Source organism: Polynucleobacter sp. es-GGE-1 (assembly GCF_018882005.1).
Lineage (GTDB): Bacteria > Pseudomonadota > Gammaproteobacteria > Burkholderiales > Burkholderiaceae > Polynucleobacter.
Genome location: NZ_JACVPE010000004.1, coordinates 57672 through 115342 on the forward strand (window position 1 = coordinate 57672; position 57671 = coordinate 115342).

The window sequence follows — 57671 nt, forward strand, 5'->3', positions numbered from 1 at the left end:
ATAAACATGATGCGATCCTCTTATTCCCCGCAGACGCCAACCGTCACGCACTAACTTTTCAATAACTTTTTTACTATGCATTCATACCCTTTAATTATACACATCATACACACTAAAGAAAAGCTCATCTAATGCCTATGCCACAACCTTTTGACCTCCTGCCTCCAAAAAATCACCTTAGAGCTCGACTTACCTTGATCTCTAAAAAGCCAAATCTGGGCTCCAGTTCTTGGCGTTTGATAAAAGGGAATATCTAAACCTGCATAGCGAGCGGTCACCGTGGGGTGAGGGTGACCATAACGATTGCGATAACCATTTTGCGCAAAAGCAAAATCAGGATTTAATTTCGTTAATAAATCAATGGATGAAGATGTTTTGCTTCCATGGTGTGGGGCCATAAAAATAAATTCTCGATCTCCCATTGCATTGAGCGCAAATTGATCCAAGCGAGCAACAATTTCTGCCTCACCCTGTTTCTCAACATCTCCCGTTAACCATAAAGAGCCATTTTTATTTCGCACCTCTAATACACAACTCATCTCATTGGGTTTCATTGAGTATTGATTTTGAAAAAGAGTGTCTTCATGAGGATGCCAAATTAAAAACTCCACTTCGTCCCAAGTCCAATATTGGCCATAACGACATGGAATGCTGAGAATTTTTCGAGACTGAAGATTCAATAGCAGTGGGTTATTGTTCGGCAGTGAACCCATCATTGATTGAAAAGAAATCTGTTTCAATAAAGAGGCAGCGCCACCCACATGGTCACTATCGCTATGACTAATAACCATACGATCGATTTGATCGATACCTCTACCGCGTAAATACGGCAAAATGACGCGCTGACCAGCATCATCCCTCTTACCTTGAATCGGCCCGGTGTCATACAGCAATCTTTTATGCGCCGTTTCTATCAATACAGCAGTACCTTGTCCAATATCCAATACGGTAGCCCTAAACTCCCCGGCTTTAAGAGATACATTGCCAAGATTTACCGTTGGCATGAACAGTAGCAATAAAGGTAATAATGCTAATGACCGGTATAGCCAAGTACTACTGAGTTCTCCAGGATGAATTGCATAAACAATCCCGACCCCTGAAATCAGCAAGAGCCACCACTCCGGCTGGCCAGACCAAACCACAGACCAACTCCAATTGGCCATCCACTCAAGCACTAGAGCCAGATATTCCATTGATGCATGTGCAGGGAGCAAGAGCCAGCGACCAATAAAGTCAGGCAACAATGCGCCTGCGATTGCTAATGGAGTAACAACGTAACTCACCAAAGGAATTGCTAAAGCATTAGCGAATGGTGACACTACAGAGACTTGATAAAACCAATACAAAGTAAGCGGAAGTAAAGCGATAGTTACCACTGCTTGAACACGGCATGCTTCGCGCATTGCTTGTAAAGCTCGATTTGACCAATGTATCTCTAGCTCTTTCCCAGTGGGTATACCCAATAACCCCGAAGAATCTTTCATGGCATAAAGAATGGCAGCGACTGCTCCAAACGAAAGCCAAAAGCCTGGTGTATAGGGCGCCATCGGATCAACGAGAAGCACCAATACGAGCGCCCACCACCAAATATCAAAAGATCTTGGATTTCTGCCAGTCCACAAAGCAAACGCAACAACACCAACCATATACATCGTTCTTTGCGCCGGTATCTGAAAGCCAGCTAACCAAGCATAGATAAACGCCGTGATAAACCCAGAGGCGGCTGCGACCTTACTCACTGGAATGATGAGTGGTAGAGTGCGGCGCCTCCATATCCACCCTGCAGCAGAAGCGCCTACACCTGCCAACATCGTGACATGTAATCCCGAGATAGAAATCAGATGACCTATACCGGTTGCATTAAATACCCGCCAGTCATCCTGCTCAATCGCATTTTGATCACCCATCACCAATGCAATCATCACGCCACCATAACGAGCATCCTTTGGTAACAGTGATTTGATCTTTTCACGTAATTTCCAACGTGCCAACTCCATGCGAAGTTCAAACTCAGTCAGTCTAATATCACTTGCTTTTAACAATTCACCCGATCTAATAGATCCACTAGCACCAAAATCCTGATGGAAGGACCAGCGCTCAAAATCAAAGGTGTAAGGGTTTAAAGAGCCATAAGGTCTCTTTAGTTTGACTTTCAATTTCCAGCGCTGTCCTGGAATAATTTCAGGGATTTCTTGGGCACTTCTCCATGCTGGTTGCCAACTCAAATACACTCGCTTGGGAAAGTTACTGACTTCGCTATTGCCAGAAAATAGATGGTCTATCTCAAAAGCGAATTTAGCGCTTGCAGAACTGCTCTGCGGCAGAGCGGCAACTCTCCCCTCAATGCTGAATTCTTTACCCTCCAACTCCTCAGCAAGAATATTTACCAAGCGGCTCTCCGCATAGTGGGCATTCCACGCAAAGCCCATACTAAACAACAAGATGCAAATCAAAATCTGTTGATGCCACCTGACTTGAGGTCGCAGATATAAGAACAATAGACACAGCACGCCCACAGCAGAGCAAAAAAATGGCCATCCTGATGGCACTTGCGGCAAAAAGAAAAGGAGCGATCCCCCGGCGATAAACGCCGTAATAGCTAAGCGCAAGGTTTTAAGAGGCTAGAGTGAAGTTTGGATTGCCAGCACAGAGGGCTGACCAACGCGGCAATGCTTGCATAGCATTACACCAGACAGCAGAAGCAAATTCAGAATCACTAATGCCACGTATTACAGCTATCTCTTTCACTATCCGAACCACAAAGGCGGGCTCATTAAATGCAATCCCCTCTTGCTTTAACCAGGCTGGCGGAATATCAGGAGAATCTGTTTCGGTAACGATACTATCGATAGGCAACTTAACTAAGAGTCTGCGAATCTGCAGTGCGCGCTCGTAAGTAGCTGCGCCACCAAACCCTAATTTGAAACCAAGCTCTATAAATTGCTCGGCTTGCTGGAAGCTACCGTTGAATGCATGCGCAATTCCTCCGGAGATTTTACGACGCCTAAGGGCTTTCAAAATAGCATCTTGTGAGCGCCGTACATGCAAAATCACTGGCAATTTAAATTGCTGAGCTAAGTCTAATTGCGCATGAAAGAAATATTCTTGCTTATGTGGATCCAGACCCTCTACAAAGTAATCCAAACCAATCTCACCAATACCTACAAACCTTGGATCAGAAAGTGACTGGGTAATCTGCTCTTCAAGTAACGCAATATCTTCTTCGTGAGCTTGATTGGTATAGAGGGGATGAATACCTAATGTATAGACCAAGCCAGGGATCGCATTTCCATATTGAGAGGCAAGTTCTCTAACATGCTGACAATCAGCAGCTTTGACTGCGGGCAGCAAAATAGCCTGAACGTTCTTTTCTTTTGCGGCAGAAATGATGTTTGGCAAGGAGTTTGAGAACTCTGGCGCGTCTAGGTGACAATGAGTATCAATCCACATGGGATGCATTGCTTCCATTATTACTGCAAGAATGTCTTAAGGACTCCGCGCTCCAAGTGCAAAATACGATCACAGCGTTTAGCGCGCACCGGATCATGCGTCACAATCACAAAGGCAGTGCCTTGTTCGCGCGCAATCTCTAACATCAAATCAAATACTCCATCAGCTGTTTCTGTATCTAAGTTACCAGTAGGCTCATCTGCTAGAACGCAAGCAGGATTGCCGACTAAGGCTCTAGCCACTGCTACGCGCTGACGCTCTCCCCCAGATAACTCACCCGGGGTATGCAATTCACGCTTAGCTAAGCCTACAGCTTTGAGCATCTTGCTAGCATGCTCCATCGACTCTTCATTGCTCAAGCCACGAATACGCAATAACAATGCAACATTCTCTAATGTGCTGAACTCATCCAAGAGATGGTGAAATTGGTATATAAAGCCCAAGCTTTGATTACGCAATTGGTCTAATTTGGCTACCGATAATTGATTGATGTTGGCATCATTCAAGAAGACTGAACCAGCGCTTGGGGTATCAAGGCCGCCTAATAAATGCAGTAATGTGCTTTTGCCAGAACCTGATGAGCCCACAATAGCGACTTTCTCAGAAGGTGCCACATCCAAATCAACAGATTTAAGGACCTCTACTGCTGTAGCGCCCTGACCATAGGTCTTAGCCAAGCCTTTAGCAATCAACACATGCTTGATAGCCTTATTCATATCTCAAGGCCTCAGCAGGTTGGACCTTAGCAGCACGACGACTAGGGTACAAGGTAGCCAATACCGATAAACCAAAAGCCATCAACCCAACGGTCACTACATCACCTAAACGAACATCCGAGGGAAGTTCGCTAATAAAGTAAACCTCACGCGGCAAGAAGCGTACGCGGAAAATGGCTTCAATCGCAGGAACAATCACATCAATATTGAGCGCGATGAGTAAACCAAGACCAACGCCAGCCAAAGACCCCATCAAACCAATTGCCAAACCCTGTACCAAGAAGATTCGTTGGATTAAACCTGGGCTCGCACCCATCGTTCTGAGAATGGCAATATCGGCCTGCTTCTCATTAACGGTCATCACCAAAGTAGAAACTAAATTAAATGCAGCCACTGCAATAATTAAAGTCAAGATGATGAACATCATCTTCTTTTCTGTTTGAACTGCTGCAAACCAATTTCGATTGGAGCGGGACCAATCAGTAACCCATAAAGCTTTAGGAACTACAGCAGCTAACTCAGTGGCAACTTGAGGAGCACGCTGCATATCATCGACCTTAACGCGAAGACCTGATGGATCACGTAAGCGTAACAAGGCTGCAGCATCTTTCCAGTGCATGATGGCTAAAGAGCTATCGTATTCATAATGACCACTATCTACGATACCAACTACTTGCAACGTCCTCATCCGCGGCATTGCTCCAGCAGGCGTCAAATCACTCTCAGGCACAATCAAATTAATTCGGTCACCTAAGCGAGCACCAACCAAAGAGGCGAGCTGTGCACCTAATGCAACCCCAAAGCCACCCGGCTTGAGGTCATCAATACTGCCAGCAATAAATTGTTTTGGCAGATCAGAAACCTTACCTTCTTCACTCGGCAAGATTCCCCGAATAGCAACACCCCGCATCGAATTATCTCGTGCAAGCAATCCTTGTGAACTGACCATGGGTGCTACGCCAACCACATGAGGCTGTGTCGCGACTTTCAAAGCCAACGGCTCCCAATTTACCAATCCTTCAGGCGAAGTGATTTCTACATGAGAGAGAACAGAGAGCATGCGATCACGTACCTCTTTCTGAAAACCATTCATCACTGACAGCACCACAATTAGAGACGCAACGCCTAAAGCGATACCAGCAGTAGAAATACCAGAAATAAAGGATAGGAAGCCATCGCGCTTACCAACGGTCTTACGACGCTTGGAGCGGGTATAGCGTAAGCCAATTTCTAGCTCAATGGGGAGTCTCAACATAGCTACAGTTTAGACAATTACACAGGCAAACTGATGGAATACTTAAATGCCACCTAAAATCAGGGGAATGAGCTCAGACACCACCTTCCCTCAAAATGCCCAAAGCAATCTTCGGCGCTTTACCCTGTTGTTATCGGGGGAGGATACCTTAGATGAGCAAGGCAAGGAGGATCGGCCAATCAAAGGCTTGCCTCACGAACGCTTCTTACTTGGAGACTTGGTCCCTATTGCACCCGTTTTATTGATGAGCCAGTCATCTCAGGAAGTCAATCCCAATCAAGAAATTGCCTGCCTACAGCCCATTCATTTGCACGCTACACGGGACCATCTCATTTTGATGAGCCAGAATCAGATTGATCTGACTGAAACTGAATCGTCTCAACTTCTCAAAACTGCACTGCCCTTTATTGAGGAAGATTTTCAGAGCCCCATTTTGTTTCAAGACAAGCATTACTGGTTTATTCCTGCAGGTCCATTTGCCAGTTTGGCAAGCTATAGCGTTGATCAAGCGCATGGTCGCAATATTGACTGGTGGATGCCACGCGATACGCATGAAGCAGGTATCGCAAAACGTTGGCGCAAGTTACAAAATGAGATACAAATGCTCTGGCATATCGACACTGTCAGTGAAGAGCGCGAACAACGTGGCCTACTCAGTATTAACTCGTTATGGATCAGCGGTATTGGCAAACTCAACGATGTTCAAGCACCTGTGTCAATCACGCAGTCAAAGCAGTTATATGGTGAACACCCCTTGCTTACTGGTCTAGCGAAGTATTTAAGCATTCCCCACCATACCTCAGTTAGAAACGAAGTCTTGGCTGGAGCGTTTGCATGGTTAAAACAGCCAGAGACTATATGGCCCCAGTTAAACAAGGCATTGACTGATAAAGATCTGGATGAATTGCTTATCATTGATTTTCCAAATGGCAAAACGCGGGAACGCATCTTTACCGCAAGAGATCTTTACAAAAAATCTTGGGCCTTTTGGAAAAAAGCAGAACCTCTCTCCTGGAAAGAAATCATTTCTTCATGAGTCTTTTCTCCCAACGTCCTTTTTCTGAGCGCACCGCTACTTGGTTACAACAAAGTGGTTTGCATCCCCTGTTAGCGCGTTTATATGCTGCACGCGGTCTGGAGTCTCCAGATGAACTATCGCTGGAATTGAAAAATCTACTTTCTCCAACTGAGCTTAAGAATTGCATCAGCACCGCATCTTTGCTCGCAGATATTCTGGAGAAAAAAGAGTCCATGCTCATCGTTGCAGATTATGACTGCGATGGTGCCACGGCTTGTGCAGTGGGACTGCGCGGCTTGCGCATGCTAGGTGGCGTAGATACACCAATTCAGTTTCTAGTACCCAATCGCTTTACGATGGGTTACGGCTTAACGCCTGAAGTGGTTGAGCTTGCAGCACAACAAACTCCAAAGCCTAAATATCTCATTACGGTTGATAACGGTATTGCGAGCGAAGCGGGTGTAGATCGCGCCCGTGAACTCGGTATGGAAGTCATTGTGACTGATCACCATTTGCCCGGCGATCGATTACCAAAAGCCTTGGCGATTGTGAACCCCAATCAACCAGGCTGCACCTTTCCGAGCAAAGCACTTGCTGGCGTAGGCGTTATGTTTTATGTATTGGTAGCACTGCGTGCAGAGCTGCGTAAGCGTGGTAAGTTTACGAATGAGACTCAACCCAAAGTTGAAAATCTCTTAGATCTCGTTGCACTCGGAACTGTTGCAGACGTTGCTCAACTTGATCGCAATAATCGCGTCTTAGTTTCAAATGGTTTAAAGCGTATTCGTGCAGGCATCTCCCAGCCAGGTATACAAGCATTGTTTCAAGCAGCAGGACGTGATCCTCGCAAGGCCAATACTTTTGATCTAGGTTTTGCGATTGGGCCCAGGCTCAATGCGGCTGGACGTCTAGCGGACATGACTCTGGGTATTCGCCTACTGCTGACTGATAATACGGATGAGGCGATGACGCTTGCGCAAGAACTCGATCGCATCAATCGCGAACGCCGTGTGATTGAAACCGGCATGCAAGAAACAGCCCTTGCCCACCTCTCAGAGGAGCAACTCGCAGGAACCATCGCACAACGCACGAGTATTTGTTTATGGAATCCAGAATGGCACCAAGGTGTCGTCGGCATTGTAGCTTCCCGTTTAAAGGAACGTTTTAATCGCCCCGCGATTGTGTTTGCCCCAGATGGCAATACTGGTGAGGAGTTACGTGGCTCTGGAAGGTCATTGAGTGGCTTTCATTTAAGAGATGCGCTAGATATTGTTTCAAAACGTGAGCCTAGACTAATTCTCAAATTTGGTGGACATGCCATGGCGGCAGGTCTGACGATTCATAAAAATGATTTTGAGAAGTTTGATGCCTGCTTTCAGGAAGTTGCAAACAGCTTATTGAATGATGAAATCCTAGAGCGTCGCCACCCCCATGATGGCGCCCTACAGCCCTCAGAATTCACCCCCGAGATTAGTGATCTCTTAGCAGAAGAAATCTGGGGCCAAGGATTTCCACAGCCTGTTTTTTACGGAGACTTTGAAATTACACAGCAAAGTCTGATGAAAGAGAAGCATCTGCGTCTGATGGTGCGGCCATTAGGATCTGACCCAACTGAAGGCAAGTTGACGGCAAAACCATTGACAGCGGTTTGGTTTAACCGTACTCAAAGCTTGCCCGCCACAGCCAAGCTCGCTTACCGCCTAGTGACCGATCGCTATCAGGGTCAAGCCCGTATCCAACTGATGATTGAGGCCCACGACGAAAGTCCTGGTAGTTAAGCCAGCACCCAAGGGACAGATGTAATAACCCCCTTATAATTAGGGGATGGAAGCTGAACAACTTAACACTATTTCAAATACCTTATCCGATCTGCTCACCCGTGAGCAAGCTCTTCGGGGGTATCTTTGACTTCGAAGTAAAGTCACGTCGCCTTACTGAAGTCAACTCAATTCTGGAAGATCCCACCATTTGGGATGATCAAAAGAAAGCGCAAGCGCTGGGTAAAGAGAAAAAATTACTCGACGGCGTAGTTGCTACCCTCACTGATTTAAATACCAATATCACTGGTGCCATTGAATTATTTGATATGGCTAAGGAAGAAAGTGATTTTGAGACGATTGCAGCAATCGAGCAAGACGTTGAGAGTTACAGCAAGATCATTCATGATCTTGAATTCCGCCGCATGTTCCACAACGAGATGGACTCGTGCAATTGCTTTATTGATATCCAAGCAGGCGCTGGTGGTACCGAAGCTTGTGATTGGGCCAGCATGCTCTATCGCCAATATCTCAAGTACTGCGAACGCAAAGGTTATAAAACCGAAATTCTCGAAGAATCTGATGGTGACGTTGCCGGTATCAAGAGTGCGACGATCAAGGTGGATGGGGAATATGCCTACGGACACCTTCGCTCCGAGACTGGCGTGCATCGTTTAGTACGTAAGTCTCCGTTTGACTCTTCAAATGGACGTCACACTTCATTTGCTTCGATTTACGTCTACCCTGAAATTGATGATTCGATTGAGATTGATGTCAATTCTGCGGATATTCGGACTGATACCTACCGTGCCTCTGGTGCAGGTGGTCAGCACATTAATAAAACCGACTCGGCTGTACGCTTAACCCACATCCCAACAGGAATTGTGGTGCAGTGTCAGAACGATCGTAGTCAGCATCGTAACCGCGCCGAGGCCATGAGCATGCTCAAGTCTCGCCTTTACGAACACGAGATGCAAAAGCGCCGCGCTGAGCAAGATAAGCTAGAAGCGAGCAAAACGGATGTAGGCTGGGGTCATCAAATCCGCTCTTATGTTTTGGATCAAAGCCGCATTAAAGATTTACGAACTAACGTTGAGATCTCTAATACTCAAAAAGTATTGGACGGCGATCTTGATGCCTTTATTGAAGCTAGCCTGAAACAAGGTGTTTAATTACCCACGAATATGAACGATAAAACCAATCTACCAGTCACCGAAGCTGTTGATGAAAATCACATCATTGCAGAGCGCCGTGAAAAGCTCGCAAAGTTGCGTGAGAACGGTGTTGCCTTTCCGAATGACTTTGTTCCAACGCATTTAGCAGTTGATCTTCATGCTCACTATGACAGCCTGACTAAGGAAGAGCTAGCTGTCAAGAAGATTCATGTCAAAGTGGCTGGGCGCATGATTCTCAAGCGCGTGATGGGTAAAGCCAGCTTTGCTACTATTCAAGACCGTAGTGGACAGATTCAGTTCTACATCAATGATGAGCTCACTGGTGCAGATACTCATGGCGCCTTTAAACACTGGGATATGGGTGACTTTATCTCTGCAGAAGGCAATCTCTTTAAGACCAATAAGGGTGAACTCTCTGTCGAGTGCAGCAACCTGCGCTTACTCAGTAAATCCCTGCGCCCCCTACCAGATAAGTTTCACGGCCTCTCAGATCTAGAGACGAAATATCGTCAGCGCTATGTGGATTTAATTGTTAACCCTGAAAGCCGCAATACTTTCAAGGTGCGCAGCAATGCGATTGCATCACTCCGTCGCCATATGTTGGATGCTGACTTCATGGAGGTCGAAACACCCATGCTCCACCCAATTCCTGGTGGTGCAGCGGCAAAGCCTTTTATTACCCACCACAATGCACTCGACATGCAGATGTTCTTGCGCATTGCGCCTGAGCTTTACCTCAAGCGTCTAGTCGTTGGTGGTTTTGAGCGCGTCTTTGAAATCAACCGTAACTTCCGTAATGAAGGCGTCAGCCCACGTCACAATCCAGAATTTACGATGATGGAGTTCTACGCAGCCTATACCGATTACCGCTGGTTGATGGATTTTACAGAAGGCTTGATCCGTGCTGCAGCCATGGATGCACAAGGTACTGCCGTCTTGACCCACCAAGGTCGTGAGCTTGATTTAAGTAAGCCATTCCAACGCTTAACAATTAGTGAGGCAATCCTCAAGTATTGCGGTCAGTCTGGCAAGAACTACGAGGCTGCTCAACTAGATGATGCAGCATTCATTCGTGCTGAGTTGAAAAAAGGTGGTGAAAATCCTGATTCTCCAACATTGAAAAATGCTGGTATCGGCGCTTTGCAATTGGCCTTGTTTGAATTGGTTGCTGAGGAGCATCTTTGGGAGCCTACCTACATCATTGATTACCCAATTGAAGTCAGCCCACTAGCCAGAGAATCCGATACTCGCCCAGGTATTACTGAGCGCTTTGAGTTATTTATTACTGGTCGTGAAATTGCCAATGGCTTCTCTGAACTCAATGATGCAGAAGATCAAGCGAATCGCTTTCGCAAACAAGTAGAGCAAAAAGAAGCAGGTGACGAAGAAGCGATGTACTTTGATCATGACTTTATCCGAGCCCTTGAATACGGCATGCCTCCAACAGGTGGTTGCGGTATTGGTATTGACCGTCTAGTCATGCTCCTCACAGACGCACCAAACATTCGTGATGTCATTCTCTTTCCACACCTGCGTCGCGAAGAAGAGTAAGTCACAAAATCATCTTCAGTAATTTGAAGACATTAAAAAAGGCACCCTAAGGTGCCTTTTTATTGAAGCAGTATTTTTAATAAGATGACATCTCATTAAATTCATGCGCATCATGCTTTAGTACTTGTTGAGCAATTAATAAAATTCCTGCAAAGAAACTAAAACATACCAAGAGGGCAAAGGCATGATATTGGTTGAGACCGCTTTGATTTAAGAGCTCAAGATAAGCCTCACTTTGCAAAGCAAGATGAGTCGCCAGAACAAGCAAGGCAACCCCAGTGACCACTTGGGCGACAGCAAATAATGATTGCGTTATTTGTTTGCGAATATCTGCTGCACGATTTAAGTGAGCCAATGGAGTCTTGCCAATGATCTGTAAGTTATTCTGAGTGTGTGCCATGAAAGCCCCTTAATCTCTAATAATCTAGATCTTATGATCAGGGCTTATATTTGTAAAAGATGGACTTTTCATACCTTAACTACTTTTAGGTATATAGAGAACACAGTACATAGAAATTAAGTCCTTTTTTTGAACAAAGTGACTAATAAGACTAAGAAAAGCACTGAAAACCAAAATAAAGACCATTCCGGCACCTGAAGACCAAGAATGGCTGGAAGTTTTGCACTGCATAGTCCGTCGGCCTTAAATAACCAAGGAATGTCTTTTGAAAGCTGAAACTGATTAATCCAAATTTCCAATGGGTCAATCCCACAGGATGTTTCTGGATGAGATAAAAGCCATACTTGTCGCCCAGCCACTGAAACACCATATGCTGCCGATAGAAGAGCTAGGGCATGGAAGAGCTTTCGGAATGGGGCAATACCCACAGCCAAAAAACAAAAGATGGCGATAGCCAAATAACCGACTCTTTGCAAAATACATAAGGGGCAAGGTAAAAAGCTGACGCCTTGATAGCCGGACTGCTGCAAAATGACTGCAAAAATAACCAACCCAAGACTGAACAGGGAAATGTATAAATAGCGTACTGAACTCATAAAAGGATCATAGCTTGTTAGCGGACGGGTCGCGAAAGGCCAGCCTTATTACTAAAAATTGGACCGATATCACGACTTAGTCCTATTTATGCGCCAATTACCGTAAATCACACCATCAGGAATGTGATAATTACCCATTCTTTGAAACTCAGTCTTTTATTCACAAGCATTTATGGCCGCATACAACACAGAAACCGTTCTCACCGTTCACCACTGGAACGACACCCTATTTAGCTTTACTACTACTCGCAATAAAGGCTTGCGCTTTCGTAGCGGTCACTTCTTAATGATTGGTCTTGAGCTTGAAGGCAAGCCACTTGTTCGCGCATACAGCGTTGCAAGCCCTAATTACGAAGAGCATTTGGAGTTCTTAAGCATTAAGGTTCAAGATGGTCCATTGACATCACGTTTACAAAAGATAAAAGTTGGTGACCCTATCTTGGTAAGTGAAAAGTCTGTTGGCACCCTGGTATTGGATGACTTAAACCCAGGAAAACATCTCTACTTATTTAGCACTGGTACTGGTCTCGCTCCATTTATGAGCATCATTCGTGATCCAGAGACTTATGAGAAATTTGAAAAAGTTGTTTTGATTCATGGTGTGCGTCTAGTGAGCGAGCTTGCTTACGGCGACTATATTAAAAATGAACTCACTCAAGACGAATACCTTGGCGAACTCATTCGTGAGAAACTCATCTACTACCCAACTGTAACGCGTGAAGCATTCAAACATACCGGTCGCCTTACGACTGCAATTGAATCTGGCCAACTATTCAAAGATATTGGTCTGCCACCACTTGATCCTGCAGTAGATCGCGCAATGATTTGTGGCAGTCCATCCATGCTCAAAGAAACCTCAGAGATGCTTGATGCCAAAGGCTTCAAAGTCTCACCAAGTCTTGGCCAAATGGGTGACTACGTCTTCGAACGTGCATTCGTAGAGAAGTAATCAACGTTCTACTGAAATAAATCCATCTCTATTAGGCATTTTTACCAAAGGCAACGTCTTGGCATCCATCACTTGATCTTTTGTAATGATCTTGTTGAGAAACAAAATATAAGCTGTGGCTGCATACACTTGATCATCAGTTAAAGACTGGGGTGCTTGATGTGGCATGGCTCTTTTGACATAATCAAAAATAGTCGTTGAGTAAGGCCAAAAACTTCCTACAGTCTTTATGGGATTATTGGTATTTAAAGAACCTCCGCCCACAAGGCGATTGGCTGGTCCGCCTTGCCCTTGATCACCGTGACAAGATGCGCACTGTTGCTGATATAACTTTTCTCCAGCAATGGCAGTGCCTGAGCCAGGCGGCAAGCCTAGCCCACTTGGGCCAACATCTATATTCCACGCCCGAATTTGATTTTCAGAAATTGGCTTACCAAGACCTATCGGTCCGCTCGCTTGGTAACTGCTAGTACAGCCCAATAAAATACCAATCCAGGCTACGAGAAGACTTAAGTAGATGCATCTATTAGCGACCATTCGTAATCTCCCCGTTAGCAGCAACACGCCATGGTTGTATAGCGTTATTGTGATAGAAAGTGTTCACACTCTTGGCTTTAATCACACCATCCATTGTGGGTTGCATTTCACCACTTGAATCGACCGCCCGACTCATCAATGTTGCTGGTGCACCATCCCACACCCAAGGAAAACGAAAGCGCACCAAAGATTTGTCCATCACCGGCTCCTGCAGCACTGCCTCACCCCATGATTTGCCGCCATCCGTTGATACCTCAACCCGTCGAATCTTGCCATTACCAGACCAAGCAAAACCAGAGATTTCATAAAAGCCTTTAGATTTAAGCTTCATCATCCCTGAAGGCTGCGTAATAACAGATTTGACCTCCATGGCGAAAGTAAATTGCAGCGCCTTACCATCAGATCGCAGGTCGGTATAAGCAGAGGTTTCTTCGCGTGTTTGCCAAGGCTCAGTACCCAACTTAATTCTTCGTAGCCACTTAATACTCATATTGCCCTCATACCCAGGCAAAAATAATCGCAAAGGATAACCTTGCTCAGCCCGTAACATCTCACCATTTTGGGCATAGACTAATAAAGCATCATCCATCATCTTATTCATTGGAATACTACGAGTCATCGCAGCACCATCAGCACCCTCCGCTAAAGCCCACTTAGCTCCAGGCTGAATGCCGCATTCTTGCAAAATGGTTGATAAGCGAACGCCAGTCCACTCGCAACAAGAAACTAAGCCATGAATTTGCTGTACCGTTTGATTACTGGCTTTTTTGAGCTCAGCAGCACTATTGCCAGAACATTCTAAAAAATAAATCCTCGATTCAGAAGGAAAGCGAACGATATCGTCCATCGTAAAGACCATCGGACGATCTACCATTCCATGAATCACCAATTTATGTAGATCCGGATTGATATCAGGAACTCCTGCATGATGGCGCTCAAAGACAAGGCCATTTGGAGTAATGATCCCGTGTAAGCTCTGTAAAGGAGTTCTTGAGCCCGTGAGAAATGTTGGCGCTGGCGAAGGAAGAAGTCGCACAACATTCTTCTCATATTTTGAAGGCAAACCATAAGGCGGATTTACAAAAGTTGACCCCTGAGTTTTGGTCCAAGGATCAATCTCCAAGAAACTGCCTTCTGTGGTTTGAGCAAGAGCAGAATGGGTGCTCATTGCACTACCCACACTAGCTCCCGCAATGACTGATGATTTTAAAAAGTGTCGACGCTTAGAAAATTCATCCTTCTTAGACATGAATACTTTGCCTCCCTGATAGGTGCTGATGAGCTTATATTTTTTAAAGCATACCGCCAAAATACTCAGAGTTGCTATAACTTTTAACCCTAGGTTGCATACAAAATAAAGATGAGCCCAAAGGCAGCAATAAAGAGAGTTTCAACCACCAACATCAGTACAGGCTGCCAACCTAGCTGAGCCAGTTCTTGGAAATTGGTTTTTAATCCCGCTGCAGCAATAGCAATCACCAACATCCAACGTGATAAAGCACCAATTTGATGAGTAATCGAAGTTGGCAAAATTTGCATTGAGGCCACAATAGATAGTGCAACAAAACCCAATAAAAATGTGGGAATTAATCGTAAGCTACCCCACCCTAAATTATTGGTGGCTTTCTGCGCACCAAAGAAAATTGAGATCACCAAAACCACAGGGAGCAGTAGAGCCACTCTAAATAACTTAACCACAGTAGCCACGTCCCCCGCCTCAGGACCAAACAGCATCCCTGCAGCAACTACTTGAGCCACATCATGAATGGTGGCGCCAATAAAAATTCCTGCTGAAAGGGCGCCAATATCGAGCATCTGTAATGCAAAAGGATATGTCACCATCGCAATCGTTGATAACACCGTCACACCAACAACAACCAGTAAAGTAAATTGCTCGTTTTCTTTTGATTTGGGCAGCACTGAAGCAACTGCAAGGGCAGCAGAGGCACCACAAATTCCAACTGATCCACCGGCTATCAATCCAAAATCTGGAGATAGCTTTAAAAACTTGGCAAGCAAAAAGCCGAGATAAACCGTTGATGCAACAGCCAGAATTACCATGAAGCCAGTATTCATGCCAATCGCACTAATATCTGCAAAGGTAATTCGGATTCCCAAAAATGCTACACCTAAGCGTAGTACAGTCTTTGCGCAAAAGTCTATGCCTGGTTTTACCGCCTCATTTAGATACAGAAAATGGAGCGAAAGACCCAACAACAAAGCATACAAAAGTTGAGGCCCACCATAATTTTCAGAAAGAAAGCTAGTGGACATAGCTATTACCAAACAGATTAATATCCCCGGTAAATTACGCTTACTAGTGCTGTACATGCAGGGCTATACCACTAACTCACTAAAGTATTCATGTTGACTGGTGTTCAGTGTTGAGACTCGCCATTCCAAGGGCTCGTCCTGAATCCCAAGTGCAACCCTTCTAATCATCAGGACTGGTGCATCCGGCTTTAAGCCGAGCCATTCTGCATGCTGCTTACTGGCAAGGCCTGCCCTTAAACGCTCACTACTGCGGACTACGGTTTGCCCGTATTTCATTTGATATAACTGATAGATGCTACCTTCGCGATTTATGTAATCGGTTCGTGTGAGCTTTTGAAAGCGCTTTTTATCTAGTGTAATCTGATCAATCATCACACATTTATCGTCTAGATAAAGGCAATTCACGAGACGCCATACATCTGCACCTTCTTTAATCTGGAGCTTACTAGCCTCTTCCTTGTTTGCAACAGCGCTGATCAAAGAAATCAAATCAACCCTTGGGTTAACCTTTTTGTCGGCATCATGTTTTACAACATGGAAAAAGTAATAGAGCAAACGCTTGAGATCATGCTCAGCAACATAGGTGCCCCTGCCTTGGCGACGAACCACAATACCTTCAGCAACTAACTCGTCTACCGCTTTGCGCAGGGTTCCTATAGATACGTCTAATTCTTTTGATAAATCCTTTTCGGCAGGCAGAGCTTGCCCCATCGGATAACGACCCCTGACCAGATCATCGGTGATCTTTTGCTTTACCTCTTGATAAGCGGTCAGGGATTTCATACTTTAAAACTTACGCGGATTCGTATAAACGAGTTAATACGAACTCACGGTGACCAAGAATTTCAGAAGCAGTCAATTCGCCATCAGCAGTGCGCAGGAGGCACTCTAATAATTTATCACCAGCTTGATCCATATTCTCTTCGCGACGTAAAAGTCCAGACACATCAACGTCAATGTGCTCACCCATGGTACGAACTGTTTTTGGATTAGCGCAAATCTTAATGACTGGAAGAATCGCATTACCGATCACATTACCCTGTCCTGTTGGGAAGAAGTGAGCAGCAAATCCAGCAGCAGCACATAAGGTCACCATCTCAGCAGCAGCTGAAGAGGAATCCATGAAGTGCAAGCCTGGGATCTTAGGCTCTTCACCCTTATCCAAAACACTATCGACGATACATTTCTTACCGATTTTCTGAATATTGCCTAAGGCTTTTTCTTCAATCGTAGTCAAACCACCAGCAATATTGCCTTTCGTTGGCTGTGAGTCAGACAAGTCGCTTGTCTTATGGCGCTCAATCACATCCTGATAGCGATCAAACATTTCACGGAACTTTTTCTTCACTTCTGGTGTGCGGCAACGCGCTTCTACTAAATGCTCGCCACCTGTTAACTCAGTCGTTTCACCAAATACGAGAGTAGAGCCAATACCATAGAGTTTGTCAAAAGCATCGCCTACTGTTGGATTTGCGCCGCAACCAGAGGTGGTATCAGACTCACCACATTTAGTAGATACCCACAGTTCAGATAAAGGTGCCTTAACCCGTTGCTGCTTTGAGGCATGTTTCATCATCTTGTAAGCGGCTTTGCTAGCTGAAGCGATCGTGGCGATATCGCCATTACCTTCAATCCAGAAACCCTCTACTGGCTTACCAGAAGCCTTGATGCCATCAACCACAACTTTAGTCCACTGCGGCTCAATACCAATAACTACTACAGCAGCTACGTTTGGATTACAGCCAGTTCCAATCAAGGTACGGAAGTGTAGATCTAAGTCGGCGCCAAATTGCAAACGACCGTATGAGTGAGGAATTGCCTGAGTTCCTTTAATGTTATTTGCCACAGCTTCGCAAGCTGCATTGGACAAATCATCTAAAGGCAGAATTAATACGTGATTACGAACTCCCATGCGGCCATTTTCACGGCGGTAACCCATGAAGCTCGCGTCTTTCAAATTAATCATCTTGTTTTCTTTCTCAATGAATGGGTGAATAAGAGCCTGGATTACCAGCGCTTCGTTTTTACGTTTTGGACATGGAGGTGTTCACCTTTTTTAATGGGAGCAACAACCTTGCCGATGTCTACGCCATACTTCATCACCGTATCGCCGGGTTTAAATTCATTTAATGAAATTTTGTGGCCAATGGGAATGTCGCTCTCAGACTTCATATTGAGCGTTAAATCTCCATCCATCACCCAGCCAATCAAATCATCTCCAGCTTTTACGCCTTCAACTACCACCACACCTACGCCATCTCCTGGCTCATGCACGACAAAATGGATCATGATCTCTCCTCTTTAATCCTGTTAATTGACTACTAACTCCATGACTGACTGATACCAGTCTGAATTTCTTCTATAACTACATCAGAAACGTTGACGCCTTCTTGAAAGCCTGAGGCACGCTGTTTAAAACGTCTTTGACCAGGAACGCGGGTTCCGGAATCAGATGCCAAGATTTTTAAGAACTCTTGCATCTTGCTTGCAAACATTTGGCTACCTGCCAATCCAGGGTCAATCGTTAATAACAGTTGTCCAATACGCGGACGATTTCCCTTGGCATCAAAAAAAGAATCTGCTTCATAGGAAAAACGACTTCCCGATAAGCCAACAACCAACAATTCCACGATCAAGGCAAGCAAAGCGCCTTTATCTCCACCTAACGGCACCATCAATCCTTTGAGGCCCTCGTTAGGATCAGTAGTTGGTTTGCCTTCAGCAGTTAATGCCCATCCCTCTGGAATAGACTCGCCCTTTTTTGCTGCAACCAGCAACTTACCTCTAGCGACAGCAGAGAGTGACATATCAATCACCATCGGATCACGATTAGCAACCGGAAATGCTGCGGCTAGAGGGTTGGTGCCAAATAAGGCCTTGCTACCACCAACCATCGGCATGGCTGCTGGCGTATTGCCAAACAATAAAGAGATGTAACCGGCACGCGCTGCCGCTTCAGCAAAGTGTCCAGCAACTCCAAAGTGATGGCTATTGGTAACTGCGACCAGGCCAACCCCTGTCTTAGATGCGAGATTCACAGATAAATCCGTAGCAAATCGCAATGCTGGAAATGCCAACCCATCACAAGCATCAACTAATGCAGCAGATGTTTTAAATGGACGCACTTTAATTTTTGGCGACAATTCAATCCGACTATTTTTAGCATGGCCTGCATATTGAGATACCCGCGCCAATCCATGAGAAGCCAATCCATCGAGCTCAGCAAGTGCTAAAAATTGAGCGGTTTCATGAGCCGCTTTCTGACCAATGCCTGCTGCTTGCAAACCAGATGATGCTAAATCAACCATCTTTTGATAGGATAAATTCATCTTAAGCTCCTAGAAACCGATTCACTTCATCGGCGATCATTTGACTAACGCGCTCATTGCTTTCATGCGTCACTCCTGCAACGTGCGGAGTCAGAATGAGATTCTCAATGCCCGCAAAGTGACTCAAATCTTTGGCTGGCTCACTCTCAAACACATCAATAGCTGCACCGCCTAAACGTCCAGAGCGCAAGCGCTCTGCCAGCGCCCTCTCATCGACGATGCCACCACGAGCTGTATTAATCAGGCAAGCACCAGGCTTCATTTGATCAAGTCTGGCAGCATTAAATAGATTCTTTGTTTCTGGAAGAAATGGGAGGTGCAAAGTCAGCGCGTCGCTTTTTCCAAGTAAATTACTTAACGAAAGTAATGGCACCGAAAATCCATCAAGCTCCACAGAGCTGCCAGACAGCATTGGGTCATAAGCCAGGCACTGCAAACCAAAAGCACGCGCTTTTTTTGCTACTACTCTACCGATACTGCCAAAACCAACAATGCCAATAGTCTTGCCCAAAAATTCATGGTAAGCAGAGAAACGTGGGCGAGGCCATTCACCCTTTAAGCTGGAAATCGTTGCGGGAATAAATCCCCTAGTCAAAGCAACTGCAGCACCAACGACATACTCAGCAACAGACTCAGCATTTGCACCTGTAGCAGGAATGACTTTGATATTGCGTTTAGCGCAAGCAGGCAATTCAATATTTTCAAGCCCAACCCCAAGTCGACCTATCACCTTTAATTTGGGGGCCCCGGCCAAGATCTCTTCATTAACTTGGGTAAGGTTCCGAACAATAAGACCCTCAATATTTTGCAAAGCAGCAATCAAAGCTGGGCGGTTCTTATATAACTCTGGCTCATAGGCTACTTCATGCTGAGAACGCAGGGTTTCTAGGGCTTGACTTGTGATGAACTCGGAGATCAAAATAGATGACATATCTAGATCATATAGATGATTTAGATATCCTGCAATACCCTCTTTATTGTGCGGTGCAATTACGAAATAGATTGCGCAAGACCAAGCTGGAGGAGACACTGGTAATACATAAGCTTATAACTAATAAATTGAGATCTCACGAATTTTTAGATGCAAATGCAGATAAGATATTTAGATCAAATTAACACCGGAGAAAGTAAGCATGTTTAAGCAACACATCAGCAAGCTAGGGAAAAAAATTGCATTGATTGCGGGCGCACTTGCCCTACTCACATCGCCTTTAGCTATGGCGCAAAACTGGCCAACAAAACCCATCAAACTTATTATTCCTTTTGCCGCAGGTGGCACCACTGATATTCTGGGGCGCCTACTGGCCCAGCAACTCACTAAAGACCTTGGTCAAAATGTGATTGTAGAAAATAAACCAGGTGCAGGAGGAAATATTGCTGCTGAATTTGTAGCGCAATCACCTGCTGATGGCTACACCATCATGCTTGCATCCGGAAGCATGCTGACGGTAAACCCCTTCCTCTATAAGAAATTGCCAGTGAACTATGCCAAGGATTTTGTCTACATCACCAATGTAGCAAGTGGTCCGATGTTAGTTTCTGTAAGCACCAAATTACCAGTTAAAAATCTTGCTGAATTCATTGCTTATGCAAAAACCAAAGATCTTAATTTTGGATCTGCAGGTATCGGCAGCCAAGTACATATGGCAGCAGAGAATTTGACTTATTCCGCAAACATCCCAGCCACCCATGTACCTTATAAGGGTGAATCTGCTGCCATCAATGATTTAGTAGCGGGGCAAATTGACTTTATGGTTGGCAACCTCACAGCAGCTACAGGCTTTGCTAAAGCCGGTCAAATTAAGCCGTTAGCAGTAACTAGTTTGAAGCGCTCTAAACAATTACCCGATGTTCCAACAGTTGCTGAAGCCGGCATTCCTGGATTCGAGTCAACTGGATGGTTTGGGTTAATTGCACCGGCTGGAACACCCAATGCAATTACTGAGAAGATCTATGCAGCTACTGTTAAAGCCGTAGGATCTGATGCTCTAAAAGCTAGTTTAGATTTGAATGGCTTAACTGCAGTAGTTAATAATCAGAAAGAATTTGAATCGCAAGTAAAAGCCGAGTCAGTTGTTTGGGATAAGGTGATCAAGGGTCGCAATATTAGCGCCCAGTAATTACTAGCACTACCAAAAAGGCGAAGATCATGTCTTCGCCTTTTTTATTTTAGAGCTGACGAATCAGCAACATCGTTCCTGAAAAAATCAGAATAGATCCATAAGCTACGCGCATAGCAGCATTACTGAGTTTGCTATGAACATGTGTTCCCAGCCATATACCAAGGAAGGTTGCGGGCATTAAACAAATGGCTAGACCGATCACAGGCCAACTTAAAATTAATCCCGTTACTATCATGAGACTTAGACGTAAAAAGGTCAGCATAAAAATGGCAAATGCCATTGTTGCTCTCAATGCTTTTGGATCATTGATTCGCAAACCTAAGTAAGAAACATAAATAGGTCCACCGGTAGCAAACAATGCCGTAAAAGTTCCACCCATAAATCCAAAGGGAGCAGCCCACCATTTATTAATGGGATCACGTGCTTCATTATTTCTTTGCCATAAGACACGCACACCATTTGCAGCAGCAAAGCAGCCTAGGGTTAGTAGCAAAGGTTCACTAGGAGCCTTCATTAGTAAGACAATTCCTAGCACCATCCCAATCAAGCTAAAGGGGAATAGCCACTTGAGCTCCTTGAAGTTGGCGTCAGCAGAAGATTTTCTACCGAGATACAGTGACGCGCAGATATCAATGATGACCATCATTGGAACTACTGCTTTAAGGGGATACATCTGGACCAACAAAGGAACAGCAACGATAGATGAGCCAAACCCTGAGACACCAAAAATAAAATAGGCGCCAAAAATAATCAGGGTAGCAAGCGCGAAATGAAGTGGCTCAATTAAATCAAAAATGATTAACTCTCTACCAGAATAGTTTCACCCGGCTTTACCATGGTGAACTTCACTGGCCTATTTTCAATGTGCAAATTCTGATTCAAAATATTGACCGCCGTGAAATATGATCCTTCTAAAGAGCCTGGCTCAGGAAAATCGTCGCGATAATGGGCTCCCCTCGAATTTTCGCGGGCAATAGCAGCTTCTGTAACAGCCTTACTAACCAGAATGAGGTTTTGTAGATTCATCCAATCTTGCCAGGTGACACTATATTCACGCTGAAGATTACTCACACCCATTTGCTCTAATGAAGCGCCAAGTTGCTCCAGGGTATTACGAGCGCGTAGCAGACTCTCTTTTGTCCTTGAAATACCAACGTCATCCCACATACACTCAGCAAGCGCATCGCGTATCGCCTCAATATCACCAGCAGGTTTTTGCAATGGCTCCTCATGGGCCTTAATGCTGGCATGCACTTCATCCATATCGCACTCACGAAGAGATTGCCCAGCAACCCAGCTTGCCATTGCTTCACCAGCAATGCCACCAAACACTGTAGAGTTAGCAACTCCATTTCCGCCCAAGCGATTAGCACCATGGACGCCTCCGGTATCTTCGCCGGCGGCAAATAGTCCAGGCAAATCAGTACTGCAATCCTTCTTAAATACCAGTCCACCCATCATGTAATGAGCGGTGGGAACAACCTCAACCAAATCACCTGCCAAATCAAATCCACTATCGGCGCAACGCTCAACCATACCCTTAAATTGCTTACGTACATTCTCCGGACCTAGATGACTCATCTGAATATAGACCCCGCCATTTGGGGTGGCGCGTCCCGCACGAATCTCTGAGTTAATCGATCTTGAAACAATATCTCGGGTGGCGCGCTCATTGCGAGGATCATAGTTGCCCATAAAGCGCTCATGATTACCGTTGAGCAAGTATCCACCTGCGCCCCGGAGCCCTTCTTCTAAAACTGTTCCCGTCATTCGTGTGCCGGGACCGGCTAATAGGCCTGTGGGATGAAACTGCACCATCTCCATATCACGCAATGTCAGACCTGCACGTAAAGCCATCGCCAATCCATCACAGCTCTTATCACCCGATGGCGTGTGGTACTTATACATAGTCGGACCACCGCCGGTGGCTAACAAAACTGCCTTAGCACGCACCAATGTAAATTGTCCTGTCTGCATATTGAGCATCAAGACACCCGCTAAAGACTTTCCATCCTTACTATGAATCAGCTCAATAGCACGATGCTCTTCAAGGCGATGAATTCCTCTTGACCAAACCTGCTCTGCCAAGCGATTAATAATTTCAATTCCCGTTAAGTCACCCTTGTGAACAGTGCGATCAAAAGTTTGCCCAGCGAACGCTTTTTGATGAACAGTGCCATCAGGATTACGATCAAAAAAGCAACCGAGCTCATTCTCAAGCTCATGAATACGCTCTACAGCCTTGCTAACTAAGGTCCAAGCGAGATCTTGGTCAGATAGCCATTTACCACCTTCAATCGTATCCATGAAGTGGCGCTCAACCGAGTCACCTTCTGCTAGAGCAACGTTGTATCCCCCTTGCACCATCCTTGTACAACCGCACTTGCCTAACAAACCTTTAACGGCAATCGTGATGTGTAAATTTGGATTTGCTTGATGCGCATGCAATGCGGCAAAGAGGCCGGCGCCACCAGAACCTAGAATTAAGATATCTGTATCGATGGTAGGAATGGTGCTCATGATGTAATTCCAAGACTCTTTAATACCGCCTCTTTTTTACGCGCAACATCGCCCCGCACCTCTTGATAAATGCTGCCGCCATAGCTATCCATAGCTACTAAGAGAGGGCCAAAATCCTTAATCTTGAAACGCCAGAGTGATTCTGGATTGAGATCATCCATATCCACATCTTCGATTTGGTCAATCCAAGTAGTCTCCAGTGCGGCGGTACCACCAATGATGGCCAAATAAACACCGCCGAGCTCTTTAAAGGCCTCCGCAGAACCTTCGCGCATGCCGCCTTTACCAACAATAATGCGAACACCCTTTTGCGTCATTAAAGGACGAGTGAAACGTTCCATGCGATCAGAGGTTGTCGTGCCAATGCAAATGGCTTGATAGCCGGCAGGGAACTCATCGCTAACAGGCACCTTGCGAACATTGGGTGCGGTATGTATTACAGCATGGCCATTAAGATCAAAGCGGGTTTTGCGATCATGGTCAAACATGTGAATCTGTGTAGCGTCTCGAATACCAAATAGAGTATTTTGCAAAGTCACAGTGTCATTAATGCGTAGCTTTCGTATATCTTCTTCGCTAACTGGGGTTTGGAGAACGTAGTGCGCCATAGATAATTCCTCAGAATCCGTAACTCACGCCTGCAGGCGTAAAGGTTGCACGCGCTCTACGCGCAGAGTGACATTGCATATTGACTGCAACAGGATTGAGCGTAATGTGGGTATGCGCCAGCTCAACATGAACAGCAAATGCAGTGCCGTCACCGCCAAGACCCTGAGGGCCAATGCCCAGTTGATTTACCGCCAGGCTCAACTCTTTCTCCAGCTTTGCGCCCTCTTCATCAGAACAGGAGCTTCCTAGAGGACGTACTGCGGCTCGCTTTGCCATCGCCACACACTGATCAGACGTTCCGCCTACACCAACACCCACGATTGTTGGTGGGCAGGTTTTACCTCCAGCAGAAACAACACTCTCAATCACAAATGCTTTTACGCCATTAATCCCATCAGCCGGGATTGCCATTTTGAGGAACGAATTATTTTCTGATCCGCTACCCTTGGGAACCATTTCAATTTCAACCGTTTCAGACGCGTCAGAAAAATCGATATGAATTGCAGGCATGTCAATGCCACATGAAGTGTGGTTATTTTTGCGGGTAATGGGATGCACCACAGAGGATCTCAAGGGATATTCTTTTGTAGCGCGCTCACAACCCTTATGTATAGCTGCCATTAAGGCCATGCCATCATATTGAACATTGCTGCCAATCTTGACGTTATAAATGGGTAGGCCGGTATCTTGGCAAAGCAAGTTATCTTCACGCTCTGCCACAGCAATATTAGTAATCATGGTTTTCAACACGACCTGAGCTCGACCATCTGTTTCAGCGCGATCCAAACGATTAATCCCCGCCTTAATATCGTCTGGCAGGACCTTGAGAGCACGTATATAAAGCTCCTTACAAGCCTCTTCCACCAAATCCATTGATAACTGCATAGGTAACCTAACTAATTAGCAAAATATAGAAATAAGAGTCCGCAAACAATTGCAAACAAAATAGAAACCTGAATCCAACCCTTGCGTAAGCCGCGCCAAGGTCCAAACTCGATCATGAGTAGGCGCACTCCCCCTGCCAAATGAATGGCCAGCAATATGACTAATGCCCATTCACCAAACTTAAAGACCCATATATCCGTTAAACCAAGCGCAGACTCAAATCCAGCGGCACCACGCAAAGACTGAGAAAGCATCAGGAAATGTAAAGGCAAAAAGCAGGCTAAAAGCAAACCAGAAAAACGATGGCATGCGTAAGCAAAATAGGATAAGTGACTCTTTGCTCTGTAATCTATCCTTGGTCTTGAGCTCATAAAGCACCTCCGCTATACACGCCGATTACAGCAGTAGTCCCTAGGGTCAAAATCAATATTGCCAATAACCAAGAAGCAGGTTTTGCAATTCCACTCTTAGGTAGAGTTTCTTGGAGAATATTAGCCACCCCAATTGGAGCATGTACAAAACAAGCTAAAACAAAGATCTCGTAAAAAAGTGCGAAGGCCAAATTGCCCTGAGTGCGCCCCAGTATTTCTTGCGCAGTCAAACCACCCCTGATGGCATAGAAAATAATGACTAGGTGAATAGCTACGCAGATTCCTAAAATCATGGCACTAATTCTTTGGGCATACCAAAGCTTTGCCTGCATAACTGCTGCGCTCATAGTTTGCCCCACTTACTGCCCTTTACCGCTGCTCTAGCAACTAATTTTTTTAACCCAGCAATACTTGCAGTAGGCTCGATCGCCTTCGGGCAGCGCTCAGTGCAAGATCCTTGAGTATGGCAGGCATGGCACCCAGCATCGCCTGCTACTGCACGCAGTCGATCAAGCTGCTGTACGTCTCTAATGTCATTAGTGAGCGTCCAAGCTCTATTTAAAGCAGCAGGCCCAAGATAATTTGGTCGCGCTTCAACCACCTCGCAAGAGGCATAACAAACTCCACAACCAATACATTCAATACCTGCATTAGCTAATTGACGCTCTTCGGACTGTGGCTCTACTTTGGCAAATTCATCATGACGGGTTTGATTGCCCTTAAAGAAGCCAACAGCACCTTTCCACTTATTGAAAAACTCGCGCATGTCAGTGGCAAGATCTTTAATGACTGGCAAATTATTTAATGGCGCTATCTCAAGCGAGTCGCCCTCGAGAATTTTTGACACGTGAGTGCGGCAGGTCCAGCGAGCCACCCCATTAACCGTCATCGCGCATGATCCGCACATCCCTACGCGACAGGCAAAGCGATAGCTCAGTGTCGGATCTAGTTTTCGTTGGATGTAGGTAACAACATCCAAAACCGTTTGATTGGAGTTGCGGGGAACCAGATATTCGACGAATTCGCCCTGCTCTGCTCCGCGCCAGACTTTTACTTTGAGATCCGTATTTGACATGGAATCATTATATCGATAGACAGTAAAAAATAAATCGAATATATTTTTCTTTGAGATAAAGAATATATTTATAATAGTCCCTATGTCTAGCATCAAAATACTTAAGAACTTCCTTGCTATAACGCGCCACAAAAGCGTGGCAGCTGCCGCGCGAGAAATCGGGCTGACTGCCGCTGCTGCGGGGCAGCAATTACAGCAACTAGAGCAAGAGATTGGGATTGAGTTATTTGATAGAACCAAACGCTCTCTTACGCTCAATAGCCATGGTCGATCTCTCATAGAGCCCATTCAAGAAATCATTGCACGGTATGAGGCACTGGGATCTAATCTCAAAACCAATCTTAGTGGGACGATTGTTTTGGGCGCTCTTGTATCGACGCTGATGGGTGCCTTTGGCAAAACACTGAATGAGCTTAAGCACAATTATCCTGAGCTTGAGATCAAACTGATTGCAGGTCTATCAAGTAACTTCTTAGATCAAGTGATTGACGGCAGTCTTGATGCTGCGATTGTGACGGAATCGCCTTTTGCCCTGCCACAAAATGTCCAGTGGACTGAACTCTATAAAGAGCCCATGATCTTGATTTATCCAAGCACTCCTAAATCAAAGAAAGGCTCTGGCAGCACCGACAAGCCACTACCCTTTATTCGTTTTGAGAGAAATACTTGGACAGGACATCTGGTAGATCAAACGATTCGAGCTAATAAACTCAAAATTCAGGATGGTATGGAGCTCAACTCAGTTGAGGCCATTATTGAGCTGGTAAGACAAGGTCTTGGATACTCCATTGTTCCAAAGCTCGCCAATATTGCCTGGGCAAGCGATCGCCAACTCAAGATTCAAGAATTACCTGGAAAAGCAATATATCGCAAGGTTGGATTGCTCGAGCGCAAAAAGCATGGTCGACAAAACATTACTTTAGCCATCAAGCAACATTTTTTATCGACTCTATAGCGCTTCTCGATATAGAGCAGCAGCATCACTTAGCGTGATCTCACGTGGACTGTTGCTTAGGAGGCGGGTTTGTAACATGGCATCCTTAGCTAACTGTTCAACATCACTTTCTGTAATACCGACCTCGACTAAATGCTGTGGTAAACCGAGCTCACCAGCAAGTCGGCCTAAATACTCAGCCAATCCATTTGCCTGCTCGATAGTTGTACCCTTGAGTCCTGGCTTAATTATCTGTCCGAGTTCTGCATACATAGAATGTGCAACTTCAATATTGAATCGAATTACCGGGGCCAACATTAAGGAATTAGATAAGCCATGAGGCACATGAAATCTTGCGCCAATCGGATAGGCCAATGCATGAACTCCTGCTACTGGCGCATTGGTAAATGCCATACCTCCAAGACAGGCGCCGAGTAACATGTTTTCACGCGCAACAATATCGTTTCCAGAATTAACAGCCTTATGAAGGTTTCCTGAAAGTAAACGCAGCGCCTCTTTGGCCACGCAATTGGACATCGGGTTTTTAAGATGCTTGGTTGTATATGCCTCAATAGCATGGACCATCGCATCTATTCCTGTAGCAGCTGTGACGTGGGCCGGCAGGCCAAGCGTTAACTCTGCATCCAATATTGCCAAATCTGGTAATAGATGTGGTGAGAGAACGCCTTTTTTTTCACTTTCACTCACAGTCACTACAGAGCTTTGTGTTACCTCAGAACCCGTACCAGCAGTTGTAGGCACTAGGATCAAAGGCAATCTTGGTCCTTTGGCCATTCCAATGCCATATATGTCAGCAAGATTTTCCGTGCCGGGACTTAACAAAGCAACAAGTTTGGCCACATCCATCGAACTGCCGCCACCAAAGCCCACAATGAAATCCGCTTTACAGTCCTGCGCGACCTTCACCGCTTGATTAATTACGGGAACTGGAGGGTCAGCCTCAACATCAGAAAAAATCTGAAATGGAAGCTTTAACTCTTTAAATTGGGGAAGCGCTTTATCTAGCAAGCCCGCAGAAAGAACGCCAGGGTCCGTAACAATTAAGACAGATTTGCCGCCTCGTTCCAGAATTTTTTTTGCAAGATTGGCTGAGCCACCTCTTTCTACAAAAATAGAGGGTGTGGAATGAAAGACAAATTGCATACTGAGTAACCCGTGATTATTTAAAACGGTTTTAGGAGAACTTTTGCAGCAGCTGTTTTTCCGGCATGTAAGTCACTAAAGGCCTGAGGCCCATCATCTAAAGACCGCTTTTCTACCCAAGACAAATCGCCAAACGCATTGCGAGCGAGCAAATTGACGGTGGCTTGAAGATCAACCGTGGAGTAGGTGTAGGTTCCAAGCAGGGTGATTTCAGCAAGCGTAAGCTTTCTCATATCAATTTCGCTAGCCCAATCCTGAAGGCCTACATGCATCATCACACCGCCCGGCTTTACGGCAGCCAGTGCAGTGTTACGAGTAACTACAGCACCAACACAGTCCATCACAAACTCAATAGAATTTTCAGTAATTTTTTCGTCTATGGGATTGAGTGTCTTGCAACCAACATGTTGCTCAATAGCTTTTCTGCGCAATGGGTTCACTTCGGCAACCGTTAAATCATCAACCCCGTAATGCTTCAAAAGCAGCGCGGAAAGCATTCCTATAGCGCCACCACCCAATATCAAAACACGACATTCTTGAATGGGTCTTTGAAGGGCTCGCATTGATAGGTTAATTGCATGAACAGCAGTGGCTGCTGGCTCAGTCAATGCAGCAGCATCCAGACTAAGACCTTCGGGTATGGCAATTAGCGAGCTCGCAGGAATACTCATATATTCAGCAAAAGCTCCCGGCCTTGTCATTCCCACCATGGTGCGATTGGCACACAAATTATTTCTTCCCTGCAGACAATATTCGCAGTGGCCACAAGTAATCAATGGATTGCCCGTAACTCTCTGCCCTTTGCTGAAAAGCGAAGAGCTGGTATCAGCAATGGTTCCCGCAAATTCATGCCCTAAAACTAAACCTGGTTTTCTTCTGGGGTCATGACCATGAAAGGCATGCATATCACTACCGCAAATACCTACTGACTCAATCTTGAGCACCACCTCCTCAGCATCCAGCGAAGGATAAGGACGATCTAAGATCTGCATTTCATTTGGCTGTGTATAGACCAAGGCTTTCATAATTACGATCCTTATATTGCGGTGTAACCGCCATCCAGCATGATGGTTTGCCCAGTAATGTAGGCAGAGGCATCGCTAGATAAGAAGATGGCTAAACCATGGATATCTTTCATCTCACCATTGCGACCTATCGCTGTTTTTTCTGCATGCATTTTGACTAAATCAGGATTGTTAAAGACTGGCGCTGTTAATGCCGTAGGAAAGAACCCAGGGCCAATAGCATTACAAGTAATGCCAAACTTTGACCATTCCTGCGCGATAGCTCGCGTTAACTGAACGACCCCACCCTTTGCTGCACCATAGGGTGCGCTATTAGCAAAAGCGCGATAGCTCTGTAGTGACGCAATATTAATGATGCGGCCCCATTTACGGACTTGCATTTGCGGTGCCAGAGCTTGGGTCATAAAAAATGGGGCAGCTAACTGCACATTTAATTGCTCTTGCCAGCTCTGTGGAGATACTTCTCCGTAAGGCTCTCTCAAGTTAATACCTGCAGCGTTAACCAAGATGTCGACTTTTCCGAGATGACTTAAGATGCGCTTGGACAAATCCTCTGCTTGCTCTAAGTCGCTTAAGTTAGCAGTAAATGAAGAGGCCTTAATGCCCTGCGCAATAAGACGCTCTGCGGCTTCCTTCAAAGGAGCTTCTCTGCGGGCAGCAATAGCGACTTCAGCACCAGCCAAACCTAAAGCAAGGGCAATGCCCTCACCTAAACCACTACTACCACCGGTAATGAGGGCTGTTTTACCTTGCAGATCAAATAGTTGATGAATGATTTGGCTCATACTTCTACTGGACTTCCAAGATCAAACTTCTCGTTAGGAAAGTACTTTTTTAAACGATCATCTGCAGTACGCGCATGCGCCTCCATTCCCTCTAGACGACTAATTCGAGCTGTTACTAGCGCCATTTCTTTGCTTCCCTCACGAGTCATCTTCTGCCAAGTCAGTGTTTTCATAAACTTATGCACAGATAAGCCGCCCGAATATCTTGCCGCCCCCTTTGTAGGCAATACATGGTTTGGCCCGCTAGTCTTGTCTCCAAAGGCGACCGTCGTTTCTTCACCCAAGAATAAAGATCCATAGCAGGTGAGATTACTGAGCCACCAATCCAAGTCTTTTGCGTGGACTTCAAGATGCTCACTGGCATATTGGTCAGAAACTTTGGCAACCTCTTCGCGAGTGCTGCACACAATAACCTCACCATAATCACGCCAAGCGCAGGCGGCAGCATCTTTTGCAGTAGGCGGCAATAGATCAATCATCTGAGGAACTAATGCCATTACTTCATTAGCCAATTTAGCTGAGGTAGTAAATAACCATGCGGGAGATTCGTGGCCATGTTCAGCCTGACCAACTAAGTCACTCGCTACAATTTTTGGATCAGCCGTTTCATCCGCAATCACTGCAATCTCAGATGGCCCAGCAAATACATCAATTCCAACTTTTCCGAATAGAGAGCGCTTTGCTTCAGCCACAAACTTATTACCTGGCCCCACAACTACGTCAGCAGGTTTGCCAGTAAATAATCCATACGCCATCGAAGCAATCGCCTGAACACCACCCAATGTCATGATGACATCAGCGCCGGCGGCCTTAAATGCATAGAGTACATAAGGATGAATTCCGCCACCCCTAAAAGGACTTGAGCATGCAATGATATTTTTAACGCCCGCTGCTTTTGCTGTAGCCACCGTCATATAAGCAGATGCAATGTGTGCGTATCTACCAGAAGGCGCATAACAACCCACCACATTTACTGGCAAGACCTTTTGACCAGCAGTAACCCCAGTATGTAAGGTGGTAGAGAAATCCTGAATACTATTTTTCTGAGCAATGGCAAAGTCATAGACTTGCTTTACAGCAAAATCAATATCTCGCTTCACTGAGGCTGGCACATCAGCCAAGATGGCATTCATTGCCTGCTCTGACATCACAATATCGCCAGACCATTTATCTAGCTTTAAGGCGTAATCCTTAACAGCTGATTCACCATTCTTCTCAATATTGGCAAGCATTTCCGTTACCACCTGCTGAGCTGTAGATGTCTCAGTCTCTGGCGTTTTGGCTGCTTTCTTTAAATAATCTATGGACATATTTCTAACCTTATTTTGTAAGCACTTACAGGCTCTATCTAAAAAATGAGGTTGCCCCCATTTTTTAGATTGTTTTATCGACTACTTAGAGTTGTTTGCAAAATCACGCAGTTTTTTATCTGCATTCACCATCTTCATGAATTCATCAGTGATGTATTCATTTGCTGGCGGTACAGTTTGGATGGCGCCGGTTGATTGCATAAAGGCGGCAATAGAATTAAACCAGCCGTCTACTTGTGATGGACCCTTAGAGCTATCCATAATCTTCAACTCAGTTGCCAAGTCATAGTTAGGACGGGTATCAAACTCTTTCTTCATTGAAGCTTCAGAAATTGTGACGCCGCCCTGCTCATAGAACTTTTTCATCATTGCAATTGCTTGTGGCTTATTAGCATTCATCCACTTCCAAGCACGTAAATACACAGCTAAGAACTTAGCCACATTTTGTGGATTCTCTTTTGCATAATCACCGCGCACAATCAAAGCGCCAGGAACAAAAGCGCCGCCATCTTTACCGCTACAGATGACTTTAGCGCCAGCCTTCTCTTCGAGCGTATAAATATTTGGCGCCCACAAGCCGCCAAAGTCAGCGTTACCCGAAGACATGGCAGAAATAATTTCGCCCTGACCCATATTCTTAATAACAACATCAGTCTTAGCTAAACCATATTTCTTAAGGCAAGATTGAACCGCGTAATCTCCAGTGGAGTTACCAGTTAATACGATAGTTTGTCCCTTTAATGATTGGGGATTGGCTGCGAATGCCTCTGCAGCTTTACCAGTGGCCAACAAGGCATTGCCTGCTGACTCATCATTACTCAATCCGATAGTCTTAATACCAAAGCGCACATAACCCAACACAGCAGGAACAGATCCAGTGCCACCTACATCCCATGACTTAGAGGCAGATGCCGCAATTTGTGGAACTCCGGCAGGGAAAGTACTAAATTCTGGCTTAAGGCCTAATTCACCCCACCAGTTTTTTTCTGTTGCTACAAAGAATGGAAGCGCCCAATATAAAGCAGGCTGATAGCTCACTTTAATCTCGGTTAATGCAGGCTTTGCTTGCGCGTAGACATTACTAACACTTGCTGCTGCCAGTACCGTTGCCCCCAAAATACTTGCTAATGATTTCTTAAATTGCATTTTTATCTCCTTCAGATATTACAAAAGTGAATCAATGATCAACACCCAGGTTTTGCTCGCGCAACAACTTCCAAATCTGACTACGTAACTGCACAAAAGAACTCAAATCCATGACGTCCTCAATACGAGTATGTGTATCCCAACCTTCTTTTTCACGAATGGGCTTAATCTCGATCACATCTCGAATCAGACCAGGCCTCCTGGACATCACCACGACGCGATCTGCGAGATACACCGCCTCTTCAACAGCGTGGGTGATAAATAAGACAGTTTTAGGGTTCTTGCGAGCAAGCCTTACAAGCTCTTCCTGCATCACCACTCGAGTTTGAGCATCCAAAGCGCCGAATGGCTCATCCATCAACAGCACTTCTGGTTCTAGAACGTAGGCACGCGCAATAGCTACGCGCTGCTGCATGCCACCAGACAATTGATGGGGATAGGCCTGCTCGTAACCCTCCAACCCCATAAGAGAAATCAAACGGGCGGTCTTATCTCGCTTATCAGCTGTACTCATGCTCATAGATTTAAGGCCAAACTCAATATTCTCTTGAACAGTTTTCCATGGGAATAAAGCGAATTGCTGAAAGACTACGGCACGGTCTGGTCCAGGTCCTTTTACTTCTTTACCGCCAACGAGAACACGCCCTTTGCTTGGCATTTCAAGGCCAGCGACCATGCGTAAGCAAGTGGTCTTTCCACAACCAGATGGCCCAACGATCGCAACAAACTCTTTGTCTTTAAGAGTTAGGTCAACACCGCCTACGGCCAAAAACTCTTTGCCGCCTTGTTTAAAGCTGCGCTCTACTGAATCGAAAACAATATCTGCCATAAATCAAATTTCTCTATAGTGAACAGCGAACTTTTCAGCCTGCCTTAAAAGCACATCAATCAATAAACCAATCAGACCAATTGCAATCATGCCGCTCATCACAATATCGGTCTGAATACTTGCCTGGCCTTTAACCATCATGTAACCAACGCCACTAGATGCAACAATGAGTTCAGCACCAACTAAGGATTGCCAACCTAAGCCCGCAGATATCCGCAGGCCAGCAATGATGGAAGGGATAGCCGCTGGAAATAAGACTTCTGTCATCAAGCGCAACTTACCTGCCCCAAGCATTCTGGCTGCTTCAAGGTATTTTTTATCTACATGAATTGCGCCGCGATAAGTATTAATTAAGACCGGAGGAAATGCTCCCATAAAAATCACCAATACCGGACCACCGATACCAGTTCCAAACCAGAGAGCAGCAAATGGAACCCAAGCAATTGGCGCAACAAAGCGAATACTTTCAAAAAATGGCGTGATCAGTTGATTGGCATACTTAGATAAAGCCATCAACAATCCCAATGGCACCCCAATCACCACTGCCAATAAGAATCCATATAAAAAACGCTGAAAACTCGAAGCAATATGCGCCAATAAGGTATAGCCAGAAAATGGCTCGTTTAGCAGGTGAATAAACTTCAGCAAAACTTCATGTGGCGCCGGAAGAAACTGCTTTGGAACTACACCCAGCAACGCCGAGAGATACCAAATCCCAATAAAACTCGTAATACCTAGTCCCGTCCACAATAAAAACTCACTTTGATTTAAGCGTTCTTGACGTGCCATTACGCTCTCCAAGGCATGGCATAGCGCTCAGCCTTAGCCAATATCTGGGTCATCAACCAACCAGAAATCGCTACGCTAATCATGCCCACCATAATCATTGCCGGATTAATATCTTGAGCCGCTTGATTTAGGATCGACCCCAAGCCTAAAGTTGCACCGACCAATTCCGCGGCAACTAAAGTGGTCCAGGATGCCTGAAGCGATAGGCGTAAGCCAGTAAAAATAAGTGGCAATGCCCCGGGAATTAATACTTCACGATAGTAAGCAAAACGGCTAATGCCCAACATAGCAGCGGCTTCTCGCTGCGGCACCTCTATTGATCTAACGCCTGTAAAGCTATTAATCACTGCCGGCACAAAGGCTGCTACATAAATCACCATTACCTTAGCGGAGTTACCAAGCCCCAACCAAACAATAGCCAAAGGAATCCATGCTAACGGGGGTATTGGCCTCAAGGTTAAAAATATTGGATTGACGAAAGCTTCAATTTTCTTATTGGCACCCATCAGAATCCCCAGCAGGATTCCCAATGAGGAAGAAACCAAAAATCCGGAGGTAACTAAGATCACGCTTTGTAGGACATGCTGATGAAGCTTGCCATTGCCATAGCCCTGCAATGCAATAATTTTGAAAGAATTCCAGGTTTCTGTGGGCGATGGAAATCTAGCGCTCGAAATTGTGCCTGTCCACTCTGTCAGCCCAAACCAAGCAAGCAGCAGAATCGCGCAGAACAAAAAGAAGGATAAAAGCTTGCTAAAAATTTCCAATTCCTTATAGAATGAATAAAATGTAAGCGCTTTCATTCTAACCACAATTCGTTAGCAAAATTACCCAGAACAGCTAAATTAGACTAGGACTTTCCCTTAGGCACTGATGAAAAAAAATACCGGATCAATCACTATTGATCATGTTGCAGCTGCAGCAAAAGTTTCTACGGCAACAGTGTCACGCGCTCTCAACCGACCTGAGACGGTCAGCCCTGCCCTTAAAGAAAAGATCCATGCGGTTATTAAGAAGCTTGGCTACATTCCCAACGCTGGAGCCCGCTCATTGATGCTAAAACGCTCAGGCACCATTGGCGCAATTGTTCCAACCTTAGATAATGCTATCTTTGCCCAAGGTCTATCTGAATTCCAAAGACAGCTCAATCAGTCAGGTCATCAGCTATTGGTAGCTAGCAGCAACTATGACCCCAATATCGAAGCTACACAAATCACCAATTTACTCACCAGAGGTGTAGAGGGCATAGTCCTTTTTGGCGTCAGCCAACAAAGGGAAGCGTTAAAGCTGATGAGGACACGGAATATTCCCTATATCCATGTGGGATCTTTGTCCGCCCCTCTGAATGGTTATACCTCTGGATTTGATAACGCTGAAGCCATCAAACTGGGCGTCAAACACTTGCTGGATCAAGGTCACAAGCAATTTGGGATGTTAAGTGGCATTACCGCTAATAATGATCGAGCGCAGGACCGCGTTACCGGAACACTTGCTTTGCTTGCTGAAAAAAAGATTTACCTTAAGCCTGAAATGATTGTGGAATGTCGCTATGAACTCCAAGAGGCAAGACTTGGGCTTAAGAAGTTATTGCTGAACAACCCAAAAATTACCGCTATTATTTGCGGGCAAGACGTACTCGCATTAGGCGCACTATTGGAAGCTCAAAAACAGGGCATTAAAGTTCCTAAGGATTTGTCCATTGTGGGCTTTGATGATCTCGAGATCTCTAGACATCTACTTCCAAGCCTGACAACGATTCACATAGATGCAATAGGCATGTGGGCACAAGCTGCCAATCATTTAATTTCACAAATCAATGGGGTGGATAACCTCCCCAAAAAAATTAAAGCTAACGTTAATTTAGTCATCCGAGAATCAACTGCTACAGCACCAAAACGTTAAGACTCAACTTAATCTTGGTTAATGATTTTCTTTAGCGTGGTTAATAGAATACTTTGGTATTTCAATGACCAGTGCTTCACGAGCAACAATCGCTTGGCAGGATAGGCGCGACTGCGGATTTAACCCCCAAGCACGGTCAAGCATGTCTTCCTCATTTTCATCAGGAGGATTCAAACTCTGAAATCCCTCTTTAACAATCACATGACAAGTTGTGCAAGCGCAAACCATATCGCAAGCATGCTCAATGGGGATGTCATTCTCTAGTAAGGCCTCACAAATAGAAGTTCCAGGGGCCACCTCAACAACAGCACCTTCAGGACAATACTCACTATGGGGTAGAACAACGATTTGGGTCATGATGATTTCTACTTTTTTAATTTAGATCTCAGCAACATTCTTGCCCGATAGGGCTTTTTGAATACTGGCGTTCATACGCATTTGTGCGAAGTCATCTGTTGCCTTGGCAGCGTGATCAACAGCCTTACGCACTACAGCGCTATCTGTTTCTTCACTCAAAATCTTTTGCAAAACTGCCATTTCATGATCAATTGAGGATTGCTCTTCTTTTGAGAGCAAGCTTCTGTCACTTGCTAGCGCAGTTTGTACGGCATCTAATAATCTTTGGGCATTCACCTGCTCTTCGCGCAAAGACCTTGCCAACAAATCTTCTTGGGCTGAGGCAAATCCATCTTGCAGCATGCGGGTAATTTCTGCATCGGTTAGGCCATAAGAAGGTTTAATATCTATCGACGCTTGAACGCCAGAGCCTTGCTCAGTGGCGCTCACAGACAATAGGCCATCAGCATCCACCTGAAATGTCACCCGAATGCGGGCTGCACCTGCAGCCATGGGTGGAATACCGCGCAATTCAAACTTACCTAATGATCGGCAATCCTGAGCCAGCTCCCGCTCGCCTTGCACTACTTGAATTGCCAGCGCCGTCTGACCATCTTTAAATGTCGTGAAGTCTTGCGCTCTCGCAACTGGTATTGGGGTATTTCGAGGAATGATTTTTTCTACTAAGCCACCCATGGTTTCAATACCAAGGGAGAGTGGAATGACGTCTAACAACAACCACTCATCATCTTTACTTTGATTGCCGGCTAACAAGTCAGCTTGCATTGCCGCACCGAGTGCTACCACTTGATCGGGATTCAGGTTATTTAAGGGTTGCGTACCGAATAGCTCACCTACTGCGCGCTGTACATTAGGCATACGCGTTGAGCCACCAACCATGACCACGCCTTTAATGTCTTCAGCCTTTAAGCCAGCATCCCGCAAAGCCTTTTTACAGGCGAGCAAAGTCTTGCTTACTAAATTTTGGGTGATCTCAAAAAACTGCGCCTGACTGACACCTACATTGACAACCGTGCCATCAGACAAAGTCTCATGGACTCGTGCCAAAGGATTGTGGCTGAGCAACTCTTTTGCATGCTTACACGCTTGCAAAAGAGTGCGGTGATCATGGATAGAAAGTGGCGGCAGTTTGGCCTGCTCAATCACCCAGCAATACAAGCGATGATCAAAGTCATCCCCACCTAAAGCAGAGTCTCCACCAGTGGAAAGGACTTCAAAAACACCCTTACTCATCCTCAGAATAGAAATATCAAAGGTTCCACCGCCAAGGTCATAGACGGCGTATACACCTTCGGAAGCATTATCCAAACCATAAGCAATTGCTGCAGCAGTAGGTTCATTTAATAAACGCAGCACCTCTATGCCAGCTAACTTAGCAGCGTCTTTAGTTGCTTGACGTTGCGCATCATCAAAATATGCTGGCACAGTAATTACCGCACCCACAATTTCATCGGAGACTGAGTCTTCGGCTAGCTGACGTAAGCGCGCGAGGATTTCTGCAGAAACTTCGATAGGACTCTTATCGCCCGCAACCGTTCTGAGCTTAAGCATGCCAGGTTGATCAACAAATTCATAAGGCGCACTTTCAATGTGCTCGATATCAGTAAGTCCGCGCCCCATGTAGCGCTTCACTGAAACAATTGTGTTCTTTGGATCTAGGACCACACTCTCAAGAGCCTCGAAACCAGCTTGAGTTCGCCCGTTAGGCAGGTAACGCACAACGGATGGGAGTAATTCGCGCCCTTGCGCATCCGGCAATACCTTAGGCAAAGCATCGCGCACGATAGCAACCAAAGAATTCGTAGTGCCCAAATCAATGCCGACCGCAATACGCCGTTGATGAGGCGCTAGCGACTTACCGGGTTCAGAGATTTGTAATAAGGCCATAAGAAATAGAGAGTCGTTTACGTATGGTCTAGATCAAAGCTGCAATAGCGTCATCAAGCTCAAGCGCAAACTTATCAATGAATAACAAGCCACGTAAAAGTTCTGCGGCATGCTGATAATTTTTTGCGCCATCGATGGCTTGAGTGATTTCAGCAAGAATATCTGCCTTGGATTGCTCTACTTCAGCCATCAAGGCTTCAAGAGCGGGCAAATCTTCTGCTTGTTCATCTAGAAGCTCGCGCCAATCCATTTGCTTCATCAAGAAAGCGGCTGGCATCGCAGTATTGGTTTCTAGTTTGGCATCAACACCATGAAGCTGGCACAAATACAAACCACGTTGAATAGGGTTTTTTAGTGTCTGAAGGGCGGTATTAGCAAATGTAGCCATTTGCATTGCCAGTCGCTGCTCGGTCTCACTCCCGCGAGCGTGGCGATCAGGATGAACTTCCTTCTGGATTGCTAAATAAGCCTGATCTAGAGCAGGCAAATCGATCTTGAACTGCTGATGTAAACCAAAGAAGTGGAAGTAATCGTCAGACGCGGAAGGATTCGCCACAACCACACTCATCTTTTACGTTTGGATTTTGAAACTTAAATCCCTCGTTCAAACCCTCACGTACGAAATCCAATTCAGTACCATCCAAATAAGCCAGGCTCTTTGGATCAACAAATACTTTCACGCCATTGGATTCAAACACCTGATCTTCAGTAGCAGGCTCATCGACATATTCCAGCTGATAAGCTAAGCCGGAGCAACCCGTAGTGCGAACGCCCAAACGTAGGCCGCAACCTTTACCGCGCTTCTCAAGATTGCGGTTAACGTGCTTTGCAGCTTTTTCAGTCAGGGTGATTGCCATATCTTTTTCTAATTCCGTTTATTTAGCTGGATGCTTTTCTTTGTAGTCAGCAACTGCAGCCTTAATGGCATCTTCAGCCAAGATAGAGCAGTGAATTTTCACTGGTGGTAATGCTAGCTCTTCAGCAATTAATGAGTTCTTAATCTCTAAAGCTTGATCCAAGGTCTTGCCCTTAACCCACTCGGTTACCAATGAAGATGAAGCAATCGCAGAGCCGCAGCCATAAGTCTTGAACTTGGCATCTTCGATCACGCCTTGATCGTTCACGCGAATCTGCAGCTTCATCACGTCGCCGCAAGCAGGCGCGCCAACCATACCAGTACCTACGCTATCGTCGCCCTTCTCAAAGGAGCCAACGTTACGGGGGTTTTCATAATGGTCGATGACCTTTTCACTATATGCCATGATATTTCCTCTTTAATTCTTCAATTATTTAGTGTGCTGCCCATTGAATCGTGCTCAAGTCGATTCCATCTTTATACATTTCCCACAGCGGAGATAACTCACGCAACTTGGCAATCTTTTCCTTCACCAACTTAATCGTGAAATCAACTTCCTCTTCAGTAGTAAAGCGTCCCAATGTAAAACGAATGGAGCTATGCGCCAACTCATCATTACGTCCAAGCGCGCGCAATACATAAGAAGGCTCTAGTGAAGCGGAGGTACAGGCAGAACCAGATGAGATTGCCAAATCCTTCAGCGCCATCAACATCGATTCACCTTCAACGTAGTTAAAGCTAATGTTTAAGTTATGCGGTACGCGATCATCCATATCGCCATTGACATAAACCTCTTCAATATCTTTGAGGCCTGCTAATAAGCGATCGCGCAAAGCACGAATACGCGCATTTTCTTCAACCATTTCAACACGAGCGATCCGGAATGCTTCACCCATGCCGACGATTTGATGAACGGCCAAGGTGCCTGAACGCATTCCACGCTCATGACCACCACCATGAATTTGAGCCTCAATACGAATACGAGGTTTACGACGAACAAATAAAGCGCCGATTCCCTTGGGGCCATAAGTTTTATGTGCCGAGAAACTCATGAGATCAACTTTGATTTTTTCCAAATCAATGTCAACCTTGCCAGTGGCTTGAGCAGCATCCACATGAAAAATGACGCCACGTGAACGGCATAAGTCACCAATCTTAGGAATGTCCTGAACCACACCAATTTCATTATTAACATACATTACTGAAGCCAAAATAGTTCCAGGCTTCATTGCTGTTTCCAGCTGAGCGTAGTCAATTAAACCGTTAGGCAATACATCTAAATAAGTAACTTCATAGCCTTCGCGTTCTAGTTCGCGGCAAGTATCTAAGGTTGCTTTGTGCTCTGTCTTTACAGTAATGATGTGATTACCGCGATCCTTGTAGAAGTGTGCAGCTCCCTTGAGGGCCAAATTAATACTTTCGGTAGCACCGCTAGTAAAAACAATTTCTCTTGGGTCGGCATGAACTAACTGCGCAACTTCTGAACGCGCCCACTCAACCGCCTCTTCTGCAGCCCAGCCATAAGCATGGCTACGTGAAGCAGCATTACCAAATTGCTCACGCAAATAGGGCAACATTTTGTCCACCACTCGTGGATCGATCGGCGTAGTCGATGAGTAATCCATGTATACCGGAAAGTGTTCAGGACTAAACATTGGAACCGGTTGTTGCGGCAAAGCTTGTGGTGCGTTCATGATTGACTTATAGAGTGAAGGAGCGGAATTTAACTTTGCCGCGCCAGGTTAAAAACAGAATTGACCAAAGGCACCTTAGGGGCAGCCTCTTTTTTCGCTGCTAGCGCTGATGCTGGTTTCTCAGCTTTCACGCTTTCAACTTTAATTTTCTTTTGTCGCATATCTTGGATGACAATCCCGCGCGCTTCTTGCTGTTGCACGAGATCGTGCAAGCTGACAGAGCTCAGGTACTCAACCATTTTGGAATTCAGGTTGCTCCAAAGGTCATGTGTCATACAGCGACCATGACTATCTTCTTCGCTATGACAGTTTCCTTTGCCACCACATTGCGTTGCATCCAATGGTTCATCCACGGCAACAATAATGTCAGCTACGCTGATCTCATTCGATCCGCGCGCCAGGGTGTATCCACCACCTGGTCCGCGAGTACTTTCTACGATGTTGAAACGGCGTAACTTGCCGAACAATTGCTCGAGATAAGAGAGGGAAATTTTTTGTCTTTGGCTAATTCCAGCCAAAGTTACAGGACCATGCGTTTCACGCAGGGCTAAATCGATGATTGCGGTTACTGCAAAACGGCCTTTAGTTGTAAGTCTCATATGTCACCTTGGTAATGGATTGTTATGGACAGCTCACAGTCGGGCGGGTAATACCCGACCATTCCACTCAACTTTACCATATACCCCAGCATTCTGCTCGGGAATTATCCCAAACTTTGAAGGGGCATCAGTCAAATTACCCGGGGAAGTCTCGTGACCTTGCCCCAAATGCCATTTCTTTGACCTTGGTGAGGCGATCTCGGGTGCTGGCAGCCTTTTCAAACTCCAAATTCTTGGCTTCTGAGTTCATTTGCTTCTCTAAGCGCTTGATTTCGCCAGCCAGGTCCTTTTCGCTCATATCTTCATAGTGAGCCCGCTCCTGCTCCACCTGCATCTCCTGACGCTTCTCTTTGACGTCGTAGACGCCATCAATAATGTCCTTGATACGCTTTTGAACCCCTTTAGGCTCAATCCCATGAAGCTTATTGAAAGCAATTTGCTTGGTACGCCGCCTTTCAGTCTCCCCCATTGCGCGCTTCATGGAGTCGGTAATGCGATCGGCATACAAAATGGCTTTGCCGCGGACATTTCGTGCGGCTCGTCCGATGGTCTGGATCAAGCTACGTTCCGAACGCAAGAAACCTTCTTTATCTGCATCCAAGATGGCCACTAGCGACACCTCGGGGATATCTAAACCTTCACGCAACAAGTTAATACCTACCAAGACATCGAAGACGCCCAAGCGCAAGTCACGCAAAATTTCAACGCGCTCAACAGTATCGATATCCGAATGCACATAGCGAACTTTCACGCCATTGTCAGATAGGTAATCTGTTAACTGCTCAGCCATGCGTTTGGTAAGTACAGTAACTAAAACTCGCTCATGCACTTTGACGCGCTCATGAATTTGATCGAGCAAATCATCAACTTGAGTACTGGCTGGCAATACTTCAATTTCTGGATCAACCAAACCTGTAGGTCTTGCCACTTGCTCAACCACTTGACCTTGATGCATCTTTTCATAATCAGCAGGTGTCGCTGAAACAAAAATAGTTTGACGCATTTTGGTTTCGAACTCTGTAAATTTCAGAGGGCGATTGTCCATCGCTGAGGGCAAACGGAAACCAAATTCAACCAAAGTATGTTTGCGCGATTTATCGCCGTTGTACATCGCGTTTAACTGGCCAATCAAGACGTGACTTTCATCCAAGAACATCAAAGCATCATTGGGCAAGTAATCCACCAGCGTAGGCGGCGCATCGCCAGGAGCCGCTCCTGAGAGGTGGCGAGAGTAGTTCTCAATACCCTTGCAGAAGCCCAATTCATTGAGCATCTCTAAGTCAAAACGAGTGCGCTGTTCTAGACGCTGCGCCTCTACCAACTTACCATCTTTTACAAACTCATCGAGACGAGTTCGCAACTCTGTCTTAATAGTTTCAATCGCTTTGAGAACGGTTTCGCGAGGTGTCACATAATGCGAACTTGGGTAGACGGTAAAGCGAGGAATCTTTTGGCGAATTTTTCCAGTCAGTGGATCAAAGAATTGCAAACTCTCGACTACGTCATCAAACAACTCTACGCGGACTGCTAATTCATTATGTTCGGCTGGGAAAATATCAATCGTGTCACCGCGCACACGAAACACACCGCGTTTGAAATCAGTTTCATTACGGTCATACTGCATGGCAATCAGTCGCATCAAAATATCACGCTGACTCATCTTGTCACCAGGGCGTAGTGTCATCACCATGCTGTGATAGTCACCAGGGTTACCGATACCGTAAATGGCAGATACCGTAGCGACGATGATGACATCGCGTCTCTCTAGCAAACTCTTGGTTGCTGACAAACGCATCTGTTCAATGTGTTCGTTAATAGAGGAGTCTTTCTCAATAAAGAGGTCCCGCTGAGGCACATAAGCCTCAGGCTGGTAGTAGTCGTAGTAACTGACGAAGTACTCCACCGCATTTTTAGGAAAAAACTCCCTAAATTCACTGTAAAGCTGGGCAGCCAGCGTCTTATTGGGGGCAAAAATGATGGCTGGACGCCCTGTTCTGGCGATGACATTGGCCATCGTAAAAGTCTTTCCTGACCCCGTTACCCCCAAAAGCGTCTGGAAGGTTAAACCATCCTCTACCCCCTCCACTAAGCCATCAATCGCTGCTGGCTGGTCGCCAGCGGGCGCAAAAGGCTGATATAGCTGGTAAGGGGAGTCTGGGAAGGTGACAAACTTCGCAGGATCAAGGTTGTGGCCTACCTCACCCAAGGGATCAGCCATGGGGGTTTTGGGCGCTTCTTTTACTTCGGGTTTTGATCCAATTTTGGACGACTTAGGGGGCATCTCGGCTATCATTTCATCTGTGAGATATCTTCACAGCGAATTTTGTACAAACAATGATTTTGCCGTTTTTATTTAGAAATAGTTGGTTCTGACTTCAAAAACAGACAATTAATAGCAAAACTATCCTTAAACCACCATATCCGACCCCAAATGACCCTGTTTGCCTCAGTTCAATTAGCCCCTAAAGATCCTATTTTTGGCCTCACAGAAGCCTACGTTGCGGATCAACGTCCCGACAAAGTGAACCTCGGTGTTGGTGTGTACTACACAGATGAAGGCAAAGTGCCTCTCTTAAAAGCAGTGATCAAGGCGGAAGAGGCGATTGTGGCAAAACATTCACCACGAAGCTATATTCCAATCGAGGGTCCAAACCCCTATAACAGCGCAGTACAAAATTTATTATTTGGCGCAGACTCTGCTCTGATTAAAGACGGTCGCGTAGTGACTGCTGAATGTTTAGGGGGTACCGGTGCATTACGTGTTGGCGCTGACTTTATTAAGCGTCTCAATTTAAACGCACCTTGCGCAATCAGCAATCCAACATGGGAAAACCATCGCGGTATTTTTGAATCCGCTGGCTTTGAAGTGCTGGAGTACACCTACTTTGATGGCACAACCCGTGGTGTTGATTTTGACGGCATGGTCAAATCCTTAGAGTCATTCCCAAAACACACGACTGTGCTCTTGCATGCATGCTGTCATAACCCAACTGGTGCAGATATTACTGAGGCGCAATGGCGTCAAGTGATCGAGATTTGTAAGCACAAAGGTTTGATTCCATTCTTGGATATGGCTTACCAAGGCTTTGCATCTGGGATTGAACAAGACGGCATTGCGGTTCGCCTTTTCGCTGAATCTGGTATGTCCTTCTTTGTGTCCAGCTCTTTCTCTAAATCATTCTCACTTTACGGTGAGCGTGTCGGCGCCCTGTCGATCGTGACCCAAAACAAAGATGAATCTACTCGTGTGCTTTCACAATTAAAGCGCGTGATTCGTACTAACTATTCCAATCCACCAACACACGGTGCTGCAATCGCAGCAGCGGTGCTGAACTCTCCTGAGTTACGCAAGCTCTGGGAAGATGAATTAGCGGAAATGCGTGATCGCATTAAAGCCATGCGTCATGGTTTGGTTGAAAAATTGGCTGCTGCTGGTGTGAAGCAAGATTTTGCTTTTATTGAAAAGCAGCGTGGTATGTTTTCTTACTCAGGCTTAACTGCTGAGCAAGTTGATCGCTTACAGAAAGAAGATGGCATTTATGCCCTCTCTACTGGACGCATTTGTGTGGCGGCGCTCAATACAAAAAATATTGATAAAGTAGCCAAAGCAATCGCCCGCGTATTGGCTCAAAAAGCATAATAAGCGGCTATATAGAATTACAGGGGGTACCATGCTTTATCAGTTACACGAATTCCAAAAAGCCTTACTTCAACCCATGAGTTCATGGGCACGCGCTGCTTCTGAGGCTTTGATTAATGCCTCCAATCCAGCTTCAAAGGTTCCAGGATCAGAGCGTTTAGCTGCCAGCTACGAACTTCTCTATCGCCTCGGCAAAGACTACAAGAAACCAGAATTTGATATTCGTTCAGTCATAGCGCATGGTCATGAAGTAGCCGTCCATGAAATCACCAAGATTTCTAAGCCATTCTGTAATTTGATTCGCTTTAAGCGCTTCTCTGATGATGTCGATACCATCATCAAACTAAAAGAAGATCCTTCAGTACTGGTAGTGGCTCCAATGTCTGGACATCACGCCACACTATTGCGTGACACTGTACGAACCCTCTTGCAAGACCACAAGGTTTACATTACCGACTGGATTGATGCTCGCAATGTCCCAGTGAGTGAAGGTGAATTTAGTCTCGATGACTATGTTCATTACATTCAAGAATTTATTCGCTCTATTGGCGCCGAAGATTTACATGTGATCTCAGTATGTCAACCCACCGTGCCAACCTTAGGTGCTATTTCATTGATGGCATCTGCTGGTGAAACAACTCCTGCTTCGATGATCATGATGGGTGGCCCCATTGATGCTCGTAAATCACCTACTGCCGTAAATAACTTGGCAGAACAAAAATCTTTTGATTGGTTTGAAAGTCATGTGATTTACAAAGTACCACCAACCTATCCGGGTGCTGGTCGCCGCGTTTACCCAGGCTTCTTACAGCACACTGGCTTTATGGCCATGAACCCACAAAATCACCTCCAATCGCACTGGGACTACTTCCAGAATCTGGTGAAGGGTGATGAGCAGGATGCTGCATCCCATATTCGCTTCTATGACGAATACAACGCAGTATTGGATTTGGATGCGAAGTTCTACTTAGACACAATCAAAACTGTATTCCAAGACTACGCATTGCCAAACGGTACTTGGAAGGTTGCGGGAGAACTGGTTAAGCCGCAGGATATTCAGAAAACGGCCCTGCTTACAGTTGAGGGTGAGTTAGATGATATTTCTGGAAGTGGGCAGACTCGTTCTGCGCATGGTTTGTGTGCTGGCATCCCGAAAGAACATAAAGATCACTATGAAGTCGCTGGTGCTGGTCACTACGGTATTTTTGCCGGTCGTCGTTGGCGCAATAAGGTTTATCCAAAAATCAAAAACTTTATTCGTGAGCACCAAGTGGTGAATAAAAAAACTAAGGCAAGACCCCCTGCACTAGAGGGTTCTGACTAAGTCAACATCAGTGAGGGTCTACACCCTCACTTTTTAAACTTTCTAGGCAATGAAAACAAAACCGGCGAACGAGCTCACGGATCGCCTAGAGGATCTCCTTCCTCAAACCCAATGTACAAAATGTGGCTATCCAGATTGCAGAGGGTATGCAGAAGCTTTAGCTAGCGGAGAAGCGCTGCCCAATCGCTGCCCACCAGGTGGTGTTGAAGGCATTAAAAGACTCAGCCAAGTTCTGACACCCATTTACCCTCAAGATGCTTTTGATCTTAATGACACAATTGATCCAGAGTGCGGCAAAGAACGTCCTAGACCGATTGCATTGATTGATCCGCAAAAATGTATTGGTTGCACACTCTGTATTCAGGCCTGTCCAGTTGATGCCATTGTGGGCGCATCTAAGCAAATGCACGTGGTGCTCACTGAGTGGTGTACTGGTTGTGATCTCTGCATTCCACCGTGCCCCGTTGATTGCATCAGTATGGTTGATATCACTGAGACAACAGGTTGGAATGCTTGGACTCCAGAATTAGCTGAGCTCTCACGCAAGCGCTATCACGACCGTGAACATAGACTTGATCGTGAGCAAATAGAGAATGATGAACGTTTAGCCAAAAAAGCGGCAGCTAAATTAGTAGCGGTTAATGCAGAACAGCCTATCACCGCGGAAGAGGAAAAAGAGCAAGAGCGCAAACGCGCCATCATTGCGGCAGCGATTGCCAGGGCACAGCATCAGAAATGATGAATCCTGATAAGCGGCGTGCTTTCTTTGAACAGCTCAAAGCCAATAACCCCAAACCAACCACCGAATTAGAGTACAGCTCTCCTTTTGAACTGTTGATTGCAGTGCTCTTATCAGCTCAAGCAACCGACGTATCGGTAAACAAGGGAACCAAGCAGTTGTTTAAAGTTGCCAATACGCCCCAAGCCCTTTTAGATCTTGGTGAAGAAGGCGTTCGTCCTTACATCCAACACATTGGCCTATTCAATGCCAAAGGCAGACATATTCAAGAGACTTGCCAACTATTGATTGAAAAGCATGGTGGTCAAGTTCCACAAAATCGGGAAGATCTTGAAGCACTTCCAGGGGTTGGCAGAAAAACAGCGAATGTCATTCTGAATACTGCTTTTGGTCAACCGACCATTGCGGTTGACACCCATATCTTTCGCGTATCTAATCGCACCGGTCTTGCGCCTGGCAAAGATGTCGTCAAAGTCGAAGAGCAATTACTCAAAAGAGTGCCCAAGGAGTATCTACTAGACGCACATCATTGGCTTATTCTGCATGGCAGATACACTTGTAAAGCACGCAATCCTGAGTGTGCACAATGCATCGTTGAGCCACTCTGTGGCTTTAAACAAAAAACTGGCAAAGGAAAAGTTCGTGGCGATATTTAATCCAACTCGCGAAGAAGTGCGCCGCTTTTTCTGTGATACCTGGAAAAAGAAAACTGAGAATCGCATACTGGATCCAATGGAGACACTTGCAAGCAACTGGATGGAGCAACATCCTGAATACCACGCACTATTAACTGATCCTGAATCTGCCTTAGAGCAAGATTACACACCAGAGCGGGGTGAAACCAATCCCTTCTTGCATCTATCTATGCATTTATCTATTAGCGAACAGATCTCCATTAATCAACCACCTGGCATTAAAGCGATCGCTGAAAAACTCAGTAAGAAATTAGGCTCTGAACACGAAGCTCAACACTTGATGATGGAATGCTTGGGTCAAGTTATGTGGGAAGCACAGCGAGAAGGTAAAGCACTAAACCCCGAGAACTATCTCGAGGCCCTGAATAGGCTAATTTAGGTATTGACCTTTTTAGACCGGTTCAAAGAGGTGGGTTTTTTGCCCATCTTGTGTTTCCTGAAATACCACCTTCACCTTTTGCCCAACGCGAATCGAATCAAAATCGCAATGAGTCAAATGAGTCAGTATGGAGATGCCCTCATTTAAGCGCACATAGGCCATCGCAAACGGCACTTCGACACCACGTCTCATCACGGTATAGGAGTAGATTTCACCCAGGCCGGCAGATTTCACCCAAGTCGTATCGTTACTGCCGCAATGCGGACAGATCGTACGTGGATAGTAATGTACTTCTTTGCAAGCATTGCAATGCTTTAAGACCAATTGGTTGTTCTGCGCAGCTTCTAGGAAAGCCTTATTTTCAGGATTAGCAACTGGGCTTGGCAAACGATATTCTGTATTAGCCGAATTTTTTTCATTTACTTGACTCATGACAGTCTCCCTAAAATTAATACTGCTGCACCATGACGAGTACCCAGTGCGCCACCAATACCTGAGGCAAGTGCAAACTCTAAATTGGGGACTTGTACTGCTGGATGTGCTTCACCACGCAACTGTCTGACTGCTTCAATGACTTTTGTCATACCACCGCGATTAGCTGGATGGTTATTGCATAAGCCGCCTCCATCGGTATTAAAAGCTAACTGACCTTTGCCTGAAATTAATTGACCACCTTCAACAAACTTGCCACCCTCACCCTTCTTACAGAACCCTAGATCTTCCAACTGAATCAGGACGGTAATGGTGAAGCTGTCATAAATAGATGCATACCGAATTTGCTCAGGTGTTAACTTGGCCTCCTTAAATGCTAAGGGTGCAGCCCAAGCTAACCCAGAATAAGTAAGGTCGACCTTGCCACCCATCTGACCTTTCGTCGTTTCACCGGCACCCATCATGGTCACTACCGGTTTTTTCAAGGTCTTCGCAATATCGGGATGAACTACGACCAAAGCACCGCCGCTATCTGTTACTACACAGCAGTCAGCACGATGTAAAGGATCAGCAATCATTGGGGAGTTCAAGACATCTTCAACAGTCAGAACATCTTTCAACGCTGCATGAGGGTTATGTTGTGCGTGATGTGAAGCTGCTACCTTGATCCATGCAAGCTGCTCACTGGTAGTACCAAACTCATACATATGGCGCATAGCACACATGGCATAAGTATTTAATGGCGCTGGTGAATACGGTTTTTCAAAAGCAAAATCAGGAGCACTAGCCCATTGACTACGAACTTGTGTACCGCTAGAGCCTTCAGACTTCGGCCGTCCGGCCAAGGTAATTAAAGCTACCTTGCACTGGCCTGCTGCAATCGCACGAGCGGCATGGTTCACATGGGTTAAATAGGAAGATCCACCAGTATCCGTTGAATCTAAATACGTGAGTTTTTTCAAACCTAAATAATCTGCCATGGATACAGGACCCATACCAGGCGCGTCACCTGCACAAAAATAACCATCGACATCATCTAGTGTTAGGCCGGCGTCTTGCAAAGCCCCACGCGCTACTTCCGCATGCAGCTGAGCAACCGTATGATCGGGCGCTACCCTGAGGGGATGCTCATATATTCCAGCAATACAGGCATTGGATGTAAATGACATGAATCTTCCTTTAGTAAACCCTTAAATCGATCATTAATCAATCGTAATTTGTGATTGCGCAATTAGCTTACGCCACTTTTCAATTTCACTTTTAATGAAGGTAGAAAACTGTTCGGATGTTCCTGGCATGGGATCAGCACCCTGTGCAATCAGCTTATCCTTAAATTTAGGATCCGCCAAAATACTTTGCAATTCTTTGTTCAAGCGATTACGAATCTCTACTGGTAAGTTTGCAGGAGCAACCAAGCCATACCAGGTTGCCATGTCATAACCAGGCAAGCCAGATTCTGCGATGGTTGGAATATTGGGTGCAGCACTTGATCGTTTTGCAGTAGTAATCCCTAGCGCCCTTAAACTACCCGACTTCACATGGGGCAGACCACTTGGTAAGTTCGGAAAACTCATGTCTACTTGACCAGAGATCACATCAGGCATGGCACTGCCAGTGCCTTTGTATGGCACATGAATCATGTCAATCTTAGCCATTTTTTCAAATAGCACGGCTGAGAGATGGACAGATGTTCCGCTGCCACTAGAGGCAAAGGTCAGTCTGCCAGGGTTTGCTCTAGCTGCTGCAATCAATTCACCAACTGATTTATAGGGTGAGTTCGCTGGAACGATTAGGATATTGGGAGCTGAAAATACTCCACCAATGGCTGTGAAATCCTTCACCGGGTCATAGGGCAAGTTTTTATACAGAGACGCATTCACTGCATGACCAATGGATGGGAAATACAAGGTATAGCCATCTGGAGCAGAGCGAGCCACTAACTCTGCAGCAATATTGCCGTTAGCGCCGGCCTTATTCTCAACCACAACAGCTTGCCCCAGTCGATTCGATAAGCCTTCTGCCAGGGCGCGCCCTACTGTGTCAGCCGAGCCGCCAGGAGAAAAGCCAACAATTAAATGAATAGGTTTATTGGGATACGTGGATACGCTATCAGCAGCAAGGGCCGAACTCAATCCCATCCAAAATATCAGGGCTGAGAAAAACTTTTTAGATTGCAAGCTAGAAACCAAATTATTTCTCAGGCTGACGCATTGGTACACCACTTAGCTCTTGTAATTCTTCAAAGCTAAGGCCATCGACCCAATCGACCGCCACTAAACCTTCTGGTGTTACAGCAACCGTTGCTAAGTCGGTGTAGATGCAATCTACCGCTGCCAAAGCAGTGAGAGGATAAGTGCATTCTTGAACGAACTTAGATTCCCCTGACTTAGTCAGGTGCTCCATCATCACAAATAACTTCTTGGCACCAAGAGCTAAATCCATTGCACCGCCCACGGCTGGAATTGCCTTAGGGTCACCAGTTCGCCAGTTTGCAATGTCGCCTTTGACAGAAACTTGAAAGGCACCCAATACACAGATATCAATATGCCCACCACGAATCATCACGAAGGAATCGGCATGATGACATAGCGAGGCGCCAGGTAACATGGTGACAGGCTGCTTACCTGCATTCACCAACTCTTCATCGATTTCATGGTCTTTCGCTAATGGGCCCATACCAAGCAGTCCATTCTCAGAATGCATCAAGATTTCTTTATCTGCAGGTAAATAATTACAAATCGTCATGGGCTGACCAATACCCAAGTTGACATGAGCACCGTCTGGTATATCTTGAACAATGCGCTTGGCAATGTCGGCGGTTGAACGCTTTTGTACTTTAGAGAGATCAATCATGATTTACCTCCAACAGGTACCACGCGTTTTACAAAAATTCCGGGAGTCACTACATTCTCTGGATCTAATGTGCCGAGCTCGACAACTTCATTGACTTGCGCAATGGTGCAACGAGCGGCTGTAGCCATAATCGGACCAAAGTTGCGACCAGTACGGTGATAGGTTAGATTTCCCCAACGATCACCTTTGTCAGCTTTTATCAATGCATAGTCCGCTTTAATGGCAGTTTCAAAAATATGATTCACACCGTCAATTACGCGCATATCTTTATCCTTCGCAAGCTCGGTACCAAAGCCCGTTGGTGTATAAAAACCACCGATACCTGCACCACCAGCACGAATACGTTCTGCTAGAGTGCCTTGAGGAACAAGTTCTAATTCAATCTTACCCGTACGATAGAGATCATCAAATGCGCCAGATTCTGGTTGACGGGGAAAAGAACAAACCATCTTCTTAACCTGTCCAGCTCCAATCAATTTGGATATGCCAATGCCAGAGTTGCCGGCATTATTGCTGACGATCGTCAGATTCTTCCCGCCCTGCTCTGCTAAAGCATCCAATAAGTAAATGGGGAGGCCTGCACCACCAAAACCCGAAACCAAAATGGTTGAGCCATCACTAATATCCTGCACAGCCTGCGCCACGCTAGGAATGATTTTGTCTATCACTACCTGTCTCCATCTATTTTTTATGGGTACCGCTTTTCAGCTTTTTGCCCAATTTCTACTAATTTAATGCATCAGAGTAAAGATCTGATCTTTCTTGCAAAATCAAGGGCGGAGGGACCATCTCCGTGAATGCAAAGTGTATCGGCCTGTAGCTTGACAAGCTTTTGATCAATCGAGAGCACTTCGTTGCTAGAAGCCATCCGAACAGCTTGCTGCGCAGCCTCATCTTCATCCTCTATTAATGCACCTACTTCAGAGCGTGGCACTAAATATCCTTGAGAGGTATAACGTCTATCCGCAAAAACCTCTTGCCATAATTGAACACCTACCGCATTTGCAGCTTCAACATAGCAACTACCTGCTAAGCCATACAAAATGACATCTCCTCCCAAATCTTTGACAGCCAAAGCAATTGCTTTAGCCAACTCTATATCTTTGGCGGCCTGGTTATAAAGAGCTCCATGTGGCTTGACATGATGCAAATTGCCATTCATGGAATCAATAAAAGCTTTCAGAGCCCCTGCCTGATAAATCACGTAGTTATAGGCGTCATTAGGGGTAATGGCCATCTCTCTTCGACCAAAACCAATTAAGTCTGGCAGGCTCGGGTGAGCCCCAATAAAAACATTTTTCTGAATTGCAGCGGCGACTAAATTTTTCATCCGTTCAGGATCACCAGCATGCCAGCCACAAGCAATATTGGTAGAGTCTATGTGGTCGAGCAGCGAAAAGTCATCGCCCATCTGCCAGACCCCAAACCCCTCACCCATATCGCAATTAAGATCAATTTTCTTTGTCATAACTTACCCAATAGAACAGACTCAATATTATTCAAGGTTTTAATCTGGTTAGCAAAGTACAAAGCATTTATCTTATCGGCATCTTCCAGTGTAGCTCTTATAAATTGGAATTTATCTCCAGGCTTTAATTGTGCCAATTTTGAACGTTCAGAGCGCACTACCTCTAATAATCTAGGGTAGCCACCCGTAGTCTGATGTTCCGATAACATCAAGATTGGCTTTCCAGAAGGTGGTAACTGAACCGTGCCAAACCAGATACCTTGCGAAGGTATGCCAGCAATAGAACTAGAAATTTTGAAGTGACTATCCAATCGCATGCCCATACGATTACTTTGCGATGAAACCGTCCAAACCGTCTTCCAAAGCAATTCTTGATCTTGATCACTGAGTAAATCCAAGTGCAAGCTTGGGATTGCTGCAATAAATTGAGCTTCATGAGTAGGAATGCTTGGAGAAGCAATAAACCACTTCGTAGAGTCCGCACCACGCTTCATCATATTTTCTAGTAGTGGCTTTTCATCAGAATAATGAGGTTGCGATAAATAGAGGACATCCCCTTTTTGTATCGGCTTACTTCCAATACCCGAACTCAAATGTGAACTACCGCCCCCCAGAATAGATTTCGTCAGAATGCCTCCAGCAATCGCCAAGAAAATTCTATAGCCTTGTTGCATTGAGGAAAAACGAAGGATTTGACCCTGATGAATTCGGATTGGGCGATTACCAAAGACACGCCTCCCATCAATTTTCGCCTCACAATAGGCGCCCACCCAAGCAACCCAAGTATCAGTATGAAACAACAATTGAGGCCCAATGCCTGTAATCTCCAGCCCTGCGGCACTTGTTGGATTACCAATGAGTGCGTTTGCTAAAGCTGCGCTATCTGCATCGACGGGGCCACCCGAGCTAAGTGCTAAATGTGCATAACCATGGCGCGGAAGATCCTGAATGGTGGTTAAAGTACCAGAGGTAATAACATCAACTGTATTGACTTTACTTAGTACTAAATTTTCTAATTGCGAGGAGTTTTGCGTTGCCTCTAATTGAATCTTTTTATATTCATCTAAGCTGATCTCAATAAATTCAACTCGAGCGCCGGGGGTCAATAAATTAGGTGGCACTCTTGTAGCGTCGAACAAGATATCTGGCGTTCTCCCAATAACGTTCCAGCCCCCTGGAGTAGATTTTGGATACAGCCCAGTCTGTAACTCAGCAATAGCCACAGACCCAGCTGGCACGGCAGTCCGCGGGGATTCAAGGCGAGGCAATCTTAAGGCTGGATCTAAGCCGCTACAGTATGCAAAACCAGGCATAAAACCCAAAATGTCGACATATGTTTCTGAGTTTTTATGTCGATTGATAAATTCCCGAACCGTCATCTTACATTTTTGCGCACTACTTAATAAATCAGGAGCCACCTCAGGGTCGTAGCAAACTCGAATACGATATGTCAGCTCATTTTTTTTTGGTAATTTACTTGAGCTGGAAATGTCTTTGAGAGCAGCCTGTAAAGCAATCCGCGCACTCGAACGTGTCTGCGCAAATTCAAAGCTTTCAAAATTCAAACAGACTAAAAGACTGTCAATACCCGGAATAACGTCGAGCAACCAAGGAGGAGAATTGGACAATAAAAGCTCACACAATTGATGAACTTTAGTCAGCGCATTACTTTGCCCCCGAAAATCGACTAAGAGGGCTGCATCACCCACATCTAAGATATTGATTTCACCAGAAGACTTTTGAGAACTCTTTAAAGCCATCGGTCATTACTTAATTTCTTTTTGCAAAAACTGATCAGGCAACCATGTCACCAAATCAGGCCAAATGGTGATTAAAGCCACCGCCAATACCATCATGCCAAAAAAAGGTAGCGAGACCTTAGCGATGTAATTACTATCCTTGCCGGTCATACTCTGCAAAACAAATAAGTTAAAACCAACCGGTGGCGTCACTTCTGCAATCTCGACCAACAAGACAATAAAGATCCCAAACCATACCAAATCAAATCCAGCCTGCTGAACCATAGGCAGGACAGTTACCGTTGTTAGGGCAATCATTGAAATGCCATCTAATGCCGTTCCCAATAAGATGTAAATAATTGTCAAAACAAAAATAAGGGCCCAAGGTGAAAGGTGCATACTTTGTACCCACTCAGCAAGCCCCCTTGGGATTCCGGTGTAACTCATGACAATTGACAAAAAAGAGGTCGCCCCCAAAACAAACATAATCATTGCAGTCAGCCTTGTAGCCGATAGAAGACTTTGCCAAAAATTACTCCATGATAAGTTTCTGCCAGCTGCCGCTAAAATCAACGACCCCACTACCCCATAAGCAGCAGCCTCAGTTGCAGTCGAGTATCCAGCCAACATCAACCATGCAATAAAGATAATTAAGGCAGTACAGGGTATTAATTGCCCAATTGAATGAATGCGCTGCTGCCAAGAATACTTTTCTGCAGGAGGCGTCTTATCGGGATTGAGTAGCGCCCAAACAATGATGTACCCGGAGAATAAGCCCATCAAGATAGCGCCGGGTATAAATCCTGCCAAAAAAATACGAATGATGGATTGATCTGCTGCTACAGCATAGACCACCATCGTAATTGACGGGGGAATCAAAATTCCCAAAGTACCAGCGCAGGATAAGGACCCCAGGGTAATCTTTTCGTCATAACCACGCTTAGTTAATTCAGGCAGAGCAGATTTTGCAATCGTCGCGCACGTTGCAGCAGATGATCCAGATACAGAGCCAAAAATTCCACAACCCAAAATATTCACATGCATCAACCTACCTGGCAACCAATTCAGCCAAGGAGATAATCCAGTAAACATTTGTTCTGAGAGCTTTGTTCTAAATAAAATTTCTCCCATCCAAACAAATAATGGAAGTGAGGCCAAAGTGTAGGATGAACTTGAATTCCACCAGACATTAGCCAAATTCATCATGGTGTCTTTATCAGAAAAGACAGCTAAGCCAAACCAAGCCGTAATTGCTACGCCTGCTGGAATCCAAATCCCCATCAGCAATAAGAAGGTCATCAATACCAACAATATCAATGCGATTACAGTAATACTCAAAGAGTCTCTCCAAAATCGCCAGCGCTTAAACGCTCCTCAGCCATTTGCTGATAACGAGGCTTACCTCCACGTAGCACTCTAAAAAACTCATCTAAAACTGCTAAGAAAAATATCAAGCATCCCAGCGCAGCAAAAATCTGAGGAATCCAGAGTGACACAATGATTTGACCCTGAGAAACATCATTAAATTCCCAACTCTGATAGACAAATAATGAAAAAGCTAAGAGTGCAAACAAGCAAAATCCAGACATAACTGCAAGGCTAAATATCTCCAGGCGATTTTTCCAGATTGGGCCAAGTCTACTTAAAAATATTTCGACTCTGACAATACCGCCATGCTGAAAGGTTTGCCCCAAAATTAAAAATGCAGATGCAGCGCAGAACCAAGCAATCAAATCATCAGCGCCACGCAGATTAATACCAAATTCTCGGGATAACGACATTGATACCATCAAAACACAAATACTCAGAATGCATAAGGCCGCCAAAACGGCGGCCCAATGAATTAAACCATCAAGCAAACGACCATACAGACTTCGCAAGGCTGGCATCAATTTTATTTCTTAAAGTCTTCAATAATTTTTTGACCCTCATCGCCTGCGCTTCGAATCCACTCAGCGACCATAATGCGACCCACCCTATCTAGATCATTCTTTAATTGGGTGGATGGCTTTTGCACAAGCATGCCATTTTTTGCCAAAGTTTCGTTGTAAAGCTTGGTTTTTTCCTCGGAAACTTTTGTGCCCCGTTTTTCAGCTTCAGCACATGCTTTCAATAATGCAGTCTGAGTGGGTTTATCTAAGGAGTCAAAAGCTTTTTGATTAATCATCAAAATATTCTTAGGCAACCAAGCATCAACTTCATAGTAATACTTTAAGCTCTCCCAAGCTTTAATATCTACGCCAGTAGCACCAGAAGTCATCATTGAATTAATCGTTCCTGTTGCCATCGCTTGCGCTAAGTCAGCAACCTGAACTGTTACTGGCTGAGCGCCAACCAATTCTGCAATCTTCGATGTCGCTGGGTTGTAGGCTCTCCACTTCAAGCCCTTCATATCAGCGCCAGAGTTAATTGGATTTTTGGAGTAAAGACCTTGCGGAGGCCAAGGTACCGCATAAACTACTTTCAAACCCTGTTTTTGCAGCGCAGACTCTGTAGCATTTTTTGAAAGTTTCCAAAGCTTTTCAGAATCTTTAT

61 protein-coding genes (2 of these 61 cut by a window edge) are annotated in these 57671 nt (G+C 45.4%); 13 read left to right on the forward strand and 48 right to left on the reverse strand.

What is annotated here, in order from left to right:
- The 5 genes from ICN35_RS03485 to ICN35_RS03505 all read right to left on the reverse strand — a co-directional run.
- Positions 1-81: the beginning of a type II toxin-antitoxin system HicA family toxin gene (locus tag ICN35_RS03485; RefSeq protein WP_216124338.1), read on the reverse strand. It extends 114 nt beyond the left edge of the window; the window shows 81 of its 195 coding nt (coding positions 1-81); its start codon is at positions 79-81; its stop codon lies beyond the left edge, outside the window.
- A gap of 47 nt (positions 82-128) precedes the next feature.
- Complete coding sequence (locus ICN35_RS03490; RefSeq protein WP_216124520.1) at positions 129-2549, reverse strand: DNA internalization-related competence protein ComEC/Rec2; 2421 nt, start codon at positions 2547-2549, stop codon at positions 129-131.
- Positions 2550-2613: 64 nt separating this feature from the next.
- Positions 2614-3450, reverse strand: a complete 837-nt coding sequence (locus tag ICN35_RS03495; RefSeq protein ID WP_216124521.1) for a TatD family hydrolase — start codon at positions 3448-3450, stop codon at positions 2614-2616.
- A 20-nt stretch (positions 3451-3470) separates the two neighbouring features.
- Positions 3471-4166, reverse strand: coding sequence for an ABC transporter ATP-binding protein (locus ICN35_RS03500; protein WP_216124340.1), 696 nt, complete (start codon positions 4164-4166; stop codon positions 3471-3473).
- Positions 4159-5421 (reverse strand): lipoprotein-releasing ABC transporter permease subunit, encoded by a 1263-nt coding sequence (locus tag ICN35_RS03505; RefSeq protein ID WP_216124343.1) that lies wholly within the window; start codon positions 5419-5421, stop codon positions 4159-4161. Before ICN35_RS03505 ends, ICN35_RS03500 begins: the two co-directional genes overlap by 8 nt.
- 67 nt (positions 5422-5488) lie before the next feature.
- On the opposite strand from ICN35_RS03505, the gene ICN35_RS03510 reads away from it, so the two are divergent.
- The 4 genes from ICN35_RS03510 to lysS all read left to right on the forward strand — a co-directional run bounded on the left by ICN35_RS03510 (position 5489) and on the right by lysS (position 10922).
- Entirely contained in the window at positions 5489-6457 is a 969-nt protein-coding gene (locus tag ICN35_RS03510) for a hypothetical protein (protein ID WP_255535694.1), read from the forward strand.
- Positions 6454-8217, forward strand: coding sequence for a single-stranded-DNA-specific exonuclease RecJ (gene recJ, locus ICN35_RS03515; RefSeq protein ID WP_216124345.1), 1764 nt, complete (start codon positions 6454-6456; stop codon positions 8215-8217). Before ICN35_RS03510 ends, recJ begins: the two co-directional genes overlap by 4 nt.
- Before the next feature lie 46 nt (positions 8218-8263).
- Positions 8264-9368, forward strand: a protein-coding gene (gene prfB / locus ICN35_RS03520; protein ID WP_216124346.1) for a peptide chain release factor 2 whose coding sequence is annotated in 2 segments (ribosomal slippage) — positions 8264-8335 and positions 8337-9368 — 1104 coding nt in all. Because the reading frame shifts where the segments join, the coding sequence is not laid out codon by codon here.
- Between the two features lie 12 nt (positions 9369-9380).
- On the forward strand, positions 9381-10922 hold the full coding sequence (gene lysS / locus ICN35_RS03525; protein ID WP_216124347.1) for a lysine--tRNA ligase: 1542 nt from the start codon (positions 9381-9383) through the stop codon (positions 10920-10922).
- 76 nt (positions 10923-10998) lie between these two features.
- Here the strand turns inward: lysS and ICN35_RS03530 are convergent, their stop codons facing one another.
- Complete coding sequence (locus tag ICN35_RS03530) at positions 10999-11322, reverse strand: hypothetical protein (RefSeq protein ID WP_216124348.1); 324 nt, start codon at positions 11320-11322, stop codon at positions 10999-11001.
- Positions 11323-11438: 116 nt separating this feature from the next.
- Positions 11439-11918 carry a disulfide bond formation protein B gene (locus ICN35_RS03535; protein ID WP_216124349.1) on the reverse strand — a complete coding sequence of 160 codons (480 nt, stop codon included), beginning with the start codon at positions 11916-11918 and terminating at the stop codon, positions 11439-11441.
- A gap of 172 nt (positions 11919-12090) precedes the next feature.
- Between ICN35_RS03535 and ICN35_RS03540 the strand changes: the two genes are divergently transcribed.
- The gene (locus ICN35_RS03540; RefSeq protein ID WP_216124351.1) at positions 12091-12867 is read left to right on the forward strand and encodes a ferredoxin--NADP reductase; all 777 of its coding nucleotides are present in this window, start codon (positions 12091-12093) and stop codon (positions 12865-12867) included.
- Here the strand turns inward: ICN35_RS03540 and ICN35_RS03545 are convergent, their stop codons facing one another.
- From ICN35_RS03545 to ICN35_RS03580, 8 genes are all read right to left on the reverse strand, one after another.
- A complete protein-coding gene (locus ICN35_RS03545) occupies positions 12868-13404 on the reverse strand; it encodes a c-type cytochrome (RefSeq protein ID WP_216124353.1) in 537 nt (178 codons plus the stop codon).
- The gene (gene soxC, locus ICN35_RS03550; protein ID WP_216124357.1) at positions 13394-14653 is read right to left on the reverse strand and encodes a sulfite dehydrogenase; all 1260 of its coding nucleotides are present in this window, start codon (positions 14651-14653) and stop codon (positions 13394-13396) included. The genes ICN35_RS03545 and soxC overlap by 11 nt, the downstream gene beginning before the upstream one ends.
- 89 nt (positions 14654-14742) lie before the next feature.
- Entirely contained in the window at positions 14743-15735 is a 993-nt protein-coding gene (locus tag ICN35_RS03555) for a YeiH family protein (RefSeq protein ID WP_215296491.1), read from the reverse strand.
- 6 nt (positions 15736-15741) lie between these two features.
- Entirely contained in the window at positions 15742-16461 is a 720-nt protein-coding gene (locus ICN35_RS03560; protein WP_215296490.1) for a GntR family transcriptional regulator, read from the reverse strand.
- A 10-nt stretch (positions 16462-16471) separates the two neighbouring features.
- Positions 16472-17644, reverse strand: a complete 1173-nt coding sequence (locus tag ICN35_RS03565; protein ID WP_216860804.1) for a UxaA family hydrolase — start codon at positions 17642-17644, stop codon at positions 16472-16474.
- Positions 17645-17685: 41 nt separating this feature from the next.
- Entirely contained in the window at positions 17686-17967 is a 282-nt protein-coding gene (locus ICN35_RS03570) for a flagellar biosynthesis protein FlgA (RefSeq protein ID WP_215367250.1), read from the reverse strand.
- 32 nt (positions 17968-17999) lie between these two features.
- Positions 18000-19007, reverse strand: a complete 1008-nt coding sequence (locus ICN35_RS03575) for an Ldh family oxidoreductase (protein ID WP_216124358.1) — start codon at positions 19005-19007, stop codon at positions 18000-18002.
- A gap of 1 nt (position 19008) precedes the next feature.
- Positions 19009-19938, reverse strand: a complete 930-nt coding sequence (locus ICN35_RS03580) for a hydroxyacid dehydrogenase (RefSeq protein ID WP_216124359.1) — start codon at positions 19936-19938, stop codon at positions 19009-19011.
- A gap of 202 nt (positions 19939-20140) precedes the next feature.
- On the opposite strand from ICN35_RS03580, the gene ICN35_RS03585 reads away from it, so the two are divergent.
- On the forward strand, positions 20141-21127 hold the full coding sequence (locus ICN35_RS03585) for a tripartite tricarboxylate transporter substrate binding protein (protein WP_216124360.1): 987 nt from the start codon (positions 20141-20143) through the stop codon (positions 21125-21127).
- A 49-nt stretch (positions 21128-21176) separates the two neighbouring features.
- Here ICN35_RS03585 and ICN35_RS03590 read toward each other — a convergent pair whose 3' ends face one another.
- Genes ICN35_RS03590 through ICN35_RS03620 form a run of 7 tightly spaced genes read right to left on the reverse strand, consistent with a single transcriptional unit; the run spans position 21177 to position 26590 of the window.
- The gene (locus tag ICN35_RS03590; RefSeq protein ID WP_216124522.1) at positions 21177-21929 is read right to left on the reverse strand and encodes a TSUP family transporter; all 753 of its coding nucleotides are present in this window, start codon (positions 21927-21929) and stop codon (positions 21177-21179) included.
- On the reverse strand, positions 21929-23650 hold the full coding sequence (locus ICN35_RS03595) for an L-aspartate oxidase (RefSeq protein WP_216124361.1): 1722 nt from the start codon (positions 23648-23650) through the stop codon (positions 21929-21931). The genes ICN35_RS03590 and ICN35_RS03595 overlap by 1 nt, the downstream gene beginning before the upstream one ends.
- Entirely contained in the window at positions 23647-24258 is a 612-nt protein-coding gene (locus ICN35_RS03600; protein ID WP_216124362.1) for a fumarate hydratase C-terminal domain-containing protein, read from the reverse strand. The genes ICN35_RS03595 and ICN35_RS03600 overlap by 4 nt, the downstream gene beginning before the upstream one ends.
- Before the next feature lie 10 nt (positions 24259-24268).
- The gene (locus ICN35_RS03605; RefSeq protein WP_216124370.1) at positions 24269-25144 is read right to left on the reverse strand and encodes a fumarate hydratase; all 876 of its coding nucleotides are present in this window, start codon (positions 25142-25144) and stop codon (positions 24269-24271) included.
- A gap of 11 nt (positions 25145-25155) precedes the next feature.
- The gene (gene sdhC / locus ICN35_RS03610) at positions 25156-25515 is read right to left on the reverse strand and encodes a succinate dehydrogenase, cytochrome b556 subunit (RefSeq protein ID WP_216124372.1); all 360 of its coding nucleotides are present in this window, start codon (positions 25513-25515) and stop codon (positions 25156-25158) included.
- On the reverse strand, positions 25512-25862 hold the full coding sequence (locus ICN35_RS03615; RefSeq protein ID WP_216124374.1) for a succinate dehydrogenase: 351 nt from the start codon (positions 25860-25862) through the stop codon (positions 25512-25514). Before ICN35_RS03615 ends, sdhC begins: the two co-directional genes overlap by 4 nt.
- Positions 25859-26590, reverse strand: a complete 732-nt coding sequence (locus ICN35_RS03620; RefSeq protein ID WP_216124376.1) for a succinate dehydrogenase/fumarate reductase iron-sulfur subunit — start codon at positions 26588-26590, stop codon at positions 25859-25861. The genes ICN35_RS03615 and ICN35_RS03620 overlap by 4 nt, the downstream gene beginning before the upstream one ends.
- Positions 26591-26672: 82 nt before the next feature.
- Between ICN35_RS03620 and ICN35_RS03625 the strand changes: the two genes are divergently transcribed.
- A complete protein-coding gene (locus tag ICN35_RS03625) occupies positions 26673-27545 on the forward strand; it encodes a LysR substrate-binding domain-containing protein (protein WP_216124378.1) in 873 nt (290 codons plus the stop codon).
- Here ICN35_RS03625 and ICN35_RS03630 read toward each other — a convergent pair.
- From ICN35_RS03630 to ICN35_RS03665, 8 genes are all read right to left on the reverse strand, one after another.
- Complete coding sequence (locus ICN35_RS03630) at positions 27540-28688, reverse strand: iron-containing alcohol dehydrogenase (protein ID WP_216124380.1); 1149 nt, start codon at positions 28686-28688, stop codon at positions 27540-27542. The two genes, ICN35_RS03625 and ICN35_RS03630, sit on opposite strands and share 6 nt — an antisense overlap.
- A gap of 20 nt (positions 28689-28708) precedes the next feature.
- Positions 28709-29713 (reverse strand): galactitol-1-phosphate 5-dehydrogenase, encoded by a 1005-nt coding sequence (locus ICN35_RS03635; RefSeq protein WP_216124381.1) that lies wholly within the window; start codon positions 29711-29713, stop codon positions 28709-28711.
- Positions 29714-29724: 11 nt separating this feature from the next.
- The gene (locus ICN35_RS03640; RefSeq protein WP_216124382.1) at positions 29725-30498 is read right to left on the reverse strand and encodes an SDR family NAD(P)-dependent oxidoreductase; all 774 of its coding nucleotides are present in this window, start codon (positions 30496-30498) and stop codon (positions 29725-29727) included.
- Positions 30495-31808: a histidinol dehydrogenase gene (hisD, locus tag ICN35_RS03645; protein ID WP_216124383.1), complete on the reverse strand. Its 1314-nt coding sequence runs from the start codon at positions 31806-31808 to the stop codon at positions 30495-30497. Before hisD ends, ICN35_RS03640 begins: the two co-directional genes overlap by 4 nt.
- A gap of 81 nt (positions 31809-31889) precedes the next feature.
- A complete protein-coding gene (locus ICN35_RS03650) occupies positions 31890-32954 on the reverse strand; it encodes an ABC transporter substrate-binding protein (RefSeq protein ID WP_216124387.1) in 1065 nt (354 codons plus the stop codon).
- Between the two features lie 31 nt (positions 32955-32985).
- Positions 32986-33783: an ABC transporter ATP-binding protein gene (locus ICN35_RS03655; protein WP_216124388.1), complete on the reverse strand. Its 798-nt coding sequence runs from the start codon at positions 33781-33783 to the stop codon at positions 32986-32988.
- A 3-nt stretch (positions 33784-33786) separates the two neighbouring features.
- Positions 33787-34572 (reverse strand): ABC transporter permease, encoded by a 786-nt coding sequence (locus tag ICN35_RS03660; RefSeq protein ID WP_215321644.1) that lies wholly within the window; start codon positions 34570-34572, stop codon positions 33787-33789.
- On the reverse strand, positions 34572-35339 hold the full coding sequence (locus ICN35_RS03665; RefSeq protein ID WP_255535695.1) for an ABC transporter permease: 768 nt from the start codon (positions 35337-35339) through the stop codon (positions 34572-34574). The genes ICN35_RS03660 and ICN35_RS03665 overlap by 1 nt, the downstream gene beginning before the upstream one ends.
- Positions 35340-35445: 106 nt before the next feature.
- Here ICN35_RS03665 and ICN35_RS03670 point away from each other — a divergent pair, with 106 nt between their 5' ends.
- Positions 35446-36474 carry a LacI family DNA-binding transcriptional regulator gene (locus ICN35_RS03670; protein WP_216124390.1) on the forward strand — a complete coding sequence of 343 codons (1029 nt, stop codon included), beginning with the start codon at positions 35446-35448 and terminating at the stop codon, positions 36472-36474.
- Positions 36475-36492: 18 nt separating this feature from the next.
- On the opposite strand, the gene fdx is transcribed toward ICN35_RS03670, so the two are convergent.
- The 8 genes from fdx to uvrB form a co-directional block, all read right to left on the reverse strand.
- Entirely contained in the window at positions 36493-36831 is a 339-nt protein-coding gene (gene fdx / locus ICN35_RS03675; protein ID WP_216124391.1) for an ISC system 2Fe-2S type ferredoxin, read from the reverse strand.
- Positions 36832-36852: 21 nt separating this feature from the next.
- On the reverse strand, positions 36853-38718 hold the full coding sequence (gene hscA, locus ICN35_RS03680; protein WP_216124393.1) for a Fe-S protein assembly chaperone HscA: 1866 nt from the start codon (positions 38716-38718) through the stop codon (positions 36853-36855).
- A gap of 28 nt (positions 38719-38746) precedes the next feature.
- Positions 38747-39274, reverse strand: coding sequence for a Fe-S protein assembly co-chaperone HscB (hscB, locus tag ICN35_RS03685; RefSeq protein ID WP_370625655.1), 528 nt, complete (start codon positions 39272-39274; stop codon positions 38747-38749).
- Positions 39252-39575 carry an iron-sulfur cluster assembly protein IscA gene (gene iscA, locus ICN35_RS03690; RefSeq protein WP_215296476.1) on the reverse strand — a complete coding sequence of 108 codons (324 nt, stop codon included), beginning with the start codon at positions 39573-39575 and terminating at the stop codon, positions 39252-39254. Before iscA ends, hscB begins: the two co-directional genes overlap by 23 nt.
- Before the next feature lie 18 nt (positions 39576-39593).
- Complete coding sequence (gene iscU / locus ICN35_RS03695) at positions 39594-39980, reverse strand: Fe-S cluster assembly scaffold IscU (RefSeq protein WP_068322308.1); 387 nt, start codon at positions 39978-39980, stop codon at positions 39594-39596.
- Between the two features lie 28 nt (positions 39981-40008).
- Complete coding sequence (locus ICN35_RS03700) at positions 40009-41268, reverse strand: IscS subfamily cysteine desulfurase (protein ID WP_216124396.1); 1260 nt, start codon at positions 41266-41268, stop codon at positions 40009-40011.
- A 29-nt stretch (positions 41269-41297) separates the two neighbouring features.
- On the reverse strand, positions 41298-41867 hold the full coding sequence (locus ICN35_RS03705; protein WP_216124398.1) for a Fe-S cluster assembly transcription factor: 570 nt from the start codon (positions 41865-41867) through the stop codon (positions 41298-41300).
- A gap of 136 nt (positions 41868-42003) precedes the next feature.
- On the reverse strand, positions 42004-44085 hold the full coding sequence (uvrB, locus tag ICN35_RS03710; protein ID WP_255535698.1) for an excinuclease ABC subunit UvrB: 2082 nt from the start codon (positions 44083-44085) through the stop codon (positions 42004-42006).
- 213 nt (positions 44086-44298) lie between these two features.
- On the opposite strand from uvrB, the gene ICN35_RS03715 reads away from it, so the two are divergent.
- Genes ICN35_RS03715 through ICN35_RS03735 form a run of 5 tightly spaced genes read left to right on the forward strand, consistent with a single transcriptional unit; the run spans position 44299 to position 48644 of the window.
- Positions 44299-45507 carry an amino acid aminotransferase gene (locus tag ICN35_RS03715; protein ID WP_216124400.1) on the forward strand — a complete coding sequence of 403 codons (1209 nt, stop codon included), beginning with the start codon at positions 44299-44301 and terminating at the stop codon, positions 45505-45507.
- 31 nt (positions 45508-45538) lie between these two features.
- Complete coding sequence (locus ICN35_RS03720) at positions 45539-46831, forward strand: polyhydroxyalkanoate depolymerase (RefSeq protein WP_216124402.1); 1293 nt, start codon at positions 45539-45541, stop codon at positions 46829-46831.
- A 49-nt stretch (positions 46832-46880) separates the two neighbouring features.
- Positions 46881-47570, forward strand: coding sequence for an electron transport complex subunit RsxB (rsxB, locus tag ICN35_RS03725; RefSeq protein ID WP_216124403.1), 690 nt, complete (start codon positions 46881-46883; stop codon positions 47568-47570).
- Positions 47570-48226, forward strand: coding sequence for an endonuclease III (gene nth, locus ICN35_RS03730; protein ID WP_216124529.1), 657 nt, complete (start codon positions 47570-47572; stop codon positions 48224-48226). Before rsxB ends, nth begins: the two co-directional genes overlap by 1 nt.
- Complete coding sequence (locus ICN35_RS03735) at positions 48219-48644, forward strand: DUF1841 family protein (protein WP_216124531.1); 426 nt, start codon at positions 48219-48221, stop codon at positions 48642-48644. Before nth ends, ICN35_RS03735 begins: the two co-directional genes overlap by 8 nt.
- Positions 48645-48656: 12 nt before the next feature.
- On the opposite strand, the gene ICN35_RS03740 is transcribed toward ICN35_RS03735, so the two are convergent.
- From ICN35_RS03740 to ICN35_RS03785, 10 genes are all read right to left on the reverse strand, one after another.
- Positions 48657-49076: a Zn-ribbon domain-containing OB-fold protein gene (locus tag ICN35_RS03740; RefSeq protein ID WP_216124404.1), complete on the reverse strand. Its 420-nt coding sequence runs from the start codon at positions 49074-49076 to the stop codon at positions 48657-48659.
- Positions 49073-50245, reverse strand: coding sequence for a thiolase domain-containing protein (locus tag ICN35_RS03745; protein ID WP_215296469.1), 1173 nt, complete (start codon positions 50243-50245; stop codon positions 49073-49075). Before ICN35_RS03745 ends, ICN35_RS03740 begins: the two co-directional genes overlap by 4 nt.
- Before the next feature lie 33 nt (positions 50246-50278).
- Entirely contained in the window at positions 50279-51295 is a 1017-nt protein-coding gene (locus ICN35_RS03750; RefSeq protein WP_370625656.1) for a tripartite tricarboxylate transporter substrate binding protein, read from the reverse strand.
- Positions 51267-51929, reverse strand: a complete 663-nt coding sequence (locus tag ICN35_RS03755; RefSeq protein ID WP_216124405.1) for a 3-oxoacid CoA-transferase subunit B — start codon at positions 51927-51929, stop codon at positions 51267-51269. Before ICN35_RS03755 ends, ICN35_RS03750 begins: the two co-directional genes overlap by 29 nt.
- The gene (locus ICN35_RS03760; RefSeq protein ID WP_216124406.1) at positions 51926-52597 is read right to left on the reverse strand and encodes a 3-oxoacid CoA-transferase subunit A; all 672 of its coding nucleotides are present in this window, start codon (positions 52595-52597) and stop codon (positions 51926-51928) included. Before ICN35_RS03760 ends, ICN35_RS03755 begins: the two co-directional genes overlap by 4 nt.
- Before the next feature lie 71 nt (positions 52598-52668).
- Positions 52669-53397, reverse strand: a complete 729-nt coding sequence (locus tag ICN35_RS03765) for a 5-oxoprolinase subunit PxpA (protein ID WP_216124407.1) — start codon at positions 53395-53397, stop codon at positions 52669-52671.
- Positions 53394-55157, reverse strand: coding sequence for an urea amidolyase family protein (locus ICN35_RS03770; protein ID WP_216124409.1), 1764 nt, complete (start codon positions 55155-55157; stop codon positions 53394-53396). Before ICN35_RS03770 ends, ICN35_RS03765 begins: the two co-directional genes overlap by 4 nt.
- Before the next feature lie 6 nt (positions 55158-55163).
- The gene (locus ICN35_RS03775) at positions 55164-56474 is read right to left on the reverse strand and encodes a TRAP transporter large permease (protein WP_215296463.1); all 1311 of its coding nucleotides are present in this window, start codon (positions 56472-56474) and stop codon (positions 55164-55166) included.
- Positions 56471-57025, reverse strand: a complete 555-nt coding sequence (locus ICN35_RS03780) for a TRAP transporter small permease subunit (RefSeq protein ID WP_216124411.1) — start codon at positions 57023-57025, stop codon at positions 56471-56473. Before ICN35_RS03780 ends, ICN35_RS03775 begins: the two co-directional genes overlap by 4 nt.
- Before the next feature lie 5 nt (positions 57026-57030).
- Positions 57031-57671: the 3' portion of a TRAP transporter substrate-binding protein gene (locus ICN35_RS03785; RefSeq protein WP_216124414.1), read on the reverse strand. 343 nt of this gene lie beyond the right edge of the window; only the last 641 of its 984 coding nucleotides appear in the window; the start codon falls outside the window, past its right edge — the gene reads right to left on this strand; the stop codon is at positions 57031-57033.

What these genes read in the sequence shown, in the direction of transcription:
- ICN35_RS03495 (WP_216124521.1), bottom strand. Translation starts at nt 3,450, where the DNA reads ATGTGGATTGATACTCATTGTCACCTAGACGCGCCAGAGTTCTCAAAC.
- ICN35_RS03500 (WP_216124340.1), bottom strand. Translation starts at nt 4,166, where the DNA reads ATGAATAAGGCTATCAAGCATGTGTTGATTGCTAAAGGCTTGGCTAAG.
- ICN35_RS03505 (WP_216124343.1), bottom strand. Translation starts at nt 5,421, where the DNA reads ATGTTGAGACTCCCCATTGAGCTAGAAATTGGCTTACGCTATACCCGC.
- ICN35_RS03510 (WP_255535694.1), top strand. Translation starts at nt 5,489, where the DNA reads ATGAGCTCAGACACCACCTTCCCTCAAAATGCCCAAAGCAATCTTCGG.
- recJ (WP_216124345.1), top strand. Translation starts at nt 6,454, where the DNA reads ATGAGTCTTTTCTCCCAACGTCCTTTTTCTGAGCGCACCGCTACTTGG.
- lysS (WP_216124347.1), top strand. Translation starts at nt 9,381, where the DNA reads ATGAACGATAAAACCAATCTACCAGTCACCGAAGCTGTTGATGAAAAT.
- ICN35_RS03530 (WP_216124348.1), bottom strand. Translation starts at nt 11,322, where the DNA reads ATGGCACACACTCAGAATAACTTACAGATCATTGGCAAGACTCCATTG.
- ICN35_RS03535 (WP_216124349.1), bottom strand. Translation starts at nt 11,918, where the DNA reads ATGAGTTCAGTACGCTATTTATACATTTCCCTGTTCAGTCTTGGGTTG.
- ICN35_RS03540 (WP_216124351.1), top strand. Translation starts at nt 12,091, where the DNA reads ATGGCCGCATACAACACAGAAACCGTTCTCACCGTTCACCACTGGAAC.
- ICN35_RS03545 (WP_216124353.1), bottom strand. Translation starts at nt 13,404, where the DNA reads ATGGTCGCTAATAGATGCATCTACTTAAGTCTTCTCGTAGCCTGGATT.
- soxC (WP_216124357.1), bottom strand. Translation starts at nt 14,653, where the DNA reads ATGTCTAAGAAGGATGAATTTTCTAAGCGTCGACACTTTTTAAAATCA.
- ICN35_RS03555 (WP_215296491.1), bottom strand. Translation starts at nt 15,735, where the DNA reads ATGTACAGCACTAGTAAGCGTAATTTACCGGGGATATTAATCTGTTTG.
- ICN35_RS03560 (WP_215296490.1), bottom strand. Translation starts at nt 16,461, where the DNA reads ATGAAATCCCTGACCGCTTATCAAGAGGTAAAGCAAAAGATCACCGAT.
- ICN35_RS03565 (WP_216860804.1), bottom strand. Translation starts at nt 17,644, where the DNA reads ATGATTAATTTGAAAGACGCGAGCTTCATGGGTTACCGCCGTGAAAAT.
- ICN35_RS03570 (WP_215367250.1), bottom strand. Translation starts at nt 17,967, where the DNA reads ATGATCCATTTTGTCGTGCATGAGCCAGGAGATGGCGTAGGTGTGGTG.
- ICN35_RS03575 (WP_216124358.1), bottom strand. Translation starts at nt 19,007, where the DNA reads ATGAATTTATCCTATCAAAAGATGGTTGATTTAGCATCATCTGGTTTG.
- ICN35_RS03580 (WP_216124359.1), bottom strand. Translation starts at nt 19,938, where the DNA reads ATGTCATCTATTTTGATCTCCGAGTTCATCACAAGTCAAGCCCTAGAA.
- ICN35_RS03585 (WP_216124360.1), top strand. Translation starts at nt 20,141, where the DNA reads ATGTTTAAGCAACACATCAGCAAGCTAGGGAAAAAAATTGCATTGATT.
- ICN35_RS03595 (WP_216124361.1), bottom strand. Translation starts at nt 23,650, where the DNA reads ATGAGCACCATTCCTACCATCGATACAGATATCTTAATTCTAGGTTCT.
- ICN35_RS03600 (WP_216124362.1), bottom strand. Translation starts at nt 24,258, where the DNA reads ATGGCGCACTACGTTCTCCAAACCCCAGTTAGCGAAGAAGATATACGA.
- ICN35_RS03605 (WP_216124370.1), bottom strand. Translation starts at nt 25,144, where the DNA reads ATGCAGTTATCAATGGATTTGGTGGAAGAGGCTTGTAAGGAGCTTTAT.
- sdhC (WP_216124372.1), bottom strand. Translation starts at nt 25,515, where the DNA reads ATGAGCTCAAGACCAAGGATAGATTACAGAGCAAAGAGTCACTTATCC.
- ICN35_RS03615 (WP_216124374.1), bottom strand. Translation starts at nt 25,862, where the DNA reads ATGAGCGCAGCAGTTATGCAGGCAAAGCTTTGGTATGCCCAAAGAATT.
- ICN35_RS03620 (WP_216124376.1), bottom strand. Translation starts at nt 26,590, where the DNA reads ATGTCAAATACGGATCTCAAAGTAAAAGTCTGGCGCGGAGCAGAGCAG.
- ICN35_RS03625 (WP_216124378.1), top strand. Translation starts at nt 26,673, where the DNA reads ATGTCTAGCATCAAAATACTTAAGAACTTCCTTGCTATAACGCGCCAC.
- ICN35_RS03630 (WP_216124380.1), bottom strand. Translation starts at nt 28,688, where the DNA reads ATGCAATTTGTCTTTCATTCCACACCCTCTATTTTTGTAGAAAGAGGT.
- ICN35_RS03635 (WP_216124381.1), bottom strand. Translation starts at nt 29,713, where the DNA reads ATGAAAGCCTTGGTCTATACACAGCCAAATGAAATGCAGATCTTAGAT.
- ICN35_RS03640 (WP_216124382.1), bottom strand. Translation starts at nt 30,498, where the DNA reads ATGAGCCAAATCATTCATCAACTATTTGATCTGCAAGGTAAAACAGCC.
- hisD (WP_216124383.1), bottom strand. Translation starts at nt 31,808, where the DNA reads ATGTCCATAGATTATTTAAAGAAAGCAGCCAAAACGCCAGAGACTGAG.
- ICN35_RS03650 (WP_216124387.1), bottom strand. Translation starts at nt 32,954, where the DNA reads ATGCAATTTAAGAAATCATTAGCAAGTATTTTGGGGGCAACGGTACTG.
- ICN35_RS03655 (WP_216124388.1), bottom strand. Translation starts at nt 33,783, where the DNA reads ATGGCAGATATTGTTTTCGATTCAGTAGAGCGCAGCTTTAAACAAGGC.
- ICN35_RS03660 (WP_215321644.1), bottom strand. Translation starts at nt 34,572, where the DNA reads ATGGCACGTCAAGAACGCTTAAATCAAAGTGAGTTTTTATTGTGGACG.
- ICN35_RS03670 (WP_216124390.1), top strand. Translation starts at nt 35,446, where the DNA reads ATGAAAAAAAATACCGGATCAATCACTATTGATCATGTTGCAGCTGCA.
- fdx (WP_216124391.1), bottom strand. Translation starts at nt 36,831, where the DNA reads ATGACCCAAATCGTTGTTCTACCCCATAGTGAGTATTGTCCTGAAGGT.
- hscA (WP_216124393.1), bottom strand. Translation starts at nt 38,718, where the DNA reads ATGGCCTTATTACAAATCTCTGAACCCGGTAAGTCGCTAGCGCCTCAT.
- iscA (WP_215296476.1), bottom strand. Translation starts at nt 39,575, where the DNA reads ATGGCAATCACCCTGACTGAAAAAGCTGCAAAGCACGTTAACCGCAAT.
- iscU (WP_068322308.1), bottom strand. Translation starts at nt 39,980, where the DNA reads ATGGCATATAGTGAAAAGGTCATCGACCATTATGAAAACCCCCGTAAC.
- ICN35_RS03700 (WP_216124396.1), bottom strand. Translation starts at nt 41,268, where the DNA reads ATGAACGCACCACAAGCTTTGCCGCAACAACCGGTTCCAATGTTTAGT.
- ICN35_RS03705 (WP_216124398.1), bottom strand. Translation starts at nt 41,867, where the DNA reads ATGAGACTTACAACTAAAGGCCGTTTTGCAGTAACCGCAATCATCGAT.
- uvrB (WP_255535698.1), bottom strand. Translation starts at nt 44,085, where the DNA reads ATGGCTGATCCCTTGGGTGAGGTAGGCCACAACCTTGATCCTGCGAAG.
- ICN35_RS03715 (WP_216124400.1), top strand. Translation starts at nt 44,299, where the DNA reads ATGACCCTGTTTGCCTCAGTTCAATTAGCCCCTAAAGATCCTATTTTT.
- ICN35_RS03720 (WP_216124402.1), top strand. Translation starts at nt 45,539, where the DNA reads ATGCTTTATCAGTTACACGAATTCCAAAAAGCCTTACTTCAACCCATG.
- rsxB (WP_216124403.1), top strand. Translation starts at nt 46,881, where the DNA reads ATGAAAACAAAACCGGCGAACGAGCTCACGGATCGCCTAGAGGATCTC.
- nth (WP_216124529.1), top strand. Translation starts at nt 47,570, where the DNA reads ATGAATCCTGATAAGCGGCGTGCTTTCTTTGAACAGCTCAAAGCCAAT.
- ICN35_RS03740 (WP_216124404.1), bottom strand. Translation starts at nt 49,076, where the DNA reads ATGAGTCAAGTAAATGAAAAAAATTCGGCTAATACAGAATATCGTTTG.
- ICN35_RS03745 (WP_215296469.1), bottom strand. Translation starts at nt 50,245, where the DNA reads ATGTCATTTACATCCAATGCCTGTATTGCTGGAATATATGAGCATCCC.
- ICN35_RS03755 (WP_216124405.1), bottom strand. Translation starts at nt 51,929, where the DNA reads ATGATTGATCTCTCTAAAGTACAAAAGCGTTCAACCGCCGACATTGCC.
- ICN35_RS03765 (WP_216124407.1), bottom strand. Translation starts at nt 53,397, where the DNA reads ATGACAAAGAAAATTGATCTTAATTGCGATATGGGTGAGGGGTTTGGG.
- ICN35_RS03770 (WP_216124409.1), bottom strand. Translation starts at nt 55,157, where the DNA reads ATGGCTTTAAAGAGTTCTCAAAAGTCTTCTGGTGAAATCAATATCTTA.
- ICN35_RS03780 (WP_216124411.1), bottom strand. Translation starts at nt 57,025, where the DNA reads ATGCCAGCCTTGCGAAGTCTGTATGGTCGTTTGCTTGATGGTTTAATT.